This is a genomic window from Desulfosporosinus cupriresistens (assembly GCF_001707885.1).
Classification (GTDB): Bacteria; Bacillota; Desulfitobacteriia; order Desulfitobacteriales; family Desulfitobacteriaceae; genus Desulfosporosinus.
Genome location: NZ_MASS01000033.1, coordinates 1 through 46,818 on the forward strand (window position 1 = coordinate 1; position 46,818 = coordinate 46,818).

Here is a 46,818-nt window from a genome sequence, read left to right on the forward strand (position 1 = left end):
AATCGTCGAGAGATAAGTCTTAACAGAATCAGGCAAATAACTTTTCGGCACTAGGACGATTGGAATTTGCTTTATAGCTGCAATTGGAGCAATTGACAAGGCATCAGGATAATCCTCTCCTGTCGCGACAATTAATTCTGTCGGAGGAGTTGTTTGTTTAGCTATGTTAACCGAGGTCTCATACCTATCTTGACCTGCAATACGAGTTGGCGCAATTCCCATAGCTCGCAATTCCGTCTCAATTGATGTTGGGATGACTACTGTTCCACCTATAATAAATACACTCTTAACTTGTAAAGCAATTAACGTCTGCTTTGTAATATCCTGCATACTACTTCCACTGGTCAATAAGATTGGAGCATTATATTTTTTGGCTAGAACTACCGCTGATAAAGCATCTGGAAAATTCCCACCATAAGCTAAGATCGCATAATCAGCTTGCGTCCACCCATGCTGGGCAATAGCTTGAGCTGTAGCGTATCTGTCTGCCCCAGCCAAGCGCGTTATGGACGGTAGTGTGCTTGCATAAGTTGGCATGGTGAAAAACACTGAGATAATAAGAGTAAGTAATACCACCATAGTCTTTTTCTTCTGTAGCATAGTTTCCCCCTCTTTTTTCTATACGATTTGTTCCACGGGCCTAGGAATATTGTTGTGAAACATATCACATTATTTGTTGGATCCACTTATTATTCAAAGACTTGTCCCCATCTTCATGTCATCTATCCTGCAACATTCCACAGATTTTCTTAAATTCCTGCATAAGCAGCTGAAACTATCCCTGCAAATCTCTTATCTTGGCAAGCAACGACACTCTGATTCCATCGAATCACTGTTTTATTCTATTGTCCGTGAAGTTTTTACTTCGTTATAATGCTTTACATTGTCGTGAAATTCCCATAGTAGCCATACTTCCGAGGGTTAAACGTGGAAAACCGTTTTTCTTTTAAAATAGTGGCAGCCCCTGAAAGAACTAATTGATGAATCAACGGAATCATTTTTTCTTGCACTATTTTACCACTCAGTTTTATTTTATCATCCGTGCTGATGTACATAACCCTAATACCTATTACATCAGCTTCATAACTTTCAAGTAAATCTTGAGTAGCAAAGTTTTTAAGGCTTTCAACATAGCTTAAAAAGTAGTCTACAAAGAAGAATTCCTCCTCTATATGACTTTCGATGATACCAGGAGACTCCTTATCGGGCATGACTCTTAAGTCATAAACGCTTATTACCGTTAAGTTCATAATGAACACTCCTTTAACAGTAAAATTACGAGTTGTCGACGTTATCCCCCTGGAGCAGAAAAACAATTATATAAGCATATGAACTGCATCCTTAATATATTAATCTGTTACTCTATATATTTCCCTTGGTATCTTTTTTTCAAAAATATTCAGAGAAATATTCATCAAGAATAACGCGCGTGCATGGGGTTGAAATGAAAGCATAGCCTAAGCAAAAACAAAAAGGGGATGTGTGAAAACTCAGTCTCCAAAATTTCAAGTGGTTATAACAATCAATAAGCGTCCTCATTTCACTATTAAAGTGGAGTGAGGACGCTTGTGTTTTGATGATATAGAAGCAAAAGTAGGGATGTGAAAAATATAGTAACAAGTTTTAGCACAGCCCCAGTCACTTATCATAAGTTTGCTCCAATTTTTCGGTCAACATCATGTTCAACAACATTTATTATTTTAGCAACATTTTGAGCTATTGTTTCTTGATCGGTTCTAAGATCTCAATTCAATTCGCATTTCAGTTTGTGTTTGATATATTTTCGCGAGAAACTCCATAATTTTTTGATCCATATCCCCTCCCCCTTGCAGCATGCTTATAACAAAATTTTGTAGGCTATTACTGAAGATATTAGCGTTTTTATTCTGTAAAAAGCGGTGTAAAGCTGTTGTCATAAACATTAACAAGACCTTTGTCTGTTATTCTGATTGCAGGAATCACAACCAGCGACAGCAGCGACATAGTCATAAAGGGCGAAGCAAGCGGCGAGCCAAGAGCTGCCCACGCCTCGGAAAGCTCACTGAGTGCCTCGGCAACCTCCGCTGCCGCTAAATCGCTCATCAGCCCGGCAATCGGCATTTTTAGCAGTGCCAGAATCTTTTCACCTTCTACGGCTGTCATACCACCCGAACACTCAACTAATGTATTCGCCGCAAAGGCCATTTCGGCGTCACTCGTCCCTAGCACAACCAAGTTATGAGCATCGTGGGCATAGGTTGAGGCGACTGCACCCTTTTTTAGACCAAAGCCATGTACAAAACCAAGGGTCATTCCGCCTTCTGCCTTGTGCCTGTTTATGACCGCAACTTTACAGATATCTTTTTCTGTTGCAAGCTCAACTTCTCCGTTTCTAACCGGCAGGTCTTCCACCATTTCGGTAGTCAACACATTGGAGTCATGAACGCCAACCACCCTGACACTTGCAGTCTCCGTGCCCAGAGGCGCTTGCACAATAAAGTCGCTTGGCAAAAACTTGCGAGTTATTTTCACAGAAGCCCTGAGCTCCTCTGGGTATACATAGCCTCCGACAGGCACTGTTAGACTTCCTTTTTCGGCCACAAGCTCCCCGTTGATGATCACTTTTTCAACCCTCACCTGAGTTAAGTCACTCAAAATGTTAATGTCCGCAAAACGGCCCGGGGAAATGGACCCTATATCACGTTCCATGTCGAAGCAGCAAGCGGTGTTGAGGGTTGCCATTTGAATTGCTGTCACTGGCCGCACACCCTTGGAAATTGCGAGGCGAATGATATAATCCATGTGCCCGCGCTTTATAAGGGTGTCACCATGGAGATCATCGGAAACAAGCAAAGCAAGCCTAGTATCGATTTGCTGCTCCGTAATCGCTTTGATCACTTCGGGCAGGTCATCCCAAGCAGAACCTTCCCTAATCATCGCATACATTCCAAGCCGCATTTTAGCGAGAGCTTCACGCGCGCTGGTTGATTCATGACAACAGTTAATTCCTGCCGCAATATAAGCGTTTAAGGCAGCGCCTGTATCCGTCAGTGGGAAATGGCCTGTTACCGTCTTGCCCGCCTCAAGTGTTTTCTCCACCTTTGCGCAGGTTTGCGGGTCACCGGACAAAATGCCGCTGTAATTCATCATCTCACCCAGACCCGCGACACCTTCCCAGTTCAGCGTGGTTTGGATATCCTGCGGCGTTATAGTACTGCCTGTGTTTTCAAGGCCCGGCGACGCCGGCACGCAGGACGGTATGGTTGTAAAAACACGCAACGGCGTTGCAGCTCCGTCTTTCAGCATGGCTACCATGCCGTCAAGACCGGCGACATTGACAATCTCATGTGGGTCCATAAAGATTGCAGACGTTCCATGGGGAATAGTAGCTTTGGCATACTCGCCCACAGTCATCAGGCTGCTTTCTACATGCAGGTGACCGTCAATAAAACCGGGTACCAGATACATTCCTTGGGCGTCAATAATAACTGTTTCCTCACCAATAGCCACTTCAGCATCCCCTACAAGCGCAATACGACCCAATTTTACGGCGACATCTATGTTGGGTTGAATTTCACCAGTAAAAACATTGACAAGCTTACCGTTTTTAATGACCAAATCGGCCTTCAATTTCCCCTGCGCTGTAGCTGTAAGCTGTCTGCCAACTTCCCATAGCTTATATCGATTGTTCATGTAAATCCCTCAATCCATCACACATTTATACTCCCAGCATATCCCCCAGTTACTAGAAATTTGTCCTTGAGGAATTAGCCGAAGCTGACAGTCAGTAAACAGAGAACCATTATGCCCGCGTTAAATTTCAACATTAATCAACTTATGATTCAACACATCAATTAACCCCAAGTCTGTCAATCCCAACTTGGGAACTGTAGGTAAAGAAATAAAGCAAAGAGACATAAACGGGGAAGGCAAATGGCATCCCAACTGTCGAGCGGCTGTATTGACGTCTTCAAGCTCTGTAAGTACAATCTCAGCCGGTTTCTCACTCATTAAACCTCCGATCGGCAGTTCCATTTCACCTATGACCTGACCTGCTTTAACGACAACCATACCACCTTGCAGCCGGTGAATCGCATTAGCTGCACAAGCCATATCGGCATCATTCGTTCCGACGCAGACGATATTGTGATGGTCGTGAGACATGGATGTCGCTAAGGCTCCTTCTTTCAGGCGGAATCCCTTAACAAAACCAATCCCCACCCCTCCGGTCTTACCATAACGCTCAACAATAGCTAGTTTTAGAATATCTTTTTCCAAGTTACTCAGGATTTGTCCGTTTGTAATAGTAAGTTCTTTGACATCCCACTCGTTAATAATTTGGTCATCATAAATCCGGATCACATTTACTCTCGTTGTCGACCTTTGACTTTGAGTTGGTACAACAAATGCCTGAGCACTGACAGGCGTCTTAAGTATAATCGTCTCTTTGATCCAATCAGGATAGTTTCTATGTTTACTTTCCACCACGAGATGACCGTTTTCCGCAACAATCTGCCCCTCATAGATGACTTTGGCTGGAGCGATGTTCGATAAATCTTTAACGAGTAAGATATCGGCCAACCTGCCGGGGGTAATACTCCCTATCTCGTCTTCCAAACGGAAGTGTCTTGCGCAGTTCAAGGTTGCCATTTGGATGGCCTGCATTGGCGGCATTCCCAGCGAAATCGCTTTATTCACATTATAGTTAATATGGCCTTCATTCTGAATATCGCTAGCATGCTTGTCATCCGTGCAGAAAATCAAATGTTCATGACTCAGACCATGTTTAAGAACCCCTGTAATCAGCTCCTCGACATTACGTTCTGTGCTGCCTTCTCTGAGCATCGCCGTCAATCCTAATTGCACTCTCTCTAGAAGCTGTTCATAGGTAACACACTCGTGGTCATCAGACATCCCTGCGCTGGCATAAACGTTGAGCTCTTGTCCAACACGGCCAATAGCATGACCATTAACTATCTTGCGTCGTTGCAGGGCGGCAGCAATTTTTTTAAGATATTCTTCTTTAATCACAAGAACCTTAGAGGGATCTAACTCACCCAAACTGATACTTTCTGTCCACTTTAACATTTCTTCCACTTCAGCAAGACCAAGAATTCCACCTGTAGTCTCCAAGCCAGGTGCAGTTGGTACTCGGGAAGACACCTGGATAAAGGTCCTGTATGGGAGCTCCGCGATGGAATTGACCAGTGCTTTTACACCATTAATTCCTGCTACGTTGGCAATCTCCATGAGATCTGCCATAATTGTCGTCGTGCCGTGCGGCACAAGCACATCCGCTAAGGCCTCTGGTGAGAGCAAAGTAGTTTCAAAGTGCATATGCCCATCGATAAAACCCGGCACAGCATACATCCCGCCACAATCTAAGATCTTTGTAGCCTTTAATTCAGCCAATGGATCAATGGAAACAATCCGTTTCCCTTTAATGTAGATATTAGTCTGATAGATTTGTGCTGAGTAGACATTTACTAGGTTTACATTCTCCAACTTCAGGTCACATTCGATGATACTTAACCCGGCTTCAAGCACGGTTTTGATTTCTTCGTAGGTTCGCACTGCCTACACTCCTTTTTTCAAGCATGAAAGGTAGATCCATGCATGCTAGCAGGTACAAAAATGAAGGAGCCAACACAATGAAATCTGGTTGGCTCACTTTTTGTCATCCAAAGTTGCTTGTCCCAGCTCAATTCAGCCAATGACATCACACTGGACTTTGTAGAGCTGAGAACTCGTTATATAGAGACTTTAACGTTCCTCACGTGAATATGGAATTCCAAGTGCAGCAGGTGTTCCCGAACGCCTGTTTTTTGTCTCCCGTGTAGTGAAGACCAAGACAACAAATGTAAAGACATAAGGCAGCATCTGTAAAAAATTAGATGGGATCATGACACCTAAGGCTTGAAGATGTAAGCCCAGTGAAGCAATAATACCAAACAACCACGCGCCCAGTAGAGCACGAGCCGGATCCCAGACGGCGAAGATAACTAGTGCTACCGCAATCCAACCTCGGCCAGCCGACATGTTTTCAATCCAGGAGGGAGAATAGGCTAGCGATAGATAGGCACCACCCGCGCCAGCGAGCATACCTCCGACAATAACAGCAACATACCGGACGAAAAAGATGTTATGTCCCAGAGCGTCTACCGCCGATGGATTTTCGCCGGCTGCCCTGAGAAGAAGCCCTATTTTTGTTTTATAAAAAACGAACCACAGTATGACAACTAAAATTACGCTGAGGTAAACCATAATATCCTGTTTGAAAAATATATCACCAATTACAGGAATTTGAGAGAATAGCGGGACGGCAACTGCTTTAAAGGTCGAGGTGGGCGGAATTCCCACCAAGCCACGTCCCAGGTAAGCTGACAGGCCCGTACCGAAAATAGTCAGTGCCAGGCCGCTCGCCACTTGACTCGCTCGGAAAACGATGGTAATGACCGCATGAATTAGTGCCATAAGTCCGCCCGCTATCAAGGCCACCAACAGGCCCAGCCATTTGTTGTCTGAATAGGTACCCACGTAAAAGGCGCTAACAGCTCCTACGAGCATCATGCCTTCAACACCTAGATTCAAGATTCCCGAACGCTCAGCAATAACTTCACCAAGCGAAGCATATAAAATCGGGGTGCCTGCAACGACACCAGCTGCAAGGATGGCGATTATATAGTTTAAATCCATACCGTCATGCCTTCTTTCTTACCAAACGGTAATTGTTAAAGATTTCGCCGGCCAGCACGAAAAACAGAATCGAGCCCTGAAACATGGACACCATGCTCGACGGAAAGCCGGAGGTCTGCAGGCTGAAGCCACCGACCAGCAGCCCGCCCATTAGAAATGATGCCAGCAAGATACTTAAGGGATTCAGCCGAGCAAGCAAGGCAATAAGTATGGCGGTATAGCCATAGCCTGGAGAAATCGTCTGCTGCAATCGGTGAAGCACGCCTGAAACCTCAGCCATACCGGCAATTCCCGATATGGCCCCACTTAAAAACATCACCTTCAAGACATTTTTAACATAACTCATGCCGGCATAATCGGCCGCCTTGCGGCTGGAGCCGCTAACGCGGATCTCATATCCCCACTTAGAATATTTGATAAGGAAGAACATCACTATAGCAATGATTAGCATAAGAAAGATGGCATAACTGATTCGAGTGTTGCCGAAAACTGGTATGGTCGCACTATCCGGAAATTGTTTCGTGAGAGGAAAATTGTTTCCCTTAGGATCTTTCCAAGGACCATAAACAAGATAGGCAATCCAAAAATAAGCCACATAGTTCAGTAAGAGCGAGCTAATAGTTTCATTAACATTCCAGTAAGCCTTCGGAATGGCCGGAATCAAGGCCCAAAGTCCGCCACAAATAAAGCTGGCAACCAACATGAGTGGGAGCATTACGAGTATTGGCAGGTTCGAAAAAAACAGAGCGAAATAAGTAGCGCCGAAAGCTCCCATATAAAATTGGCCTTCTGCCCCGATGTTCCATAATTGCATGCGAAAAGCCAGCGAAACCCCTAGGGAACAAAGCGCAAGAGGAATCATTTCTACAAGCGTTTCACTAAGGCCATAGGCTGAGCCAACGGAAGATTGTAGAATCTCACTGTAAAGCTTTAACGGGTCCTTTCCGGTGAACAGCACAAATAGGCCAGCAAAGATTAGCCCCAGCACTATAGAGGTCACAGAGATTCCAAACTTCTTCAGAGCAGAGCTTGAATTTGTTTTTTTAATCTCCCAATTTCCCAACAATTTAAGATTCATGAAGATCTACCTTTCTTTTACCGGCCATCATCAGGCCGATTTCTTCACGCGACGTTTCACTAGGGTTAACAACGCCCATGATTTCACCCCCGTGCATCACGATGATGCGATCCGTCATGGAAAGAAGGTCTTCCAGATCCTCTGAAATAAGGAGCACTGCCTTACCCTTTTCACTCTGCTCTATGAGTAGTCGTCTGACATAATCGGTCGCCCCGATATCAAGACCACGCATCGGATACACTGCAATAATCAGTTTTGGATCGGAGTCGATTTCACGTGCCAGCAGAAGTTTCTGAATGTTTCCGCCCGACATCATTTTAACTGGGTTAGCCGTACTCGCTAACCTGACATCAAATTTTTGTATTAAACGATCAGTGTCACTTCTAACTTTATCCCAACGAATAAAGGCGCCATGATTCTTGCGATAACTTTTAAGGGCCATATTTTCATAAGCGTTAAGGTCCGTCACAAGCCCGGTGGTCATGCGATCCTCTGGTACATAGCTAATACCCAGATCAATCCGTTTTTTTCGACCGGATTTTGTGCAGTCTTTTCCGCTGAAGGAAATGCTTCCTTGTTTAACCATACGCAGGCCTGCCACAGTGTCGGCAAGCTCCTTCTGGCCGTTGCCATCAACCCCCGCGACGCCAAGTATTTCGCCGTCATATATATCGATCGAGATATTTTTCAATTTCAGCAAACCATTGTTGCCCAAAGCCGATACATTATTTAAAGACAGAATTTTATCATTTTTGCGATGGGATTTCTTTTCCACCACGTCACTAATATTTCTGCCCACCATCATTTTGGCAAGCTCTTTTTCATTCGTATTTTTGGTATAAACGGTACCTATGGATTTTCCGTCTCGTAAAACGGTTATGCGATCTGTGTTCTCTAAAACCTCATTCATTTTATGAGAAATAAGAATTACTGATTTTCCGTTTTTAACCATCTTCAGAAGTGTTTCGTAGAGCGCATTGGCTTCCTGAGGGGTCAGTACAGCAGTCGGTTCATCAAGTATCAAAACTCTGGCACCCAACAGGAGTAATTTAATGATTTCCACTCGCTGTTGCTCTCCGACCGAGAGTTGCCAAATTTTCGCTTTGGGATCGATGGAAAGTCCGAAGGCTTCTGATTGCTTGATAATCTGCTGCTCAATTTCTTTGAGGTTATAAATCTGTTTTAGATCCTTAATACTAAGCATGACATTTTCTGCCACCGTAAATGGCTGAACAAGCTTAAAATGCTGGTGCACCATCCCAATACCGTAGTTGACAGCATCTTTTGGCGACGAAAATTCAGTTTTCTTGCCCTCAATGTAGATGTCACCCCCATCGGGACGATAGAGGCCTGTGAGCACGCTCATCAACGTGCTTTTCCCCGCCCCGTTCTCACCGAGCAGAGCATGGATTTCGCCAGAGTTAACGTTAAACGAAACCTGATCATTGGCCAGGATGCCCGGAAATTCTTTGATGATTTTGCGCATTTCTATCATGGGGGTATCTCCCATTGATCTCACCCTTTCAAACATTACCGCAAACCGGCGAGAGTCCCGCCGGTTTGCTGCTAACACCATTCTTCATTTCAATGGGGACATACCTGTAGGTGTGTCCCCTGACCTTGTTCGATCGGTTAAGATTTGGGAATTGATCCCGATACGCCTTTAACAAACCAATTAATGGAAAGAAGAACATTGTCTGGAGCTTTATCTCCCTCTTTGACTTTCAGTGTGCCGCTTTGATCATAGATCGGTCCTGAGAAGGGATCGAATTTTCCATCCATAATATCCTGTTTTTTTGCAGTAACTGTGGCCTGGAAGTCTTTATCAACTTTGTCACTGAAAGGCGTTATATCAATGATTCCGCCATCTTTAATCCCGCCAAAGTATTGTGTTGATTTCCATGTTTTGGCCATAACTTCCTTAACTACTTGCACGAAATACGGACCCCAGTTGGATACATCACCAACAAGGATAGAATTGGGTGCAAATTTTGACATATCGGAATCGTGACCAACTGCCAGAACGCCTCTATCTTGAGCTGTCTGAGCAAACGTCGGCGAGTCGACATGCATCGCTAGCACATCGGCGCCTGCGTCAATCAGACTGTTGGCAGCAGTTTTTTCCGTTGCTGGATCGTTCCAGGAATTTGTCCAAACAACCTTAACTTGAACCTTAGGGTTGATCGACTGAGCACCCAGGGTAAAGGCATCGATATTACGGATAACTTCAGGTGTACCGAACGGAGCAAGAAATCCGAGAACATTGCTCTTTGTGTATTTTCCTGCTACCATACCGGTTAGATACCGGGCTTGATAGTCTCGGTTGAAATATGTGCCTAAATTGGCAGTAGCTTTGTAACCGCTGCAATGTTCAAAGACAACATCGGGGAACTTCTTAGATACATTAACCATGTAATCCATGTAACCATAGCTGGTACCAATAATGATCTTGTTGCCCTTTTGAGCCAGATCTGTGAAAACACGTTCAGCGTCTGCCGTCTCGGGAACGTTTTCAACATAGGTTGTTTCAACGTTCTTCATTTGAGATTCGAGATATTTTCTGCCCTGGTCCTGGGCGTAAGTATAACCAAAGTCGCCCACAGGTCCAACATAAACAAACGCAACTTTGATTTTTTCTTCTGTAGCTGGCTTGCTTGCTTGCTCATTAGTCGATGGCTTGCTTGCTTGGGAGCACCCGCTGAGCAACACCGATAGAATCATAGCAAGGACCAGCGTAAGTACACCGATTTTGTTGATTTTTTTCATAATCTCTCCTCCATTGTATTTATTAGTTTGGGATTTTCTCACATAAATATACCGTTCTTTCATCCCTTCTTTCTGACTGGACAGTCTAATTCATTAACGCTTATCCTGGATACCGTCGTCGCTTCCCGATGATTCCCACTTTCAGGCAGATTGTTAGTACAAATTGCCCGATCCAGAAACCCGCAAAACTATTGTAGTAGTTTTTCTCGGGATAATAGACAAGCCGATTTACTCAGATGGTACCTTAGAAAAACGTTTTCTGTCAAGTTTCTCATAATAAAAAAGAAATCTTCTACTGCTGGTGTCCCTGGTCTATATCCGAGAAAAAATTCTATGAAATAGACTCTTAAAATGCCGGAGGGGTTATAGCCGAAATAAAGATCAGATCTTCTGGACCAATGCTCCAAATCTTATGGGGAATACTCGAGAAATAATAGATACTGTCTCCTTCTGCTAAAGTATGAATGTCCTCCCCAATTTGGATTTTCATCTGTCCCTGTACAACCAAGATGTTCTCTTCTCCGGGATGAGTCAGGGGTTCGTCACAAGTAACGGCACCTGGTTCCAATCGCGCCATCATCATCTCCAAACTTCTATTTAAATCGGGAGACAACAATTCAAAGGTAAGATGTGAGTCTGGAAATTTCAAAACCTGACGCTCATTTTTCCTCACAACTGGGCTTGATTTGGCTTCATCCATCAAAAAGTAAAATATGGGCACGTCGAGGGCATGGGCAATTCTTCTTAAAGAAGTGATTGAGGGATCCGTAAGGTCCCGCTCTACTTGGCTCAAAAAACCTTGCGTCACCCCGGTCCTTTCTGCCAAATCCTTTAGGGTCAGTTGCTTCTCCATTCTTTTAGTGCGGATTTTTTCACCCAGCATCACTTACCACTCTTTCCACAAGTTCGCACCGTAAGCAAGATTACTCAACAATACCGGCCATCAAAAGACCCATTACCCGTTCGTCTGTTTCCTCTACTGGCATAACCTTCATAATTTTCCCTTCGTAAAGCACTGCTATACGATCGCAAATACTTGTCAATTCCTCTAGGTCCTCGGAGATCAACAACACTCCAATGCCGTTTCTGCGAGCTTCCAAGAGCTTACTATGCAAGTATTCTGTTGCCCCGATGTCCACTCCGCGTGTCGGATAAGCTGCCACTAAGGCCACAGGATTTCGGGTTATTTCCCTAGCCAAAATTACCCGCTGGATATTGCCACCCGACAACCTGCCTGTAGGAGTTTCTAAGCTAGGAGTTTTAATGCCATATTTCTCTACCAAAGACGAACTGTGGGACATAATCACTCGGTTTTGCAGGAGAGAACGCTTGGCAAACGGGGGTTGGTGATGATCCTTTAAAATTAGGTTCTCCCAGATACTAAAGGAAGGAATGGTCCCCACGTGAAGCCGGTCCTCCGGGATATAACCCAGACCCTGTTCAATAATTCTAGCTGGCGCCATTTTTGTGCTTTCTTTGCCATTTAAAACTATTTTTCCTTTACTTACTTTTCTTAGCCCGCCGATTACCTCGGCAAGTTCTTTTTGCCCATTGCCTGAAACTCCGGCAATTCCCAAGATCTCCCCTTCGCGGATAGTAAGTGAAACTCCGGCCAAAGCATCTGTCCCCATATCTCCTTTGGCGAAAACATCTTGAAGTTCTAAAATAGCTTTGCCTGGAGAAAACTCGCTATCCCTTCGACAGGGAGCCATGTCCCTTCCGACCATCAGTCGTGCCAGAGCTTCCTGGGAAGTTTCCAAGGTGTTGACGTCTGCACAAACCTGACCGTCCCTAAGTACGGTCACTCTATCACTAATTGCCATAACTTCATTTAATTTATGGCTAATCAAGATGATTGAGTTTCCCTGATTAGACATGTTTTTGAGCAACAAAATTAACTCATTCGATTCCTGGGGAGTGAGGACCGCTGTAGGTTCATCAAGAATCAGCAGGTTAGCACCCCGATAAAGCGCTTTGACAATTTCGACGCGCTGTTGTTCACCTACACTCAACTGCCAAACATAGGCATCGAGATTAATCGCTAAACCATACTTGTCCGTTATTTCTTGAACTTGTTTTTTTGCGGTTTTTAAGTCCACTAAGAATGTCTTAGATAGCCCTAAGATGACATTTTCACATACAGTAAGGGTGGGAACCAGCATAAAATGCTGGTGTACCATCCCGATCCCAAGTTGAATGGCCTCACTGGGAGAGTTTATCTTTACCGTCTTGCCGTTAAGCGAGATATTACCTGCATCAGGTTGGTAAAGACCGTAAAGGATATTCATCAGAGTTGTTTTGCCTGCTCCATTTTCACCCAGAATAGCAAGTACCTCACCTGCATCTAAGTGGATATTCACATTATTATTGCTTAGAACACCAGGAAAACGTTTAGTGATTCCATGCATTTCTAGGTGTTGGATCTTTTCAACCATGTATACTCACCCATTATTTCTTAGGTAATTCCACCTTTAATTTGCCGCTAATAATGTCTTGTTTCGCTTGTTCTACAGCGGCTTTTGCTTCCACGGGAATCTTGTCAGCCAGTTTTTCATTGTATTTTAACTCAATCGTTCCGTCGGCAAAAGTCAAGGTAAGGTGTTGTCCACCTAGAATTCCTTGTTTTCTCAAGTCAATAATTTTGGTTACGATCTTTTCCCAGTTATATGCTTGGGCTGCTAAAACAGTATCAGGAGCGACACTGCTTTGATCCATATCCGTGGAAAGCCAGTATTTGCCCTTGTTCTCTGCAACGGCTCGCATTGCTCCTACGGCCTGCTGCGAGGAACCAGTAAGGATGTCAGCACCTGCACTCATTTGAGTTTTGGCCAGATTGCCCGCTCCTACAATATCATTAAAAGAGCCCGTATAGGCAATACGTGTTTTGACATCGGCTTTTCCTTTAGCAACGCCCTGTTGGACACCAGAATTGAACTTAACTGCATCTCCTGATTCTACAGGGCCAACAATTCCGACAATGCCTGATTTAGTTGTCATGGCTGCCAGCATACCTAACAGATAACCACCATCTTGGGCTTGTGGGTCGTAGGCAAAAATATTCGGTGCAGTCTCAAAGCCACTGCCATAGGCAAAGGTTGTCTTAGGGAAGTCCTTGGCGATATCCATTAATACGCTTTGATACTGGGAACCGTGGGCAATGATAATATCATACCCTTGGGTTGCATATTGACGTATAGCTGCTCCCGCATCCACTGCACTACCCAGCTTTTCGCTAGTTACAACCTCCACCTTGTCTTTACCCATGGTTTTTTGAACTGCTTTCAAACCTTCTACCATGGACTGACACCAGGCTAGATCATCAACCGTAGCTGGGAGTACAAGAGCGATGCGAACTTTTTCCGCTTTTGCCTGCGGGGCTGTCTCAGCAGTCTTACTGGCGTCGGTGGTGTTGGTACCACAGCCAGCTGTGAAGGCCAACAGAGTCAAGACGGCCAACATTAAAGATAGTACCTTTTTCATTTTTTCTCCTCCTTCAATTTCTCTCTAAAAACTAAACCATTGTTTTCGTAGTTCGTCGTTCGAAGATCCAGTATCGTGCATCGAACTTCGCGCATCGAACATCGCTATATTAACCTCTGGTTCCGCGCTGAAAGGGTTTACCCAGTGCCGCTGGGGCCCAAACCCGCCCAAAGGAGATTGCCAAGGCAACTATGGTTACCACGTAAGGTAAAATAACGGCTAGTTCGTAGGGAAAGTTAATTCCTAACACTTGCACCATGCTCTGAAAAGAATCAGCCATACTGAACAAGAGAGAACCTAAGAGAATCCCCCAAGGACTCCAGCGACCAAAATAAACTAAAGCAATGGCAATAAACCCCCTGCCAGCCGTGATATTATCTGCATACATATTGGCCTGACCAATGGTTAAGAAGGCCCCAGCTAGACCCGCTAGCATACTGCCGACAATCAAACACTCGTATCTGATACGTACTACATTCACTCCCAAGGTATCAGCTGCCTCAGGTTTGTTGCCCACAGCCCGCACATTAAGGCCCCAACTCGTCTTATAAAGTATAAAACCCGACAACGGCACCAACGCTAAAGCTGTATAAACTAGTATGTTTTGGTTGAAAAATATCGGACCCAGAAATGGAATATTGCTTAGAAGAGGAATCTTAACCTCCCTCAAGCCGTTGATCGACGTGATTCCTCCCACGTACAGGCGGTATAATAAACCAGACAGACCCCAACCAAACATGTAAAGTCCTATGCCACTAATTCCCTGTTCAGCCTTAAAGGTTACGCTGACCAGCGCCATCAACAAACCCATTAACGCTCCTATGATTAGGCTAGCAATGATGCCTAGTAAAGGGCTTCCCAAATGCAGAGTAGCAAAGAATCCTGCAAAGGCACCCATCATCATGATTCCTTCCACCCCTAGGTTGTAGACCCCTGAGCGTTGGGTGAACATCTCCCCCAAAGCTGCCAAAAGATATGGTGTAGCTAAACGGATTCCAGTAGCTAGTATACTGATGATAATAGCGGAATTCATGACACCTTCCATTATTACTTGCCACCTTCCCCGTTAACTTTTTGTCCAAATATCTTTGCCTTTAAATGGGTTAGGAAGCTTGGATTCTTTAAAAAATAATCACTTGATACCACGAACAAGACGACTAGTCCTTGGATCACCATAATCATGGCTGCTGGAATATTTACAGCCCTTTGCATCATATCAGCTCCTAAAAGCAGGGCGCCGAACAGCACTGCAGCTGGAATAGTACCCAATGGATGCAAGCGACCAAAAAGGGCAGCAACAATACCGCTAAACCCGTAACCTGCAGATATACCTTCAATGGCGCGGTGATGAACCCCTGTCACCTCAACTGCACCTGCCAGTCCAGCCATTCCTCCAGCGAGAGCCATAGCTAAAATCAAGTACCATTCCACTTTAATACCAGCGTAGCGAGCGGCCTCAGGTCCAGCACCAACTGCCCGCATACGATATCCGATACTGGTGCGCCACAAAAAGACATAAACCAATACCGCCAAGAAAAGTGCGAAAATCAGACCTGAATGCAGCCTGGTCCCTGGGATAAGCCGACTGAGCCAGATCTGTTGAGGGATTGAAGCTGTTTGTGGCACACCCGTACCATAAGATACCTCTTTTGGGTCGATTAACGGTCCACGTATAAGAAACAGATATAATTGTAAGGCAATCTGATTTAGCATCACTGTACTAAGAATTTCATTGACGGCTAAGCGCGCCTTTAACCAACCAGCAATCCCTCCCCATACGGCGCCACTTAATCCACCCACCAGAAATACCAAGGGGAGCAAGAGTACCGCTGGCATATCTGGCAAGGATACAGCTAATGCCGCCGCTCCGATCGCTCCGGCCAGAATCTGGCCTTCAGCACCAATGTTGATAATCCCACTACGAAAAGAAATAACAATCCCTAACCCCACCAAAAGCAAAGGGACTGTCCGTACAAGGGTCTCTGTGATCCCGAATTTGTCACTGATCGGCCCTGTAAACATCACTTCGTAAGCTTTTAACGGGTCCGACTTTGCAAGAATGAGAAATACTGCGCCGATTAGGAGTGCCCCTACCAAAGCGGCAAGCAACACTATGATTTGTATTAAGACCCCTCTAAATCGTGAACTCAACTATATACAACTCCATCCTTTAGTGAAAATTATAATTTGTATTTCGAGAAGGGACCTTCCAGAAAGTATGGAACGAAGAGTTATACTTTTCTGACAAGTATAAAAAAAGCTTTCTAGAGATTAAAATCTCCAGAAAGCTTCATTGCTCAATACTTGGACTTGCCTACATTATATTACCTATATTAAAATATTGCAATGATTTCTTAGTGTGAGTAAATTTCCGCAAAAGAAATTCTCTATTGTTAAACATTTATCTTAATTCCCAGGGTCACAATACACCGTGCCCTACTCAAGATTCTCTAATTCATTATAATCTTTACTCAAAACATCCGCTAGCAATCTGTGATCATGGAGTAAGTCAATTAAAATGCGCTCATCTTTAGTTTGGGTGGCTCGAGCATTGGTAAGAATACTTAGAGGCCGATAAATGGGAGCATCTTGAATTTTCAAGCTTTTAAATATCTTTCTGTCACCTACTCGGCTAACAGTCAAAGAAGAAATAATGGTAATTCCAAGTCCTGCTGAAACAAGTTGTTTGATTGCTTGTGTACTTCCCAGTTCCATCGATATATTTAATTGATCCGGATCAAGCCCTCTCTCTTTAAGGGCCATCTCCATTACCCTGCGGGTCCCAGAACCATCTTCACGAGTCACCAAACGCTCGTGAGGAAGTTCGGCTAAGGTAATACTATTCCTTGACGCCCAGGGATGGAAATAAGGAATCACAACTACCAACTCATCTTCCCAGAAACTCTCCACATTAAGATCCTTATGCTGAGGAACCGGCCCCTCTATCAGACCAATATGCATCTTCTTCTCCAAAACATCTTGAGAAATTGATTCTGTATTGGCGATTTTTACTTTAAAGTCCACGTCTGGGTGAGTCTTATACAAAAATGCCAAAATATTAGGAAGGATATATTCTCCGATCGTTAAAGTCGCGCCAAGCTGAATCAGTCCTCTCTGATTTAGTGCAAGAGCGCTGATCTGCTCTTTAGCATTTGTAAGCAGGTCTAAGACGCTTCGAACATGGGCATAGAAAATCTGACCTTCTTTAGTCAAAGTAACTCCTTTATTAGTACGATCAAAAAAACGAGCACCATACTGATTCTCCAGATTCTGAATCTGCAAACTAATACTGGGTTGACTCATGTGGAGCTTCTTCGCTGACAATGTAATGTTTTTGGTTTCTGCAACATCTTTGAACACAAGAAAATGTTGTTCCATGATGATATATCTCCCTTCGTAGCCCCCTATATCTCTTGAATAGCGCTCTTAATTTACGCTATAATCTATCTATGCAATAGTATATTAACTTGTTCCTATTATTTTCGCCGGATATTTCGCTTTTCCTTCAATTTATAAATTTATATTTTGAAAAATTATACAAATGCACCCTCATTACTTTTAAACAGTATTATTTTTCATCTTACGAAAATACCCGATTATTAAAACCTTGCATCTCTTCCCTAATAAGGATAGAAATGCAAGGTTTTTAAGCTAAGTCCCTGTTTGGTTTATATGGGTTTCTTCTACTATTTATGAAAAGTTCTCTTCTCTAAAGCATTAATATATGCTTTAGCACTGGCTTCAATTATGTCAGTAGAGAACCCCTTGCCTAACACCAGACGGCCATCTTCATAACGCAACTTAACTGTGGCCTCTCCCAAAGCCTCACTGCTTCTAGTTACAGACTTCAGAGTATAATCTTCAAGCGTTGCAACATTCTTTGTTATCCTATCAATAGTATTGAAAAGAGCGTTCACAGGACCGTTACCACAAGCAGCATCTGTCATCATTTCCCCTTCTATTTCCAGGGTTACGGTAGCTGTCGCCATCTCAACTCCATTTGTCGCGATAGACATATCCCGAAGTAGAATACTATCTGCTGTACCCCCGGAATCTCCCATCAATACATAAAGGTCCTGATCAAACACTTCTTTCTTCTGATCTGCCAACAGTAAGAATCTTTGATAAACATCCTCAAGCTGAGCACCTTCTATTTGATACCCTAATTCCTCGAGACAATATTTAAGAGCATGTCTCCCCGATCTTGCCGAAAGACTAATCGTATTTTGAGGAATACCGATGGTTTCTGGTTGGATGATTTCATAGGTTTCTCTGTCTTTTAGAACCCCATCTTGGTGAATGCCTGAAGCATGCATGAAAGCATTGGATCCGACAATCGCCTTATGATCCGGGACTGTCACCCCAGTTATCCGTGAAACAAGTCTGCTTGTGGCAGATATCTCACGGGTGTTAATTTTACTCTCCACCCCGTAACCATCATGTCGGGTATAAATCGACATAATCACCTCTTCCAGGGAAGTATTACCCGCCCGTTCTCCGATACCGTTGATTGTCCCTTCTATCTGACTAGCTCCAGCTTTAATACCCGCTAGGGAATTCGCTGTTGCCATTCCCAAATCATTATGGCAATGCACACTTACAATTGCTTTATCAATATGCTTAACATTATTAATAACAAAACTAATTAATTCTCCATATTCCCATGGGTTAGCATAGCCAACAGTATCTGGGATATTAACCACTGTAGCTCCAGCATGGATTACCTCCTCGATGACCCTTACCAAGAACGTTGGGTCACTCCGAAAAGCATCTTCAGCGTAAAACTCTACATCACTTACATATTTCTTCGCATACTTAACAGCAGCAATAGCCTGTTCCACGATTTGATCCGGTGTAAGCTTAAATTTCTTGGCCATGTGAATTGGTGAAACGCCTATACCTGTGTGAATTCTGGGATATTCAGCATTGCGTAAGGCCTCAGCACAAATATCAATATCCTTTACTACCGCTCTTGTCAACCCACAAATGATAACTCCTTTCATTTCTTGCGCGATCGTTCGAACCGATTCCATATCCCCTGGTGAAGACGCTGGAAAACCCGCTTCAATGACATCAACGCCGAGCTTCACTAATTGATGGCCAATTTCTAATTTTTCTTTAACGTTGAGTGTGATCCCCAAGGATTGTTCTCCATCTCTGAGGGTAGTATCAAAAACATATAATCTACGCATATAAATTCCTCCTTAAATATAAATAAACCCTTCATCTCTAATTGAGACGAAGGGTTAGTTCGCGGTACCACTCAAGTTGACGGCAGATAGCCGTCTTCTCTGCAGATACGGGAGTAGATCGTGGTTCGTAGTTCGTGGTTCGTGGTTCGACCCGAAAAAAATTGCTTAGTTCGAACTACGTGCATCGAACTTCGAACATCGAAGTTCCGATATCCCCTTCCTTTTAACGGCGGAAGCTCCGTCCGAGCCTACTTTAATTACAATTTCGGTCGGCTACTCGAGGAAGAGTTCCAATTCTATCCCATTACTGCCTTTCACCAACCGGCAGTTCTCTGAAACGGGTACTGAACTGTACTATTCCCTCTCATCGTCATTTTAACTGTTTTATAACATTCTGCCATTACTTTTTATTATTGTCAAGGATAAATATCAGGTTAATTTTGGTTCTCCTAAACTTAATCCTTTTCGACAGAGAAAACCCCGTCAACTTCATTTAGATCTTCGATGATTTTATCTATATTTATTCGCTTAAAAGGAGTTCTTAAAGTGTATTCAAAAGTTGTTTTGTTTTCCTCTTCATTTAATAAAGACATAGAAATATTTTGAGCGATTATTTTATGTGATTCAATAATACGGTTGATTTCTTTAACTTTACAAGTTCCATTTACTGTAACTATCTTTAATATCTGCTTACTTCTAAAAAAATAATGTTCGACAGAACGCTCCAATGTAACAAAAACTAAAAACGTAGCAAGGAAGGCAGTAAAATAAAATCCGGCTCCTGTGACTAAACCTATCGCTGAAACCACCCATAGTGAAGCGGCTGTTGTCAGTCCTTTAACCGAGACTCCATCCCTTAAAATAGTGCCGGCTCCTAAAAAACCGATACCTGAAACAACTTGGGCGGCTAGTCGAGCAGGATCTTTGTTTACTGTCGAAAAATCCGAGAATCCATACATTGATAAAATCATGATTAAAGCGGCCCCTAAAGAAACTAAAATATGTGTTCTAAACCCTGCTGGACTATCATGCCGCTCTCTTTGAAAACCTACTATTCCACCGAAAACACAAGCCAGAAATATTCTTAGAGCAATCTCATAATCAGTAATTACCACTGTCCCCACATCTTTCTCTGTATTTTCTGCATTTTCTCTATCTTCGATTATCTTCTGTCTTACTTTTTTGCTAAAGTTCTCGTTTTTCCTTCCTGTAACCATTACTCAATATCTTTGTAACAATGAAAATAACCTGTGAAACCACTCGTCCTTGTGCTTTAGAGTTAATGACTCTTTTCAACCCTTCATTTGACATTTTCCAACTCACTTAGGGGTACTAAGCAAGAGACTTAATATATAAGTATGTATTAAGTCCCTAAAATTTTCCGGCTAAAGATACCCTTCTGCGGAAATAATTAAAGGATATGAAATAAAAGGGGGTTAAACGCTTGGAAGAGATAAACACTAGCATCGTTGAATTAGTGCCTGAGTATTTAGTGATTGTATCACAGTTGGAACCCACTTTAAATATCATAAGAATTAAGGTTTATGATCGGGAGCACTTTTTTGTTAACCCAAATCCGTTAGCTAATGACAATCAGCTAGGCCAATATTCTATCTGTCCTAGCTGCTATAATCAAACAGTTTCCGAAATCCGTGATATGTACGCAGGATGGTCCAAAATTGATAGAACTCAACCCACGAAGCTCATCGGAATTCATAATCAAGATCCTAAAAACCTTTATATTCAGTTTTCACTCGGTGAGCGTTGTTTTATCTACGAACGCAGTTTACAGTCACATAGAGAAGTAATATATGAAGAATTATTCGGTAAAAAGCATAACTGTCGGCAGCGGGCTTTGAGTGGTGATGATGAACAGTATCTTGTCTCTAAACTCAGATTTTTGCCTAAGACCAAAAAGGCGATTAGCTTTTACCCCTTTAAAGCCACTGGCCATACCTACATTAGGAAGCGTCTCTCTTAACCTTTACTGTTAATCCATAATAAACATGCGTCTGCACAATAAATTAATTCCACAAATCACGTTACCAATAACAACTAAACAACGGGTCCTATCAATTGTGATGTACATAAAAAGGGGCCCTTATACTAATGTGCCTAAGTATACGTTCATTCTACAAGTCTCAACGTTATTATAGGAGGTTATTCTAAGTGCAGGGTAGTCCAATTCTAGAAATCGACCTCGCCAAAATAAAATTTAACACCTCTCAAGTGGTCGAACGATGCCACCGAAAAGGGATAGAAGTCATTGGAGTAACTAAAGGATTTAGCGCGATCCACCAGATCGTCTCGGCTATGGTGGCAGGAGGAATTGACGGCCTAGCTGATTCTCGGATGGAAAACATTATTGAACTCAGGGAGAAAGGATTTACTCAACCGATTACTCTGCTGAGAATTCCACGCCTAAGCAACGTCATGAAGGTTGTTCAGTATACCGATACTAGTATAAATTCAGAAATAAGTGTCATTAAAGCATTAGCTCAAGCAGCTAAACAATTTAAAAAAATTCACCAAGTTATATTAATGGTCGATGTTGGCGACCTGCGTGAAGGGGTGCTGCAGGAAAATGTACTTGACATGGCCAAGCAGTTTACTAGTTTTAAAGAAATTAAACTCATAGGGCTTGGAACAAATATGGGGTGCTTTGGAGGAATACTTCCTAGTTCCCATAATCTTGGGGTCTTGGTTGAATTGGGACATGCTGTGGAAAACGAATTAAACCTGAAACTGGAGATAATTTCTGGCGGTGGGACTTCAACATTATTGTTAATTGATAATGAACAGGTTCCTGCTGGAGTAAATCAGTTGAGGATTGGCGAGGGTATCTTATTGGGTACTGATACGACCAATAGTCGAAAAATCCCTTGGCTTCATCATGACGCATTCCAGCTGCAGGCTGAAGTTATCGAAGTTAAATCCAAGCCATCCGTGCCAACAGGGACGATCGGTCGAGATGCCTTTGGTAATATCCCGGAATTCATAGATCTTGGAGTTCGAAAAAGAGCCATTGTATCTATGGGAAAACAAGATGTCAACATTAAAGGAATTCAGCCTGTGGACAAACGTTTAACGATAATGGGGGCTAGTAGTGACCATCTAATCCTTGATATTGAAGACTCAGAATACGAGATTAAAGTTGGGGATGTCATTGCATTTTCTTTAGCCTATTCCGGATTGCTCTCAGTCAGTGACTCACGGTACGTGCGGAAACTATTCAAGGGAGGTTCAGGTTCAAGCGATACAACCTAAATTTATTTCAACCCCTCTCATAAGAGGAAGTCTTTCAAACAGCCTTTTTCAAGAATGCCTCCTACCAATCCTGTTAGGCAGATCTTAAACTACACTCCTGGCTTACGCTAAAAAGAAAGGCCTTAATATTGGCAATCTCAAATTGGACCCTTTATATAATCATCCAATTGGATGTTGTAAGCAGGTGACCTCCCCCGTATAATGAGCCTAAATTATTCCAGAGGGGGAACAAACTATGGCACATAGTTATGCAGAACGCGTCAATTACATGGCTAATTCGGCAATTCGCGAGATCCTAAAAGTGACTGAACAACCAAATATCATCTCTTTCGCCGGCGGGCTTCCAGCTCCAGAATTATTTCCACTTTCCGATATCAGAGAATCTTATGATCGAGTTCTTGGAGCAGGCGACCCTTCTGTCCTCCAATACGGTACCACTGAGGGATATTTACCCTTGCGCGAGGAGATATCTGCTCAAATGAGAGCTAAAGGAATCCAAGCTGAAGCGGGCAATATCTTTCTCACCAACGGTTCTCAGCAAGGATTGGATCTGATTGCTAAACTATTCCTAAACCCCGGAGATGAAGTGCTTCTCCAAAATCCCAGCTATCTTGGCGCCATCCAAACTTTCCGGAGTTACCAGGCCAATTTCAGGTTAGTTCCAACAGTTCAAGGAGGAATCGACCTGCCTGCCCTCGAATTATCTGTTAAAGAACATCGACCTAAAATTATTTACCTCACTCCTACTTACCAGAACCCCACTGGTACCACTCTTACTATTGAAGAACGGAAGGCCATTGCTCGTATAGCGAGTCAGTACGGGGTCCCGGTAATAGAAGATGATCCCTACGGCGAACTCCGCTATGATGGGCCGATTATTGCCCCAATCAAGTCCCTCGCCGCTGAGGACGCAGTGATTTACCTGGGCACTTTTTCTAAGACCCTGGCCCCTGGCTTTCGACTTGGTTGGATCGTCGCCGACCAAGAACTAATAACTAAACTGACTGTCGCCAAACAAGGAACCGATTTGCATACCAGCACTCTCATACAGCGAGCCACTCACTATTATTTAACTCATTTTAACGCGGCCGAACACGTCGAAACGATTCGCCAGACCTATAAAAGACGACGAGACCTGATGCTGGACGAACTCAAAGCAAACTTCTCAACTCAGGTCAAATGGACCGAGCCGACTGGAGGCATGTTTATATGGCTGACCCTGCCAGATAATTATGATACTGATAAGCTTTTAACTCGTGCAGTAACAGGCAATGTAGCCTATGTGCCTGGTAGCCATTTTTTTGCCTGCGCAGGGAGTCACAGCAGCATGAGATTGAACTTTTCTAACCCTTCACCGTTACAAATTAAACAGGGTATTAAAACTCTCGCCGAAATTCTAGCTGTTAGCCATTAGCTATTAGTCGCAACAAAGCGAGTAACTCATTCATTTTATAAGACCCAATCTTTTGACAAAATTGCATCATCATCCATACTAGTATTTTGAGGGGAAAAACCACCATGCAACTGCATTTAGATCGCTCCATCAAGACACCCCTATACTTGCAGATTAGGAGCCAAATTCGGCAACTCATCCTAGCCAACGAACTCCCTCCAGGTTTTCGTCTTCCCCCCGAAAGAACGCTCGCCGCGTCTTTAGGGGTAAATCGGACTACAGTTGTCAATGCCTACCATGAACTAGTGGCCGATGGGTTGATCCAACCCCACGTGGGCAAAGGAACCGTCGTCGTTAATGCCCCTCTGTCCACGGAACATTTTTCTCTTGACCATTTCACTAGCTGTGATTCCGGGGTACGGCCTTCATCAATCCAGCCTATATCCTGGCAGAACTTTTACACTAAGCAGTCTGAGCGCATGTATAACCCAGTCTTGGCCTCTATTCTGGATGAGATTGGCGAAGAAGACCAAATCTCTTTCGCTTTGGGATCACCAGCTGGCGAATACTATCCTCTTGAAGAATTCCGGCAAATTAGTAACGAAGTGATGCGTTCTGGCAACTGGCAAGCCTTCGAGTACGGGCCCACGATTGGCCATTATCCTCTCCGAAAATACTTGAAAGAATGGCTAAGCCATCGTAGCATCCATACTCAGACCCAAAACATCATGATTTTATCGGGTTCTCAACAGGGACTCGATCTACTTGCTAAAGTTCTTATAGAACCCGGAGACTATATCGTGATGGAGGAACCATCCTTCCTGGGGGCTATTGGGGTTTTCAAAGCGGCTGGTGCTCACATTCTTACGGTACCATTAGATCAGGAGGGCCTAAGGACCGACTTGTTAGAACAGATCCTTTCACGCCATCGCCCCAAATTTATCTACACCTTACCAACGTTCCAAAATCCATCCGGCACCAAAATGAGTCTGTCTCGCCGTCAGGAACTCCTCAAATTAGCCTATCAATATCACGTACCAATCCTGGAAGATGACCCTTATAGTGAACTCTATTACGAAGGGATGCCATCCCCTTCTCTCAAGTCCATGGATAAACATGGCCATGTTATCTATCTCGGAACGTTCTCGAAAATGCTTCTTCCGGGACTTCGCCTAGGCTGGTGTGTGGCACCTTCCGCAGTACTTGAACAACTTGCCCTAGCCAAACAGCACGTAGACCTGCATACCAGCACTACCGTTCAATGGATGATGACTGACTTCTGCCGCCAGGGACTGTTAGACAAACACCTTCATATAGTAAGAAACCGGTATCAGCAACAACTCAACACAATGGTAACTGCCTTAACGGAATTTGCCCCACCGGGCTTGTCTTGGACTGTGCCGGAGGGGGGTTTTTACTTGTGGTGTGAACTGCCACCCAGCATAAAGGCCTCGACACTCCTTACTAAAGCTGCTGAGAAGAAAGTAACTTTCATTCCTGGGAATGCCTTTTATATCAATTCCGGAGGAAAAAACCGAATCAGACTCTGTTTCAGTCGTCATTCAGAAACAACGATTCGAGAAGGGATACGTCGCCTCTGCACAGCTGTTTTAGAAATATTAAATCAGCCTCATCCTGCGAGTGCTAATAAACGACTTAGATATAGCGAACCATTAGTGTGAAAAGAGAGAGAAAGGGTTTGCCTTTTGAGGTAAACCCTTTCTCTCTCTTTTCACACTATGAATTAAATCTGTATCCCGTTCCCCATAATGTTTCGATGTATTCAGGGTTAGACGGATCTTTTTCAATCTTTTTTCTTATCTTTTGGACATGAACAGGCACAGTTGCCGTATCGCCAAGGAACTCATTTCCCCAGATCGTCTCGAAGAGATGTTCTTTGCTAAAAACGATGTTCGGATTGGTCGCAAAAAAAACTAGCAATCCATATTCTGTGGTCGTCAATTGAACTTCTTTGCCATTAACAAAGACTTTATGAGAGGCGGTATTTATTTCTAATCCTCTATGGTTTATTACTTCAGAAGCTGCAACTTTCCCCTTGAGCCGTTCATATCTCATAATATGAGATTTTACTCTTGCTACCAACTCCGCAGGGCTAAAAGGCTTAGTTAAGTAATCATCGGCTCCTAAACCTAGTCCCCTAATTTTATCAATATCTTCATTTTTAGCCGATACAATAATTACTGGAATCTCAAATTTAGCGCGAATTTCCTTCGTGATGGAATAACCATCTTTACCAGGCAACATCAAATCTACAATAATAACATTATACAAACCGGATAGCGCCTTCTTCAAACCCTGTACTCCATCTTGAACTATTTCCGCTTCATATCCATTTAACTGGAGATAATCACGTTCTAATTCAGCAATATTTTGATCATCTTCAATAATTAAAATTCGTATCATGCCTAGCCTCTTTCCTAATCATTTTATGATCGGGAGTCTTATTGTAAAACAAGAACCTTCATCTTCAATACTCGTTACCGCAATCGATCCTCCATGAGCTTGCACGAGTTCCTTAGCTATCGCTAGCCCAAGCCCTGTACTCATTAAATCCTTAGTTCGTTCATTATCTATTCGATAAAATCTATTAAAAACATTAGGAAGTTTATCTTTAGGAATACCTGGCCCATTGTCTCGGATATCAATGCTTATAAAATCTTCTTGGCGATCCATTGCGATCTCGATGGTCAAGGCCTGATGAGATCCATATTTAACTGCATTTCCCAGAACATTTTGGAAAGACTGATACAACCTTTTCCTATCAATACTAATAAGGCAATCCCCGACCATTTTATTGGCATAGTGAAAATCGATGTTCCTCTCTTCAAGTTCAAACTTAAATTCTTCCATTAAGTCATCCATAAAAGGTCCTATATAAATACTTTCAAAATTAAACTCCATTTTTTGAAGATCCAATTTGGAAAATAAGAAAAGATCATCAATTAATCTATCAACATAGGCTGTATTCTGATAGATGGTTCTAAGATATTTATTCACTTTTTCCGGCGAAGTAACTACCCCATCCAATATTGCTTCAATATAACCTTGAACCGATGTGATGGGTGTCTTAAGATCATGAGAAATATTGGCAATGAGCATCTTGCGATTTTCTTCATACTCTGACTTCGTTTTCTCACTTGCCTGTAGTTTTTGAGCCATTTCATTGAAGGAATCCACTAATACCCCCATGAAACCTAAATCACACATTCCATCGTTTTCTACTCTTATATTATAATTCCCTTTAGAGATCTCCTCCACTCCATTTTTTAGCTGATTAATAGGTTTAAATACTCTTTTCTCTAACCTTCGCAGAAAAAGATATTGCAAAATTTCTTTAATAATGATAAATACTGCAAAGAAAATACTTATTGACCTTATTCCTGCCCATCTAAACAACAAGTAGAGAATGATGAAGTTAAATATGATACTAATCGGACGAAAAAACCGCAAAGATCTATGATATTGATTGAATTCCCTGTGTTTCCTCTGGAATTCTTGATGCCGGAATAATTCGCGTTGCTGCTTATGGAACTCTTGATGTCGACTTTGAAATTCCGGATGACTCTTCTGGAATTCATTTTGGCTCCAATGAAATTCAAGATGTCGCCTTTGGAATTCCGGATGGCCTTTATGATGAATGGTCTTATGTTTTTCGTATTTTACAATTATACGTTTCAATAGACTCTCAAACACGTAAATCACCTAAATTTCTTCCTTTTGTTCGTGTTCATTATACTGAGAATAAGGACGCAAAACAATTCTATTGTTCTGCGTCCTCGAATTGAAAAATAACCTTGTTTAGTTTACTAACTAAACAAACACAATTCCGCTTTGAGATTCAGATTATGGTTTTCATCAAGATCATTCATTTGTTTTCCGTCAACTGTAACCAAGATCTTCTTAACTTCTCGATTTTCACTAATCCAAAGATTCAACTCGATCTTTGGTTCTTGAAGGCTAAAGAACTCTTTCATAAAGCCGTGATGATGTTGTTGGTGCTCAGACATTGCTCTCTGGCTCATTCTCTCCTGGATCGCCTTTTTCATGTCCTCCGGGATTTCGTTTAAGTTTAAGGAAAGGATGACAGACTTATCGTCTTTTTCTTCCATCTTAATTTGATTAAATAGATTGAGGACGAACGCTAGCTTTGTTAACTTCCCTTTTATTCCTCCACATTTCAGATCATCATAATTTTCAGCGCAATGGTGACTGTGGTGATGGTGACGCATATGTCGCATAAAGCCCGGATGCATTTTCCTCTGGCAACCCTGCATAGTAAACTCGGTTTGACTTTCATGTTTCACTTTCTTACCATCATAGTCTAGTTCTGTACTAAGCTTGACTTTAGTCTCACCGGTTGAAAGATTCTTTTCAAATTGATTAATAAAATTAACAATTTTAGTTTGATCTTTCATCCCTTCAACTTTTAGTGCACCGCTTATAGCCTCCTTATCTTTCATTGTGTTAACAACATCGTACATAAGTTTAAGTTTACTCATTAAAACCAACAACCTCCCTATATTTTTGCTACAATTTCATTATAACGGGAGGTTTTAAACACTTTTTAATGCAAATATAAATATTTAATAAAAATACTTTAAAATAAAATACAGAGGTCATCTGGCTTCTGTATTTTAGGTAAGGGGTAATTTTTAAGTTTTTGATTTTATGAATGCCACTGCACAGATCCGGCATCTCCATGATAGCGGGGGATAACGTGAACATGTAAGTGAAACACTGTCTGCCCAGCGGCTTCTCCCACATTAACTCCTACGTTGTATCCGTCCGGATGAAACTGCTCATCTAATTGCTCTTTAACTTTTCTAAGTAGATCCCCAATACTCGCCATCTCTTCTTTGGTCGCATCAAAGAGGTTTGCTGTGTGCCTCTTCGGAACTATTAGGACATGTCCAGCACTGACAGGATATTTGTCAAAAAACGCCCGCGCTAGCTCGTTTTCAACTAAGATTTGTGTTTCCGGCAGTGTACAAAACACGCAATCATTCATTTAATTTTCCTCCTCAAACTTATTATCTGTTATTTATGGATAATCGTTTTGATATTAAGCTTCTTCACTTTTGTTATCTAGTAGACATAGGCACTACATTCATAATATCGTTAGTTAAATTATTCTCCTTATTCTTCGTCTCGCTCTAAAATCCTCCTTCTGCCATAACCTCCCCACGAAACTGGTCAGCTTCAGTTTGGTAATACGGAGCAAACGAAAAGTTAAAAGATTGATTTAATATATTAGTCTAGCTTCAAATCCAAGTCCTATCAATTTGATCATTCTGAATAATACGTCAATTCTATTCGCTAAAAGCTATGGGTTATATGGTCACGAAGGGATAAAATTTCGTTTCCATGACTATAATTTCTTTAGCACCCTTTTGTGGACATAGTTTACGAAGCGAATCGGAAAAAGTTCTTGAATGGAGGTACCCATGATTGAATTAGTTAAAACGATGAACCCTGAAATCATAGAGCGCATTGTTGAAATAGAAGCAGAAGCCTTTGGACCGGGTGGCTTAAATGTATGGTATCTTGAGCCACTCATCAGGCACGGCCGTGTTTATATCTATCGATTGAATAATGAAATCGTTGGTTTAGTAAATTATATGTTAGATTGGGATAACCCTAAAAAGGCGTATATGGTCGGAGTTTCTATATCTAAAGAGTCACGTGGTCAAGGAATAGGGGCTAAACTACTTACAGAGAGCTTTGCTGCTTTAACCAAGGAAACTATTGAAGAAGTCGAGCTGACCGTGGACCCGAATAATGTTGCAGCCGTTAGGCTTTATGAGAAAAAATTGGGATTCTTGGCAACGGGGTTTAAGCAGGATGAGTATGGTAAAGGCGAAGGAAGGCTGGTAATGAAACTTCTCTTGACTAACTTCGCGGAGAAAGACGTTATGTAAATGGCAGAATAAGCGCGTTAAACTATCTGTATCGCGCACTATAACAAATTACAAGCTTGAAACTCTCTATAAAGTTGACGTACGCTAATTCCTTGACGCTTGTTAGAGCTTTAGCCGACCCTTTGTTATTTCCAATAACCAAAAGATCGGCTAAATCATATAATGAAGTCAGGATTCTATTGTCATGAGGAGGGCTAGCTATGTTTAGTTATAGCAAACCGTTATTTTTTCCGGTTAATGTTCAGCGCCGTAACCCTGTATTTGGTCAAGTATTGCTCGAACACTATGGGGGCAAGGACAGTGAATACTCGGCTGCAACACAGTACCTAAATCACCGTTCCAACATGCGTAACCGCTATCTACGTGATCTTTTGGGCCTCATCGCTGCAGAAGAAATGGGTCACATGGAAATGGTTGCGGTGGCTATTAACAAGTTGGGCGGGCCACCTCTGAGTTATGTCAATTCCCAAGGGATTCCTTGGAATATGAGTTATGTTGATCAAAACCTAGACCCAATTGCGATGCTTCAAGCTGACGTTGAAGCTGAGGTTCGAGCAAGAATTTTATACAACCAGCATTTTAATATGACAAATGACCCGGATCTTAAAAAAATGATTGGTTTCTTAGGAAGCAGAGAGGATGTACACAAACATCTTTTCCAAAAAGCCCAGATGTTGATTCAGCACTCGGCACCATCAGAACAATTCAATGACTTGATTATTGAATATAAAATGAGTTTGAGAATCATTGAACACTAGTAGTTAGTAAGGTGTCATGCGCTTAGGAAAGAATACGATCTCTTCCTAAGCGCCTTGCTATCCGTTTTGAAAGATAAATACAACCTATTTACTTCCCACGGGATATAACGATAATTCTAAGTCTTTCTCCTTAGTTAGTTTACTTTTGATTTGGGACTGAACTGAGAACTCAAAAATAAAAGCATATATCTTTTTGACTAAATCAGGGGAAAGTTGTAGTTCAGTGCCCAGGCTAACTAAGCGCTGAATAATTTCTTTTTCCCGACTAGTATCTTTAACCCGATCCAGTCGTTTCTGATCGCCTACTTTTCTGACTACCTGCATCCTAACTGCTAGCCTTTCGATTATAGTTTGGTCTATACAGTCAATCTGGCTACGCAGAGATTCAAGGGTTTCTCCATCACCCTGCCCTCCAGAAGCAAAGACTCTATTGACCGATCCCGCGACTATTCCTAACTCTCGGGCTAGTTGGACAAACTGTTCTGGGTACAAGGACTGAGGGCCATCGCTTGTAGCCTCTGCAGGATTTGGGTGCATTTCGATCAATAAGCCATCCGCACCTGCTGCTATAGCGGCCTTAGATAAGGACGAAATCAAATCTCTTCTCCCCGCAGCATGACTTGGATCGACAATAACCGGGAGATGAGAAAGCTCTTTGGCGACTCCAACAGCACTAAGATCTAAGGTGTTTCGGGTACTGGGCTCATAGGTGCGTATTCCTCGTTCACAAAGGATAACGTTGGGATTGCCGGCGGATAAAATATATTCAGCTGCCAACAGCCATTCCTCAATTGTCGCCGATAAACCCCGTTTAAGGATAATTGGTTTGTTAATTTTTCCGACCATTTTCAGAAGCTCAAAGTTCTGCATATTTCGAGCGCCAATCTGAATAATGTCAATCTGGTCGACTACTAACTCAAGACTTTGCGCATCAATAACCTCTGTAACACAAAGCAAGTCCTGCTCCCTGGCAGCTTGAACTAAATAATTAAGTCCCTCCCGGCCTAAGCCTTGGAAACTATAGGGTGAAGTACGTGGTTTGAAAACACCACCCCGCAGAATTCTTCCACCTGCTTTTTTTACCGTCTCAGCTGATTGCTTCATCTGGATACTTGATTCTACAGCACAGGGTCCGCCCATTAGAATAATTTCCTTACCTCCTACTGTTACTCCTTTAACCTCAATGGAACTGCGCTCCGCTTTTAGGCCTGCTAATTTCAAATCTTTCATAATCAATACCCCTTTCAAATATAAAAATAAAAAGTCCACGGCCCATCCCATCGCAGGGACGAAAGCCGTGGACTTCCGCGTTACCACCCATTTTGGCCAAATTGGCCCACTCAACAAAGGTACAGTCTCTTAAAACTCGCATTTGTCGAGTTCAAGTTTTAGGTTTGGTAAAATAAAAAACTTCTCATCCCTTGTAGGGACGAGAAGTAATATCTCGCGTTACCACCCAACTTTAAGCCAAAAAGGCCACTCGACAAAGGTACGGGAATTAAAATCCGATACCCCCTTCTTATTAACGGGGAAGAACCGTCCAAGCCTACTAGATAACGTTCAGCCGGCAGCTCGGGAGGGAACTTCACCTATCATCACACATAGAAGAGTTTTCAGTCGAGACTCTTCCTCCCTGAAAGGTAATAAATAGCTTACTTTTCTCCGTCGTCGCTTTTGAAGATTTAATTAATTGTATTATAACACAGGTATGAAATATGGTCAACTTAAAACCAGAGCCCGATATTCGGACTCTGGTTGGATGACTTATTCACGTTCTACCTAGAATTAGGATCAAGTAAAGAAAACTTGGCTGGCACCCACGAAGACACTGTCTTTCGCACGTATTAACCCTTCTTGCAGTAGGTAACGAAAGTTTTATACTTACTGATAAGTACTAATAAGGCTACAGCGATTGTGTTCAATGCCGCGGTGTAATATAACTTGTCAATTAATCTGCATTTTGCCATGAATTTCATCTCAAAACATAGTATAACCCATTTATTAAGTTTTATACAAAACCACAAAACTTTTTTCTATAGGTGAATGTATAGCTATTCTGATCTTCTTAACTTAACTCATGAATGAACAATCCGCTTCTCAGCTTCGGTTCAAACCAAGTCGATTTTGGGGGCATCAGCTGATCAGCATCGGATACTTCAAACAACTCATTTATTGAAGTCGGAAACATGGAAAACGCAAGCTTCATGTCACTGTTGGCTCTTTTTTCAAGTTCTTTAAGGCCTCGTATTCCACCGACAAAGTCTATTCTTTTGTCTGTTCTTATATCTTTGATATTGAGCACTGGAGTTAACAAATGATTTTGCAGCACGGCAACATCGAGTCCCTCCACAGGATCAGTTGAACGGATCTCATCCTTGGCTGTTAACTTATACCATACTCCTTCTAAATACATCCCAAATGTAGCCTTTTCACTCGGTTTAAAAGGCTCAGCCCCCATTTCTTGAACGAGAAAGGCCTTAGCTACTTCAGTTAAAAAACCATCTTTACTATAACCATTTAGATCTTTTACTACACGGTTATAATCCAAAATCATCAACTGGTCATGCGGGAAAAGCACAGATAGGAAGAAGTTAAATTCCTCTTCTCCAGTATAGCCTGGATTTTCCGCCCTTCTTTTTAAGCCTACTTTAACCGCTGAGGCTGTTCTATGATGTCCATCTGCAATATAGATGCTGTGTATCGTTTTAAATTCTTTAGAGATTGTTTCGATGTTGCTTTGATCAGCTATTTTCCATATCGTATGTTTAACTCCGTCAGGGGCTATAAAATCGTATAATGGATTTCCCTTCTTGATCGCTTCGATCACTTCATTGATGATTTTTTGAGAACGATACGCTAAAAATATAGGACCAGTTTGAGCATCACAAACATCCACATGGTTTATTCGGTCAATTTCTTTGTCTTCTCGCGTTTTCTCATGTTTTTTAATGACGTTATTAAGGTAATCATCAATCGCTGCACATCCTACTAAACCAGTCTGAGAACGACCAGCCATCGTCAGTTCGTAAACATAGTAGCAGTTCTGACTTTCTTTAATTAAGACACCTTCCTTGAGCATATCACGAAGACTATCTCTTGCTTGTTCATACACCTTAGTATCATATGGATCGAAGTCCTCAGGAAACTGAGTCTCAGCTCTATCAATTTTTAAAAAGGATAACGGCTCTTTTATTACTTCTTCTAAAGCTTCTTGGCGATTATAAACATCATAGGGAAGTGCTGCCACTTTATTTGCCAGATCTCCTCTAGGTCTTACCGAATTAAAAGGTCTGATCGTAGCCACTGCTCTACCTCCACTCCTAAAGTTCTACCGAAGAGTGCGAAACGAAATCAAGGATCAAAAGCATTTGGTCCCCTTGACTCCATCGTCCTATTTAATGATTCTTACTTTTAAAACTCCGTTAATCTCTCTTATTTTATCGGCTAATTCAGGAGTCAAAGGGGATTCAGAATCAAGTATGGTATAGGCGTACTGTCCTTTGCTTTTATTAATCATGTCTGGTATATTAATGTTTTCTTTAGCGAACGTTGCTGTGAACTGACTTAACATGTTCGGTATATTTTTATGATTAATGGCGATACGTCCAGCATTATTGCAGACTCCCATGTCACAGCTGGGATAATTAACTGAATTCTTAATATTACCATTTTCAAGGTAGTCAATTAATTGTTTGACTGCCATTATCGCACAATTGTCTTCTGATTCACTCGTCGAAGCTCCTAAATGAGGAATGGTAGTTACTCCTTCAATGCCACAAACCTTAGGGTTTGGAAAATCCGTAACGTATTTACCGACTTTTCCAGACTTCAAAGCCTCAACCATATCATCATCAATGACCAAAGTATCTCTTGAAAAGTTTAGTATTTTCACGCCATCCTTCATCATAGCAAAGGAATCTTTGTTGAACATTCCTTTAGTGGAATCGGTTAAAGGTATATGAACCGTAATAAAATCACATTCTCTAAAGATCTCTTCTAAAGACTTAGCTTGTTTAATAAATTTAGAAAGCTTCCAGGCAGCATCCACAGAAATATATGGGTCATATCCGTAGACTTCCATGTCCAACTTATTTAAGGCATTAGCAACTAGAACTCCGATCTGACCAAGTCCTATGACTCCTAGTTTCTTACCTTTAATTTCTGTTCCAGCAAACTTTGCTTTATTCTTTTCAACCAGCTTGGCAATGTCTGGGTCTTCTTGACAAGAATTCACCCAGTTAATTCCTCCAAAAAGGTCACGTGAAGCCATAACTAAGGATGCTATAACAATTTCTTTTACGCCGTTGGCATTAGCACCCGGGGTGTTAAAAACAACCACTCCATTTTCAGCACATTTTTCCAAAGGAATATTATTAACCCCAGCTCCTGCTCGAGCAATAGCCTCTAGTGAAGGAGGCAGCTCTTGATCATGAAGGCTTGAGCTTCTCACCAGGACTGCATTGGCCTCATTGAAATTATTGACCATTTCATAGTCATCAGTAAAGAGGTTTAATCCCACATTGGCGATATTATTTATACAATTAATTTTAAACATGATTACTCCACCCCACAAATTATTTTGTTTAATCTCTGCTTCGATTATTTTGTTTGATTTTCTTCTTCAAATTTCTTCATGAATTCAACTAAAGCCTTAACACCTGCCATTGGCATAGCATTGTAAATGCTTGCTCGCATGCCGCCTACAGTTCTATGCCCTTTCAAATTCTCGAATCCAGCAGCTTTAGCTTCCTTGATAAATTTAGCATCCAATTCATCGGAACCTGTAACAAACGGTACATTCATTAACGATCGGTCTTTCTTTACAACCGTTCCTCGAAATAGCTTACTGGAATCAAGGAAGTCGTATAACATAGCTGCCTTTTCTAGATTGATTTTCTGCATAGCCTCGAGCCCACCCAGATTCTGAACCCACTTAAATACTTTGCCGCAGATATAGATTCCATAGGCTGGAGGGGTATTATACAACGATTTGTTATCTGCATGAGTTTTATATTTTAACATAGTTGGAGTCCCTGGCAATACATCCTCAGTGATCAAATCTTCGCGAATGATGACTACTACAACTCCTGCAGGACCAATATTTTTTTGAACCCCGGCAAAAATAAGACCATATTTTGTTACATCTACTGGTTCCGATAGGATATCTGAGGACATGTCCGCAACTAGGATTTTTCCTCCTGTTTCAGGCAATTCATTATATTTCGTTCCATAGATAGTATTGTTATGACAAATGTAAACATAATCCGCATCATCCGAAATCTTCAGGTCCTTTAGATCCGGTATATATGAAAACGTCTTATCATCCGAGGAAGCTATGACATTAATCTTCCCATATAACTTCCCTTCTGAAATAGCTTTTTTGGCCCACTGTCCAGTATTAATGTGATCCGCGACTTTATTTTTCATTAAGTTCATGGGAATCATGGCAAACTGTTGGGATGCCCCGCCTTGAAGGAAGAGGACTTTGTAATTATCAGGAATCTTCAGTAAATCTCTCAATGTATTTTCAGCATCTCCAATAATCTGTTCGAAAGCTTTCGAACGATGGCTCATCTCCATAACGGACATGCCTGTACCTCTGTAATCTAACATCTCCTCCGCCGCTTCTCTAAGCACCTCTTCCGGCAACACCGCTGGACCTGCTGAAAAATTATATATTCTTGCCATAATAATAAATCCTCCTTTATTCATCGTTATTTAATCAATGTTGCTTTGTAATTTCCGCTTGTGACAAATAAGTCAATAGTTTCCTTAGCATTGTCCCTTTAGATGAGTAGTATCATAAAATTCTCCTTTTCTTAAAATTTCTAATTAAAATGTCTCAAATTGGATGTCTTTGAAAAAAACAAAACCCACCCCATCATTGGGGCGGGAATTCCGCGGTGCCACCCAAGTTCTAACCGATTTAGGGTACATGAAAGCAAACGCTTTAAAATAAATAAAACCTCTCATCCCAATTAGGGACGAGAAGTTATTCCCGCGTTGCCACCCATGTTGCCGAACCGGCCAACTCATGTCCGCGCTATCGGGCGGAACCCGTCACAATTCATCATTGGCCACTCCAGGATGGAATTCTTAAGCTCTGTAGACTGACTTGCACCGACCGTCAGTTCTCTAAACTTCAGAGGCTTAGAACTTCCCTTCATTGTGTTAGGTGTCTTTTAAACTAATATGATTCTAATCGATCCAAGTCATCATGTCAAGTCATTATTTATCATATTTATCTTTTATCTACTTTTCACTTCTTGATCAGTGAGAGTTTCAGGCATGGACGATAGTGCCTGGTGGGTGGACTTATCATAAAATCGTCAAACGTAGCCAAAATCCTAACCTCCTGCAGCTATTAAATTCATAATACCAACGTAATACTCAATATCCGTATTGCTCACTGTAAAAGGATTCTATCCGATTAACAAAGGGCTAACCGTTTATTCAGACTTCAGCAGAACATTTTTCTGCTCTTAAATCCTCAACAATAGCTTTAAGTGCCACTGGGAAAGGGATCACGCTTAAGTCTTGGAGTGAAACCCAACATCGCTTATCGGGATATTGAGGGACTATCCTCGAATCCAAGCAATACTCTCCAACTGCTTCTTTGAGTAAAGAAACATCCGCAGGTTTAGCTTCGAGCGGTTCGGGCAGATCAATGATGATCCAACAGATTCTCCAGCGTCGGTGACTGAATGTGTACCAGACCGGTCCGTGCAATCTTAAGCCCTGCCTGAATTGTGCTTGCACCTGCTCGTCAAATGCTCGTTCAGGTACAGCCTTTTGAAAATATTCAAGCCACGCCTCATATTCAAACATGGGAAGACTATCGTTAAAACCATCCTCCAGACTTAATTCCACTCCAGGGAACTCCCAAAGATCTGCCAGCAGCCCCTGTGAAGGGCGTTTCTGAATAAACACCTGGTCCTCCCGTCGCAGCACAAAAGTTAAACGGGTCAACACTTGACGCTTTGCTTTTAATTTTTTCACAGGGTAGCGATGAGCGTTGCCTTGTAGATAACCTTCGCAAGCTTGGGCCAGCGGACAATTTGCACAATCTGGTTTCGTGGGGGTACAAACCATCGCCCCTAGTTCCATCAAAGCCTGATTAAAGTCTCCTGGCCGAAGAGCCGGTTGCCATACCATTAACTGGTCGTTAAAGTGACGATAACTTCGCGCCGTCTCCACCGGCTCAGACCAAGCTAAGAGGCGAGATACAACCCGCAAGACATTGCCATCGATTGCTGCAACGCTCTGCCCAAACGCAATGCTCGCGATTGCTCCTGCCGTGTATTTGCCGATACCTGGTACCAATAAAAGTGCGTTATAATCAACAGGCATTTTCCCATCGTATTGATCAAGCAGATAACGGGCCCCTTCCCACATACGACGAGCCCTGGAATAGTATCCTAGTCCACTCCATAAAGTCAAGACATCCTCCAAACTTGCCGTCCCCAGTTGCGCTACACCGGGAAAGCGTTGGAGAAATCGTTCATAATAGGGAATGACAGTCTTCACCTGAGTCTGCTGCAGCATGACTTCAGACACCCAAATTGCATAAGGGTCTCCCGTCCTTCGCCAGGGCAAATCTCTTTTTTCCACTGAATACCAAGCCAAAAGAAGGGCTGAATGACTGTGTTCCCCTGTTATATCTGTCAGAACATCGTTTAATATAACCATTGCAAGTATCTCCCGGAACTCCCCTTATTCGGGGATTAATGTTTTTTAATCCTAACCACAAGAGTCTGTAAGGTGCACGCAAGAATAAATTTAACCGTTATCGGAAACTTTAAGTGTGATTATACGAGGAGGTAAAGATATGACCGAAAAAAATATTCTTGCTTTTTTTAAAAGTAAGGAAACAGCAAATAACGTTGCAAATCAGATGAAGAACTTAGGTGTGACAGATATTCAAATAGATCGTTTTAGTATATACCCTCTTGGAAGTTCGGATCAATCTGCAAACCCTGTAACTGGTGCTACGCCTAGTCAAGCTACACTAACTTTAGGTGCAAATGGCGGCCAAGACACCGGGATCTTAGCATCTTCAAATGTTTGTGCAAGCGGTATGAGCGACGGTGGCCAAGCTCCAATATCTGGTCGAGATATTCTTGTAGCAGCCGTTGTTGATGAATCAGTTTTTGATAGAGCAATACAATTAATCAAAGATGCCGATGGTATCGTTTAATTATTACTTTTTAACCGCTGATTTCTCATATATAAAAATAAATCAAGAGCAACCATGATTAGATTTAAAGCGTAAAGATAGACTACGCTATCAAAATTATAAAAAATCTTATTTAAAATCCCAGCAACATAACCAATTAGAACAATAAATAAAAAGAAGGCACTTTTCCCATTAGTTGATTTGGATTTGTAAGATTTATAAATGGAAAACGGCCACGCCGCTCCAAAACATACTAACATAATAATTTCGAAAATGCTCATTTAAACCCCCGCTTTTTAAGATGACTTATGATTTATAGCCACTGCCTATTAAATAAAACTCTGTTTCATCAGATATCGTAATTATTCTCCTACTTGTTGATGAGGATCAGTCCAAGAACACAAAATACTACTCCAATAATTTGGTTCAGGGCGAATCCTTCTTTAAAGAATAATATGCCGATAGGAATAAGCATAATTGCAAGAATAATATTGGCTACTAAAGAGCCAACATTTATGTTCCACCCTACCCTGTAAGCTAATAAATATCCCAATTCTAGGCCAACGATTGTCACACCAAGGGCAACGCTAGTCCAATTTAGTTCATTGAAGGATTCAAGAAATCGTTTATCCGTTTTATAAAATTGAGATGCAACTACGGTCAGAATCGCCGCAGTCAAGTAGGTTATAAGCAAAGCTGAAAAGGGATTAACATTTTGTGGTGTCGATTTCTGACACACATGATACACAATATTTGAAACAACTATAAGTACGATGGGGAATACATACAAAAACATCATTTCGCCCTCATTTATTCGTCTATTTAAACTTCTTACCATAAACCGTAAAAAAACGATAACTAATGCCACTAGTTGTTCCAGAAACTCTTGATCGTTTTACAAATACTCCCTGGATTAGCCACATAGCGAATCATTCCCCATTCTTCGGGAAACAGCTTCTTATACGATGTTAGAGAGAAACGTTCATCGATCAGCAACACGATGCCTTGGTCTTCTTCCGTTCGAATAACCCGTCCCACTGCCTGTAATACCTTGTTGAGTCCAGGATACATATAAGCGAATTCGTATCCCTGTCCATTTCTTGACTCGTAGTAGGAACGAATAATCTCCCGTTCCATGCTAATTTGGGGCAAGCCAACTCCTACAACGATTGCTCCAGAAAGTCGATCCCCTATTAGGTCGATACCTTCACCGAAGATCCCACCCATCAGAGCAAATCCAACCAGGGTTTGAGCGGGGTTAGTAGCGAAGGTTGCTAAGAACTCTTCCCGTTTCTCTTCTGCCATGCCTGAAGTTTGACAGATCACCCTAACCTGTTGGTAATGTTCTCTAAACCTCAGATAGACCTCGTCCAGATAATCATACGATGGGAAATAAACAAGATAGTTTCCCGCTTTGTGTTCAATGGCTGTGGCGATAACTTCGACGACCTGATCATAGCTGGCGGTACGCTGCTTGAACTTGGTGGAGATACGATCGTTGATAAGCAAGCAAAGATTCGCTGCGGGAAATGGTGATGTCAACTTTAGTTTATAAGACGTTTCCTCTCCACCTAAAACGTTCATGAAGTATTCCATTGGGCTCAAGGTCGCCGAAAACAGTACTGCTGCCCGACCTCTTCCTAAAGCTTCTTTCAAGCGCACGGAAGGATCAAGGCAAAACAGCTTCACTCGAAAATCCACATCAACCTGCTGCCGGTAGGTGACGTATCGTTCATCATAACTGTCCGCGGTTCTAATAAAGCTCAACGCCAGGAAGTACTGTTCAACAAGTTGTTCGCGCCAAACAAAAAATTGATCATTTGTTTTAAGGAACTGTTCAACCTCTTTGACAAAGTTACGCAACGCTTGGACAAGTTTAGTTGGCGGCTCTTTTTCCACACTTGCTCCACTTCCGCTGACTTCAATGCAGCGTTTTCTCTCTTTGATCAAGGCTGAGTTAACTTTAGTCAAGCTTTTAGTCAGCCTGAGATCATCTTCTTTCGTGAGCCTTCTAAGCTTCAGCCAAGACTCTTTGCCCAGCTCTGCAGAAAACATCTCCCGTGCCCGTTCAACCAAGTTGTGTGCCTCATCCACCAAAAAGGTGTACTCTCCGCCGTCGAGGAAAAATCGCCTTAAATAGACACGCGGATCAAACACATAATTATAGTCACAAATAACTACATCCGCCCAGTTCGCTAATTCTAAAGAAAATTCGAAGGGGCAAATTGAGTGCTTGTGGGCATATTCCTCGATCACCTGACGTGTCCAGGCGTCCTCTTTAAACACGTCCTCTACCGCCGCGGACGCTCGGTCGTAATACCCTTTCGCAAAAGAACATTCCTCCGGCAGGCACGCCACCTCGGGGAGAAAACACAATTTCCGTTTAGCTGTTAGGGTCAGCCGCTTAATCTTTAGACCATCCTTTTGCAAATCATTTATGGCTTTCTCAGCAACCGTTCGGGTGATGGTTTTCGCCGTAAGATAAAAGATCTGAACTGTAAATCCCTCGGCCATAGCTTTAAGGGCCGGAAAGAGGGTACCTATGGTTTTCCCGATCCCTGTAGGGGCCTGAGTAAATAGTTTTTGGCTCTGTTGAATCGTCTTGTAAACTGCTACCGCCAGCTCCCTTTGTCCAGGCCTGTACGTTCTGAAAGGGAATAGCATCAGGCGAATGCTAGCATCTCTCATGACCGACCACTCTTGCAGTTGGCGCGCCCACATTAGATAACGTTCAATCAGACTAAGGAAGAAATCCGACAGTTCTGCCCACGAAAATCTTTTCGAGAATCTCTTCGTTTGAGCGGTATCCAGTTGAAAATAAGTAAGCTGAATTTCCATCGTTTCTAAGCCTTCTCGTGTAGCGTACATAAAAGCATAACACTGAGCTTGGGCCCAGTGCAGGTCGCTGAATGTTTCATCAATATGACTTAAATCCAGGGAAGTCGTTTTAATTTCGTCAATACATTCACCGGACTCTTTCTTGATGACTCCGTCGGCCCGACCCTTGATTTGGAGAATGAGGTCTTCTTGAAGATAGTTATAACTCAGCATTACTTCCGGCATGTACTCCGCACCACTTATTTTCTGGATATACTGATGCGCTTTGATCCCCTCTTGGGCCCGCGAGGCTCCAATCGAACCCGGTTGCAAGTCTCCGTGCCTGAGAACAAATTCGACCAGATTGCGTACCGATACCTTTATAGTTGTCACTGTTCAGATCCTTCCTGAAAAAGTTCCTCTTTCATTATAACTTAATCACATTGAAGCTGTCTTCTGGTACAGGCCCGACTTGCTGAAATGATGCTTTTTAACTATTTCTTGACCGTTTCTTAACAACTTCTTAACAACTTCGTCATAAATTACGAAGATTTTCGATATTTTTGGAGAGTATAATTTATAACTGTAAAAACTTTTTGAAATGAGATGAGTTTGAGTTGAGTTTAAGCTTTACAGCTAAAGCAACTAAAGCTAAACGACTAAAAGAAACTAAAAGTATTCCTGACCGACTCCAATTTTTAGACCAAACCCGTGGTTTGATTATGGTTTTTATGGCGCTAGATCACGCCCTGTTTTTTTGGAGCAGTGGGCGTATGAATAATGAAGGATTACCGCTTTTGCTTAATGGTACAGTAATCTTTAATCCTCTTGGAAGTTCGAATATTATTGCTTTTATGGTTATGTTCTTGTCTAATCTTTGCGCACCTGGTTTTCTATTTATAGCTGGTTATGTTTTAGCGTTATCCATTAAAAAGCGTGAACTGAAGGGTATTTCCAATTGGAATATAAGCTATTATTTATGGCAGCGGGGAATGTTATTAATATTATTAGAACTCTTCATTGCTTCTCCGGCCTTTAATCTCCCTTTATTTATACAAGCTAAAACATTTTCTATACTTACTGTAGGAACTTTTTTTTCATTTAGTGTCTTATCTACTATTGGAATCGGTTTCTTCATCCTTGTATTGGGACGCCATATTTCTCCTTGGAAACTTTTTGGATTATCTGCGGTTCTCTATTTATTAACGCAATGGTTCATTCCGACTCTTACCCATAACTTCCCACTGCAAACAGCGCTAGCACAGACTTGGCAGGCTATTCTGGTTTTACCGGTTCCCTTTTCACCGCGCCTGCTTGTGAATAATAACTTTCCTGTGATTCCCTGGTTTTTTGTGATGGCCCTTGGTTGGCTGTACGGGCATACATATGTTGAACAGCAAGGCATTGCTTATGAAGCTAAAAGGTTTGCTGTCTCCGGTTTAGCTAGTTTAGCCCTTTTCTTTATTTTCCGGTTCGCTAGGATAGGCGATTACCTTCTTCCAGATGGTACTTTTCTAGGCTTTTTTGGGCTTTCTAAATACCCGCCTAGTCCAGACTATTTTCTACTTTATCTTGGTCTTGTTTTTTTATTGCTGTTTCTATTTTTTAAACTACCAGAAACCTCAAGAATCGGTGGAATATTAGCAACCTTTGGTAGAGTTCCACTTTTCTTCTATAATACTCATCTCTGGCTTTATGCTGCAGTACCAGCAATACTCTCCAGTTTTAATAGGTTTTCGCTGGCGTTGGGAGTTGTTTTCTGGCTTTTAGGTTTGTTAATCCTTTATCCTCTCTGTCATTGGTATTTGAGCTGGCGAGCGACGCTCAAAACTCGTTCATCGCTCAAAACCTTTTCATCTAACATAGATATACATTCGGAAAGGACTGAATAGATGATCTCTTCCATGGACTTTAGAGCTATTAAAGCTTTCGAATGGCCTAAGAAATACTTTTTTCAATTGTGCCTGATGGCAATTGTTCTATTCTTTATTTTTGCGCCATACCGTTCTTCTCATTACTCCTATCTTTTACTAGTGGTGACCTTTTGGCGATTAAAACATGATCGTCAGCCGATTTCTTGGAAACGTTTCTTATGGCTCGGGATTCCCTTAGTAATTTTTCCGATTTTAATGTGGCAATACTTTCCACCCTTTTGGAATAAGGTTGTTTATTGGCAACTAGGTACTCAAACCCACCTATTAGATTTGGACAACCTCTTTAGGGCAATACCTGGCAACGATGGTTGGATGTTCAGGGTGATCCAAACCCCTTGGCTGACAAGTTATTTCCGCTGGATTTATGCTAATGGATTCACTCTTCCCGTACTTATACCCATCTTCCGGTCCTTTCTAGCTAAGGATTCTCTAAAGATGATCCGTTATAGTTTATCGTCTCATATCTTACAATTCATTTTAATTTTCCCCTTTTATCTTACGATTCACGTTAACGAAGTCTGGTATGTTCTAGGTCACCCTGATGGAATGGCTCGTAATCTTTCGGCAGCTGATGCAGCTGTGGTTGTAGTTAATTGTTTTCCTTCCATGCATACTTCGATAGCCTTCGCTATGCTCTTGCTGGCCTGGAGAGAAAAAGATCAACTATTCCGCTGGGTTTGGACACTGTTTTGTCTGTCAATCATTTATTCCACTCTTTATCTCGAAATCCATTGGATTACAGATGTTATCGCAGGAATTATCTTGGCCCTTGCTGCAGTTAGACTTGGGGACTGGATTATCGCGCATACACGGGCCCAGGTTCTCGCCTTGAGGAATCATGATCAATTCTTCCCTCAAGGTCAAACCTCCACACGTTTAGACAGAATTATACAACCTAAAAGACCATAAATGCTACAGATATTTCGCGGATGTTGTTCATCACAAAAACTTTATCCAATAGTATACAACTTCTGATTACATGAATGAAGAAAGTTTCGATTCGGATTAGGAACTTAATCAAAATTGGATCTGAGCAGGGAATTGACGGGGCTGTGCTAAAACTTGTTACTATATTTTTCACATCCCCACTTTTGCTTCTATATCATCAAAACACAAGCGTCCTCACTCCACTTTAATAGTGAAATGAGGACGCTTATTGATTGTTGTAACCACTTGAAATTTTGGAGACTGAGTTTTCACACATCCCCTTGCTAGGATAAATGCATCCTACTTTGACTTTGTTAAGCGTGGCAAGTTCCAGAATTCCTTCTTAAGTGGAACTTCATAAGTAATCTTCGTATAAAGTTCCTTATCATACGTTTGGCCCTTTAAAAGATCAACCAGAAAACGCTCACCATTACTTTTATTTTCAATAACGACCATACGACTAGGATTGCTCTGTGGTCTTTCCAATCTAAAATCCCCTTTGATTTTTTATTGTTATTTTAGCCATTTCTCTATTATTCTATAAATTCAAAGCGAATTCCTGCTACTTATTCACTCTGAAGGTCTAGAAGTTTTATCCCAGAAAAAATGGGGTGTGATTTTTGTCACACCAAAAGATCTCCCTAATCACAACCCTTTACAACGATTTGACTTAAACTAAGCTTAGTCGACTTGAGTTAAGCAAAATTTAATAAATTTAGGGGGATATAAAAATGAGTATGTTTTGTTATCAATGTCAGGAAACAGCCAAAGGAACCGGTTGCACAATCAAAGGTGTATGCGGGAAAACCGAAAATGTTGCTAATTTACAAGACCTTCTGATCTACACTTTAAAAGGGATCTCCATTTATGCGGTTCAAGCACGTGCACTGAATATTGTCCGTCCGACAATTGATAAATTCATCATGGAAAGTCTTTTTATTACGATTACAAATGCTAACTTCGATCGGAGTCGATTTGTGGCCCGGATCCAAGAAGGTTTAGTCTTACGCGAAGAACTTAAACAAGACATCCTTAAAGCTGGTGGCACAATCCCCATTAACCTACATGATGCAGCAACTTGGACAGCAGCTGCCGATGAATTTGAAAAGAAAGCAACTTTCGTTGGGATCTTGACCACGGAAAACGAAGATGTTCGTTCATTGAGACAATTACTGACCTACGGTTTAAAAGGGATTGCCGCTTACGCCGAGCATGCGTATACTCTAGCATACAAAGAAGAAGGTATCTTCGCTTTCATTGAGAAAGCCTTGGCTGCCACTCTCGATGACACGCTCGAGGTAGGCGAACTTGTTGCCTTAGTCTTGGAGGCTGGGAAATATGGTGTCGATGTAATGGCACTTCTCGATAAAGCCAACACCACAACCTATGGGAATCCTGAACTCACTAAAGTAAACATTGGGGTTAGGAACAATCCAGCTATTCTGATCAGTGGCCACGATCTGAAAGACCTCGAAGAATTGCTTATCCAAACGGAAGGTACGGGCGTGGATGTCTATACCCATGGTGAAATGCTCCCCGCCCACTACTATCCTGCTTTTAAGAAATATGATCACTTCGTCGGTAACTACGGCAATGCTTGGTATAAACAAGATAAAGAGTTTGATTCCTTTAACGGCCCAATTTTCTTGACTACCAACTGCCTTGTACCCCCTAAAGATTCCTACAAGGATCGCATCTATACAACTGGTGTTGTTGGCTTTGAAGGGGTTAAGCACATCGCTGACCGCGTAGACGGAAAGGCAAAGGATTTCTCTGAACTCATCGAACATGCCAAGAAATGCCCTGCCCCAACTGAAATTGAAACCGGCGAAATTGTCGGAGGATTTGCCCATAATCAAGTTATGGCGCTGGCTGACAAAGTCGTGGATGCTGTTAAAACTGGAGCCATTAAACGTTTCTTCGTCATGGCTGGTTGTGACGGTCGCATGAAGAGTCGTGACTACTACACTAATTTCGCCGAAGCATTGCCTAAAGACACAGTAATCCTCACGGCTGGATGTGCGAAATACAAATATAATAAACTTAACTTAGGAGACATTGGAGGTATTCCGAGAGTACTCGATGCTGGACAATGTAATGATTCCTATTCCTTAGCTGTTATCGCCCTGAAACTAAAAGAAGTTTTTGGCCTAGAGGATGTCAATCAACTTCCAATTTCCTATAACATCGCTTGGTATGAGCAAAAGGCTGTTATCGTCTTACTTGCCCTTCTTCACTTGGGCGTGAAAAATATTCACTTAGGACCGACACTTCCTGCCTTTTTATCCCCCAACGTAGTTAAAGTCTTGGTTGACAATTTCGGAATTGCTGGGGTAACCAACGTTGAAGACGATCTCAAATTGTTCATGGCCTAAGATTAATACCCCATTCTGGAACAAGATCTATACCAAAAAAC

39 protein-coding genes and 2 other annotated features are annotated in these 46,818 nt (G+C 42.1%); of the genes, 10 read left to right on the top strand and 29 right to left on the bottom strand.

The genetic code is table 11. The features are described from left to right. The 16 genes from DSBG_RS13400 to DSBG_RS13475 form a co-directional block, all read right to left on the bottom strand. Positions 1-600: cell wall-binding repeat-containing protein (locus tag DSBG_RS13400; RefSeq protein WP_141694316.1), on the bottom strand; the 600-nt coding region annotated here is incomplete at its 3' end. A gap of 278 nt (positions 601-878) precedes the next feature. Beyond that, entirely contained in the window at positions 879-1,250 is a 372-nt protein-coding gene (locus tag DSBG_RS13405) for a hypothetical protein (RefSeq protein ID WP_068964825.1), read from the bottom strand. 631 nt (positions 1,251-1,881) lie between these two features. Then, a complete protein-coding gene (gene ade, locus DSBG_RS13410; protein WP_068964826.1) occupies positions 1,882-3,672 on the bottom strand; it encodes an adenine deaminase in 1,791 nt (596 codons plus the stop codon). A 120-nt stretch (positions 3,673-3,792) separates the two neighbouring features. Next, positions 3,793-5,553: an adenine deaminase gene (ade, locus tag DSBG_RS13415; protein ID WP_068964827.1), complete on the bottom strand. Its 1,761-nt coding sequence runs from the start codon at positions 5,551-5,553 to the stop codon at positions 3,793-3,795. Positions 5,554-5,742: 189 nt separating this feature from the next. After that, positions 5,743-6,675, bottom strand: coding sequence for an ABC transporter permease (locus DSBG_RS13420; protein ID WP_068964828.1), 933 nt, complete (start codon positions 6,673-6,675; stop codon positions 5,743-5,745). Positions 6,676-6,679: 4 nt separating this feature from the next. Then, positions 6,680-7,753 carry an ABC transporter permease gene (locus DSBG_RS13425; protein WP_068964829.1) on the bottom strand — a complete coding sequence of 358 codons (1,074 nt, stop codon included), beginning with the start codon at positions 7,751-7,753 and terminating at the stop codon, positions 6,680-6,682. Next, positions 7,743-9,248, bottom strand: a complete 1,506-nt coding sequence (locus tag DSBG_RS13430; RefSeq protein ID WP_083236862.1) for an ABC transporter ATP-binding protein — start codon at positions 9,246-9,248, stop codon at positions 7,743-7,745. The genes DSBG_RS13425 and DSBG_RS13430 overlap by 11 nt, the downstream gene beginning before the upstream one ends. A 137-nt stretch (positions 9,249-9,385) precedes the next feature. Continuing rightward, positions 9,386-10,519, bottom strand: a complete 1,134-nt coding sequence (locus DSBG_RS13435) for a BMP family ABC transporter substrate-binding protein (protein WP_068964831.1) — start codon at positions 10,517-10,519, stop codon at positions 9,386-9,388. A 346-nt stretch (positions 10,520-10,865) separates the two neighbouring features. Then, positions 10,866-11,402, bottom strand: a complete 537-nt coding sequence (locus DSBG_RS13440; RefSeq protein ID WP_009620529.1) for a helix-turn-helix domain-containing protein — start codon at positions 11,400-11,402, stop codon at positions 10,866-10,868. A gap of 40 nt (positions 11,403-11,442) precedes the next feature. Continuing rightward, the gene (locus DSBG_RS13445) at positions 11,443-12,954 is read right to left on the bottom strand and encodes an ABC transporter ATP-binding protein (protein WP_068964832.1); all 1,512 of its coding nucleotides are present in this window, start codon (positions 12,952-12,954) and stop codon (positions 11,443-11,445) included. A 13-nt stretch (positions 12,955-12,967) separates the two neighbouring features. Continuing rightward, complete coding sequence (locus DSBG_RS13450) at positions 12,968-13,999, bottom strand: BMP family lipoprotein (RefSeq protein ID WP_068964833.1); 1,032 nt, start codon at positions 13,997-13,999, stop codon at positions 12,968-12,970. A 109-nt stretch (positions 14,000-14,108) separates the two neighbouring features. Beyond that, positions 14,109-15,044 carry an ABC transporter permease gene (locus DSBG_RS13455; RefSeq protein WP_068964834.1) on the bottom strand — a complete coding sequence of 312 codons (936 nt, stop codon included), beginning with the start codon at positions 15,042-15,044 and terminating at the stop codon, positions 14,109-14,111. Between the two features lie 2 nt (positions 15,045-15,046). Continuing rightward, entirely contained in the window at positions 15,047-16,150 is a 1,104-nt protein-coding gene (locus tag DSBG_RS13460) for an ABC transporter permease (RefSeq protein ID WP_068964835.1), read from the bottom strand. 285 nt (positions 16,151-16,435) lie between these two features. Then, the gene (locus DSBG_RS13465) at positions 16,436-17,377 is read right to left on the bottom strand and encodes a LysR family transcriptional regulator (RefSeq protein WP_083236863.1); all 942 of its coding nucleotides are present in this window, start codon (positions 17,375-17,377) and stop codon (positions 16,436-16,438) included. A 308-nt stretch (positions 17,378-17,685) separates the two neighbouring features. Then, entirely contained in the window at positions 17,686-19,191 is a 1,506-nt protein-coding gene (locus DSBG_RS13470) for a 2-isopropylmalate synthase (RefSeq protein ID WP_068964837.1), read from the bottom strand. Positions 19,192-19,230: 39 nt separating this feature from the next. Further along, positions 19,231-19,568, bottom strand: a binding site (T-box leader). A 78-nt stretch (positions 19,569-19,646) separates the two neighbouring features. Continuing rightward, positions 19,647-20,408 (bottom strand): MgtC/SapB family protein, encoded by a 762-nt coding sequence (locus DSBG_RS13475; RefSeq protein ID WP_348980974.1) that lies wholly within the window; start codon positions 20,406-20,408, stop codon positions 19,647-19,649. 227 nt (positions 20,409-20,635) lie between these two features. Between DSBG_RS13475 and DSBG_RS13480 the strand changes: the two genes are divergently transcribed. The 4 genes from DSBG_RS13480 to pdxR all read left to right on the top strand — a co-directional run bounded on the left by DSBG_RS13480 (position 20,636) and on the right by pdxR (position 25,533). Further along, the gene (locus DSBG_RS13480; protein ID WP_068964838.1) at positions 20,636-21,172 is read left to right on the top strand and encodes a hypothetical protein; all 537 of its coding nucleotides are present in this window, start codon (positions 20,636-20,638) and stop codon (positions 21,170-21,172) included. A gap of 188 nt (positions 21,173-21,360) precedes the next feature. Further along, positions 21,361-22,458, top strand: coding sequence for an alanine/ornithine racemase family PLP-dependent enzyme (locus DSBG_RS13485; protein ID WP_068964839.1), 1,098 nt, complete (start codon positions 21,361-21,363; stop codon positions 22,456-22,458). A gap of 235 nt (positions 22,459-22,693) precedes the next feature. After that, positions 22,694-23,872 carry an aminotransferase-like domain-containing protein gene (locus DSBG_RS13490; RefSeq protein WP_068964840.1) on the top strand — a complete coding sequence of 393 codons (1,179 nt, stop codon included), beginning with the start codon at positions 22,694-22,696 and terminating at the stop codon, positions 23,870-23,872. 104 nt (positions 23,873-23,976) lie between these two features. Next, positions 23,977-25,533 carry a MocR-like pyridoxine biosynthesis transcription factor PdxR gene (gene pdxR / locus DSBG_RS13495; protein ID WP_068964841.1) on the top strand — a complete coding sequence of 519 codons (1,557 nt, stop codon included), beginning with the start codon at positions 23,977-23,979 and terminating at the stop codon, positions 25,531-25,533. Positions 25,534-25,588: 55 nt separating this feature from the next. Here the strand turns inward: pdxR and DSBG_RS13500 are convergent, their stop codons facing one another. The 4 genes from DSBG_RS13500 to DSBG_RS13515 all read right to left on the bottom strand — a co-directional run bounded on the left by DSBG_RS13500 (position 25,589) and on the right by DSBG_RS13515 (position 28,880). Beyond that, positions 25,589-26,275 carry a response regulator transcription factor gene (locus DSBG_RS13500; RefSeq protein WP_068964842.1) on the bottom strand — a complete coding sequence of 229 codons (687 nt, stop codon included), beginning with the start codon at positions 26,273-26,275 and terminating at the stop codon, positions 25,589-25,591. Between the two features lie 18 nt (positions 26,276-26,293). Continuing rightward, positions 26,294-27,322, bottom strand: coding sequence for a sensor histidine kinase (locus DSBG_RS13505; protein ID WP_348980975.1), 1,029 nt, complete (start codon positions 27,320-27,322; stop codon positions 26,294-26,296). Positions 27,323-27,678: 356 nt separating this feature from the next. Further along, positions 27,679-28,371, bottom strand: a complete 693-nt coding sequence (locus tag DSBG_RS13510; RefSeq protein ID WP_068964843.1) for a hypothetical protein — start codon at positions 28,369-28,371, stop codon at positions 27,679-27,681. A gap of 167 nt (positions 28,372-28,538) precedes the next feature. Further along, complete coding sequence (locus tag DSBG_RS13515; RefSeq protein WP_009620563.1) at positions 28,539-28,880, bottom strand: HIT family protein; 342 nt, start codon at positions 28,878-28,880, stop codon at positions 28,539-28,541. A 436-nt stretch (positions 28,881-29,316) separates the two neighbouring features. Between DSBG_RS13515 and DSBG_RS13520 the strand changes: the two genes are divergently transcribed. Beyond that, entirely contained in the window at positions 29,317-29,790 is a 474-nt protein-coding gene (locus tag DSBG_RS13520) for a GNAT family N-acetyltransferase (RefSeq protein WP_068964844.1), read from the top strand. A 200-nt stretch (positions 29,791-29,990) separates the two neighbouring features. Further along, entirely contained in the window at positions 29,991-30,548 is a 558-nt protein-coding gene (locus DSBG_RS13525; RefSeq protein ID WP_068964845.1) for a manganese catalase family protein, read from the top strand. An 84-nt stretch (positions 30,549-30,632) separates the two neighbouring features. Here the strand turns inward: DSBG_RS13525 and DSBG_RS13530 are convergent, their stop codons facing one another. From DSBG_RS13530 to mutY, 5 genes are all read right to left on the bottom strand, one after another. Continuing rightward, positions 30,633-31,778 (bottom strand): bifunctional 3-deoxy-7-phosphoheptulonate synthase/chorismate mutase, encoded by a 1,146-nt coding sequence (locus DSBG_RS13530; protein WP_068964858.1) that lies wholly within the window; start codon positions 31,776-31,778, stop codon positions 30,633-30,635. A 192-nt stretch (positions 31,779-31,970) separates the two neighbouring features. Continuing rightward, positions 31,971-32,226, bottom strand: a binding site (T-box leader). A 387-nt stretch (positions 32,227-32,613) separates the two neighbouring features. Then, a complete protein-coding gene (locus tag DSBG_RS13535) occupies positions 32,614-33,852 on the bottom strand; it encodes a DUF1015 domain-containing protein (protein ID WP_068964846.1) in 1,239 nt (412 codons plus the stop codon). Positions 33,853-33,939: 87 nt separating this feature from the next. Then, positions 33,940-35,103 carry a phosphoglycerate dehydrogenase gene (locus DSBG_RS13540; protein WP_068964847.1) on the bottom strand — a complete coding sequence of 388 codons (1,164 nt, stop codon included), beginning with the start codon at positions 35,101-35,103 and terminating at the stop codon, positions 33,940-33,942. Between the two features lie 44 nt (positions 35,104-35,147). After that, positions 35,148-36,236: a 3-phosphoserine/phosphohydroxythreonine transaminase gene (gene serC / locus DSBG_RS13545; RefSeq protein ID WP_068964848.1), complete on the bottom strand. Its 1,089-nt coding sequence runs from the start codon at positions 36,234-36,236 to the stop codon at positions 35,148-35,150. 765 nt (positions 36,237-37,001) lie between these two features. Beyond that, positions 37,002-38,237 (bottom strand): A/G-specific adenine glycosylase, encoded by a 1,236-nt coding sequence (gene mutY / locus DSBG_RS13550; RefSeq protein WP_083236864.1) that lies wholly within the window; start codon positions 38,235-38,237, stop codon positions 37,002-37,004. A gap of 139 nt (positions 38,238-38,376) precedes the next feature. Here mutY and DSBG_RS13555 point away from each other — a divergent pair, with 139 nt between their 5' ends. Next, positions 38,377-38,745, top strand: coding sequence for a hypothetical protein (locus DSBG_RS13555; protein WP_068964849.1), 369 nt, complete (start codon positions 38,377-38,379; stop codon positions 38,743-38,745). On the opposite strand, the gene DSBG_RS13560 is transcribed toward DSBG_RS13555, so the two are convergent. The 3 genes from DSBG_RS13560 to DSBG_RS13570 form a co-directional block, all read right to left on the bottom strand. Then, positions 38,742-39,005, bottom strand: a complete 264-nt coding sequence (locus tag DSBG_RS13560) for a PQ-loop domain-containing transporter (protein WP_068964850.1) — start codon at positions 39,003-39,005, stop codon at positions 38,742-38,744. The two genes, DSBG_RS13555 and DSBG_RS13560, sit on opposite strands and share 4 nt — an antisense overlap. 89 nt (positions 39,006-39,094) lie before the next feature. Then, positions 39,095-39,520, bottom strand: coding sequence for an EamA family transporter (locus DSBG_RS13565; RefSeq protein WP_068964851.1), 426 nt, complete (start codon positions 39,518-39,520; stop codon positions 39,095-39,097). A 71-nt stretch (positions 39,521-39,591) separates the two neighbouring features. Next, the gene (locus DSBG_RS13570) at positions 39,592-41,934 is read right to left on the bottom strand and encodes an ATP-dependent DNA helicase (RefSeq protein WP_068964852.1); all 2,343 of its coding nucleotides are present in this window, start codon (positions 41,932-41,934) and stop codon (positions 39,592-39,594) included. Positions 41,935-42,158: 224 nt separating this feature from the next. Between DSBG_RS13570 and DSBG_RS13575 the strand changes: the two genes are divergently transcribed. Next, entirely contained in the window at positions 42,159-43,433 is a 1,275-nt protein-coding gene (locus DSBG_RS13575) for a heparan-alpha-glucosaminide N-acetyltransferase domain-containing protein (RefSeq protein ID WP_068964853.1), read from the top strand. A 12-nt stretch (positions 43,434-43,445) separates the two neighbouring features. Continuing rightward, positions 43,446-44,384, top strand: coding sequence for a phosphatase PAP2 family protein (locus DSBG_RS13580; protein ID WP_242877618.1), 939 nt, complete (start codon positions 43,446-43,448; stop codon positions 44,382-44,384). A 318-nt stretch (positions 44,385-44,702) separates the two neighbouring features. Here the strand turns inward: DSBG_RS13580 and DSBG_RS13585 are convergent, their stop codons facing one another. Continuing rightward, positions 44,703-44,888, bottom strand: a complete 186-nt coding sequence (locus DSBG_RS13585) for a hypothetical protein (RefSeq protein ID WP_009620598.1) — start codon at positions 44,886-44,888, stop codon at positions 44,703-44,705. Between the two features lie 245 nt (positions 44,889-45,133). Between DSBG_RS13585 and hcp the strand changes: the two genes are divergently transcribed. Next, a complete protein-coding gene (gene hcp, locus DSBG_RS13590; RefSeq protein WP_068964855.1) occupies positions 45,134-46,777 on the top strand; it encodes a hydroxylamine reductase in 1,644 nt (547 codons plus the stop codon). Positions 46,778-46,818: the final 41 nt, after the last annotated feature.

Excerpts from the sequence above, each read along its gene's own strand:
- serC (WP_068964848.1), bottom strand. The coding sequence starts at position 36,236 with ATGGCAAGAATATATAATTTTTCAGCAGGTCCAGCGGTGTTGCCGGAA.
- DSBG_RS13500 (WP_068964842.1), bottom strand. The coding sequence starts at position 26,275 with ATGATACGAATTTTAATTATTGAAGATGATCAAAATATTGCTGAATTA.
- DSBG_RS13440 (WP_009620529.1), bottom strand. The coding sequence starts at position 11,402 with ATGCTGGGTGAAAAAATCCGCACTAAAAGAATGGAGAAGCAACTGACC.
- DSBG_RS13555 (WP_068964849.1), top strand. The coding sequence starts at position 38,377 with ATGACCGAAAAAAATATTCTTGCTTTTTTTAAAAGTAAGGAAACAGCA.
- DSBG_RS13425 (WP_068964829.1), bottom strand. The coding sequence starts at position 7,753 with ATGAATCTTAAATTGTTGGGAAATTGGGAGATTAAAAAAACAAATTCA.
- DSBG_RS13420 (WP_068964828.1), bottom strand. The coding sequence starts at position 6,675 with ATGGATTTAAACTATATAATCGCCATCCTTGCAGCTGGTGTCGTTGCA.
- DSBG_RS13580 (WP_242877618.1), top strand. The coding sequence starts at position 43,446 with ATGGACTTTAGAGCTATTAAAGCTTTCGAATGGCCTAAGAAATACTTT.
- DSBG_RS13540 (WP_068964847.1), bottom strand. The coding sequence starts at position 35,103 with ATGTTTAAAATTAATTGTATAAATAATATCGCCAATGTGGGATTAAAC.
- DSBG_RS13455 (WP_068964834.1), bottom strand. The coding sequence starts at position 15,044 with ATGGAAGGTGTCATGAATTCCGCTATTATCATCAGTATACTAGCTACT.
- DSBG_RS13435 (WP_068964831.1), bottom strand. The coding sequence starts at position 10,519 with ATGAAAAAAATCAACAAAATCGGTGTACTTACGCTGGTCCTTGCTATG.
- DSBG_RS13470 (WP_068964837.1), bottom strand. The coding sequence starts at position 19,191 with ATGCGTAGATTATATGTTTTTGATACTACCCTCAGAGATGGAGAACAA.
- DSBG_RS13510 (WP_068964843.1), bottom strand. The coding sequence starts at position 28,371 with ATGAGTAAACTTAAACTTATGTACGATGTTGTTAACACAATGAAAGAT.
- DSBG_RS13430 (WP_083236862.1), bottom strand. The coding sequence starts at position 9,248 with ATGATAGAAATGCGCAAAATCATCAAAGAATTTCCGGGCATCCTGGCC.
- ade (WP_068964826.1), bottom strand. The coding sequence starts at position 3,672 with ATGAACAATCGATATAAGCTATGGGAAGTTGGCAGACAGCTTACAGCT.
- DSBG_RS13465 (WP_083236863.1), bottom strand. The coding sequence starts at position 17,377 with ATGGAACAACATTTTCTTGTGTTCAAAGATGTTGCAGAAACCAAAAAC.
- DSBG_RS13560 (WP_068964850.1), bottom strand. The coding sequence starts at position 39,005 with ATGAGCATTTTCGAAATTATTATGTTAGTATGTTTTGGAGCGGCGTGG.
- hcp (WP_068964855.1), top strand. The coding sequence starts at position 45,134 with ATGAGTATGTTTTGTTATCAATGTCAGGAAACAGCCAAAGGAACCGGT.
- DSBG_RS13405 (WP_068964825.1), bottom strand. The coding sequence starts at position 1,250 with ATGAACTTAACGGTAATAAGCGTTTATGACTTAAGAGTCATGCCCGAT.
- DSBG_RS13490 (WP_068964840.1), top strand. The coding sequence starts at position 22,694 with ATGGCACATAGTTATGCAGAACGCGTCAATTACATGGCTAATTCGGCA.
- DSBG_RS13450 (WP_068964833.1), bottom strand. The coding sequence starts at position 13,999 with ATGAAAAAGGTACTATCTTTAATGTTGGCCGTCTTGACTCTGTTGGCC.
- DSBG_RS13530 (WP_068964858.1), bottom strand. The coding sequence starts at position 31,778 with ATGAAAGATTTGAAATTAGCAGGCCTAAAAGCGGAGCGCAGTTCCATT.
- mutY (WP_083236864.1), bottom strand. The coding sequence starts at position 38,237 with ATGGTTATATTAAACGATGTTCTGACAGATATAACAGGGGAACACAGT.
- DSBG_RS13475 (WP_348980974.1), bottom strand. The coding sequence starts at position 20,408 with ATGGTTACAGGAAGGAAAAACGAGAACTTTAGCAAAAAAGTAAGACAG.
- DSBG_RS13520 (WP_068964844.1), top strand. The coding sequence starts at position 29,317 with ATGATTGAATTAGTTAAAACGATGAACCCTGAAATCATAGAGCGCATT.
- DSBG_RS13445 (WP_068964832.1), bottom strand. The coding sequence starts at position 12,954 with ATGGTTGAAAAGATCCAACACCTAGAAATGCATGGAATCACTAAACGT.
- DSBG_RS13525 (WP_068964845.1), top strand. The coding sequence starts at position 29,991 with ATGTTTAGTTATAGCAAACCGTTATTTTTTCCGGTTAATGTTCAGCGC.
- DSBG_RS13515 (WP_009620563.1), bottom strand. The coding sequence starts at position 28,880 with ATGAATGATTGCGTGTTTTGTACACTGCCGGAAACACAAATCTTAGTT.
- DSBG_RS13565 (WP_068964851.1), bottom strand. The coding sequence starts at position 39,520 with ATGTTTTTGTATGTATTCCCCATCGTACTTATAGTTGTTTCAAATATT.
- pdxR (WP_068964841.1), top strand. The coding sequence starts at position 23,977 with ATGCAACTGCATTTAGATCGCTCCATCAAGACACCCCTATACTTGCAG.